A 48875-nucleotide genomic window follows, 5' to 3' on the forward strand; every position below is an offset into this window, starting at 1 on the left:
GCCCAGTAACGCGGTAATACCTTCATGCACGCCATCTTAAAGGCTTGGGTAACAATGGCCCACATGACAGCCTATTTGCTTCGTTTTTTTGCGTTGATCAGCCTGAGCTTAGGGGCCTGCTTTGCCCAGATGCCTCCCAGCAGCGTGGTCAAGACTCCCCAAGTACGCGCGGAGTTGGTGGCGCAGGCGCCGCAAGGTGTGAAAGCGGGCGAACCGTTGATGCTGGGCTTGCTGGTGCAGCACCAACCGGGCTGGCACACCTATTGGCTCAATGCGGGTGACAGCGGTTTGGCCACACAGCTGAACTGGACCCTGCCACAAGGTCTGCAAGCTGGCAACACACTATGGCCGATTCCGCAAATGATCCGTGTGGGTGACATGGTGAACCATGGTTTTGAGGGTCAGGTCTTGTTGGGGGCGCCGGTTCAGGTAGATAAAGGCTTTGTGGCCAATTCCAGTTCAGTCAAGATCCAACTCCATGCCAGTTGGTTGGTGTGCAAACAAGAATGTATTCCGCAAGAGGGCAAGTTTGAACTCCAACTGCCGGTAGCTGTCAGTCGCGCCAGCCACGCCGCAGCTTTTGAAACACTGCTGGCTGCACAGCCCCAAGCCCTGCAACCTTTTGCACAAAACGCCCCACTTTCAGCCAAGGGTTTGGCCTTGCACATTCAAGGACTGCCGCCAAGCTTGCAAGGCAAGCCCTTGCAAATCTTTGCCGAATCCACTGAAGTCTTGGCCAGCGGCTTGGGCGTGGACACACTGGCCGGCCAGTGGCAAGGTGCTGACTATGTGCTGCAAGCCCCATTGCATGCCATGCGAAGCAGCGAGCCCTCCAAGCTGGGGTTGCTCGTGGTGAACGGCTTTGGTGAACAAGCCAAAGCATGGCGCTTGAACCTGGCCATCCAAGGCGCTTGGCCGCCTGAGGGCAGCACCACCGTGGCCAAAGACTTGGCGCTTGTCAGTCCTCCCCATGCTCAAAAAGTCACCGAGACGGTAAGTTGGCCGGCCTTGCTCGCCGCCTTGTTGGGCGCTTTCTTAGGCGGTTTGTTACTGAATCTGATGCCCTGCGTGTTGCCGGTACTGGCCATCAAAGTGTTGTCACTGAGCCAGCACCACCACAGCGTGGCCCAGCGCCGCGCTATCGGCTTGGCCTATGCACTGGGCGTGATTGCCAGCATGCTGGGCTTAGCGCTTTTGGTGGCAGGCCTGAGGGCATCGGGTCAACAACTGGGATGGGGCTTTCAGTTGCAGTCGCCGCTGGTGGTGTCTGCGCTTGCGCTGCTGTTTACTTTGATTGCTTTAAACCTCTTAGGTGTTCTTCAAGTTCATGCTTCATGGAGCAGCGGCTTAGCAGCGCAATGGGTGCGTCACCCGCTTGCCGATGCTTTTCTCTCAGGCGTTTTGGCCGTAGTGGTGGCTGCGCCCTGTACCGCTCCCTTCATGGGCGCTTCGGTCGGCGTTGCCCTGACCTTGCCCTTGTGGCAAGGCCTGTTGATTTTTGTCGCCTTGGGTCTGGGCTTGGCGCTGCCCTTCACACTGTTAAGTTGGGTTCCAGCTTGGGCACGTTGGTTGCCGCGCCCAGGCATTTGGATGGAAAGGCTTCGCCAGTTGCTGGCCTTTCCTATGTTGGCCACCGTGGTGTGGTTGTTATGGGTGCTGGGTCAGCAAACCAGCATCGACGGCATGGCGGTGATGCTGGCCATGCTGTTGTTGGTGAGTGCCTGTGTCTGGGCCTTAGGCTTGACGGGCAAAGCCCAATGGCTGGGTCTGGGTTTGTGGCTTGGCCTTTTACTGTTGGTCGCTTTGAATTGGGGACCGCTGGTCTGGAGAGAGGCCCCTGCCATCGCTGAAAAATCCAGCAGCAGCGCCGACTGGCAAGCGTGGTCACCTGAGCGCGAGGCTGCTGCAGTCAAAGCGGGGCAAACGGTGTTCATTGATTTCACTGCGGCTTGGTGCGTCACCTGCCAAGTCAACAAACAAACCACGCTGCGCGACGCCAAGGTCTTGCAAGCGTTTGCCGATAAAAAAGTGTTGCTGCTGCGCGCCGACTGGACGCGGCGCGACCCCGCCATCACCCAAGCGCTGGGGCGTTTGGGGCGCAGCGGTGTCCCTGTTTATGTGTTGCTTGCGCCCCAACAGCCACCCAAGGTCTTGTCAGAGGTGCTCAGCCCTGACTTGGTTCTTCAAGCCCTCACCTTCATTACCCTGCCACAATAAGCTTTATGAACGCACCACTCCTCAACGACACCTTCCTCAAAGCCTGCTTGCGTCAGGCCACCGACCACACCCCCGTTTGGCTGATGCGCCAAGCTGGACGCTACCTGCCCGAGTACTGCGCCACCCGCGCCAAGGCAGGAAGTTTCATGGGGCTGGCCACCAACGTGGACTACGCCACCGAAGTGACCTTGCAGCCGCTGGACCGCTACGCTTTGGACGCAGCGATTTTGTTTTCCGACATCCTCACCATCCCCGACGCCATGGGTTTAGGCCTGTCGTTCGCCTTGGGTGAAGGCCCCAAATTTGCCAAGGTGGTGCGCGATGAAGCCGCCGTGTCTGCTTTGGCCGTGCCCGATATGCACAAGCTGCAATACGTGTTTGACGCAGTCACCAGCATCCGCAAAGCGCTCAACGGTCGTGTGCCTTTGATTGGTTTTTCTGGCAGCCCTTGGACCCTGGCTTGTTACATGGTCGAGGGCGGTGGTTCGGACGACTACCGGCTGGTCAAAAGCCTGATGTACAGCCGCCCCGACCTGATGCACCGCATCTTGGCCATCAATGCCGACGCGGTAGCCCTCTATTTAAATACCCAAATCGAAGCCGGAGCCCAAGCGGTGATGGTGTTTGACAGCTGGGGCGGGGTGCTGGCCGACGGCGCTTTCCAAGACTTCAGCTTGGCTTATACCCGCCGCGTCTTGGCGCAGCTGAAACGCAGCCATGATGGTGCTGTCATTCCCAGACTGGTGTTCACCAAGGGTGGCGGCTTGTGGCTGCCCGAGATGAAAGACCTGGACTGCGAGGTGCTGGGCTTGGACTGGACCATGAACCTCGGTACTGCCAGACGCTTGGTGGGTGGTGAGGTCGGCGGCCCTGGCAAAGCGTTGCAAGGCAATATCGATCCGAATGTGCTGTTTGCCCCGCCCGAGGCCATTGCCACCCAAGTGCGCCATGTGCTCGACAGCTTTGGCAAACCCCATACCGACAACTCCACCACGGGTCCCACACATATATTTAACCTTGGCCACGGCATCAGCCAGTTCACACCGCCCGAGCATGTGAGCGCCTTGGTGGACGCGGTGCACAGCCACTCCAAAAAGCTGCGTCAAGCCGCCTGAACACCACTTTTGACAAGAAAGTTTTACCCTGCGCGAACTAGTTATGCACAAATTTTTGGCGGCCGATTAACTAAGGACTTACTCTCAAAAAAAATTTGCAGATCTTCAGTTTTTAGTTAAGTGATTGATTTATATAGACTCTATGAGCTGCCAATTTTTCGTGCATTGTGTTCAAAGCCCTTATTTATCTGGCTTGCGGCGTCAGCCTGACAAGCTGTCAACAAAGTTATCCACAGAATTTTGTGATGACTGTCAAAGCCCCTTCACAATCAACGACTTAGCTCAATTTGTGAAGATTTGCATCAGTTTCATGCCGCAAATGAGGGCTTGACATGCGGCGAGAAATTTTTGTTCTGGTGCCAACTCCCGCTTACAGCCGCTTGACGGGGCCATTGACTTACGAGACCGAGGAGGAGGTGCAAGTCGGTTGCTTGGTGCGGGTGCCCTTGGGACAGCGCGATACCTTGGGCCTGGTGTGGCCACAAGCGCCTGTTCAGCCCCAAACGACTACCCCCGCCCTTAAAACCATCCATTCGGTTTTGCATGGCGTCCCCCCTCTGTCTGCAAATTGGCTGAAACTGATTGACTTCGCGGCCCACTATTACCAACGCAGCGCAGGTGAATTTGCCATGGCCTGCTTGCCGCCGTCCTTGCGAGACATGACAGCACTTCAGTTTGAGCGAAAGCTCTCTCGCCTCAAGCCTTTGGCACCAGCCAGCGCTGAAAAAGCTTTGGCGCCAGCCCTCACGCCTGAACAAACGCAAGTGTTGGCGCAGTTGGCCCAGCACAGTGGGCCGTTTTTATTGCATGGCAACACCGGCAGCGGCAAAACCGAGGTGTACTTGCGCCGCGTCGCCTTGGTGCTGGAAGATGCACCGCAAGCCCAAGTCTTGTTGCTGGTACCCGAGATCAATCTCACACCCCAGCTGGAGGCACGGGTACGCCAACGCTTCGCCCATTTGGGCGACAGCGCCATCGTCGCCATGCACAGCGCTATGACGCCAGCGCAACGTCTCAACAGTTGGTTAGCGGCCCATTTGGGTACGGCACGTATTGTGTTGGGCACACGTTTGGCGGTACTAGCTTCCATGCCAAACCTGAAGCTCATCGTGGTCGATGAGGAGCACGACCCCAGCTACAAACAGCAAGAGGGCGCTCGCTATTCGGCCCGCGATTTGGCGGTCTACCGCGGCCAGCTCGAAGGCGCTCAGGTGCTGCTGGGCTCGGCCACGCCGTCGCTAGAGAGTTGGCACCACAGCCGAGCTGCGGTGGCTGGTCAAGCCACACCCCGCTACCAGCGTTTGTCCATGCCCAGCCGCGTGGGCAACAGCGCCTTGCCGGTGTTGCGGCGCGTGGACATGAACAACCAGCCACGCAAAACCTTGATCTCACCTCCCCTGTTGGCCGCCATGCGAGAAAGGCTGGGCAGGCAAGAGCAGGTGTTGGTGTTGTTGAATCGGCGTGGCTATGCGCCGGTCTTGCATTGCGCCGAGTGCGGCTGGAAAAGCGAATGCCCGCATTGCAGCGCCTACCGCGTGTTTCACAAAGGCGACCGCACCCTGCGCTGCCACTATTGCAGCCTGACCCAAGCCGTGCCGCGTACCTGCCCCGCTTGTGGCAACCAAGACATCAGCGTGATGGGCCATGGCACGGAAAAAGTGGAAGAAGTATTGGCTGAGATGCTGGCAGACCTGAAGCGACCGGACGGCTCGCCCCTGCGGGTGGCACGCATCGACGCCGACACCACGCGCCTGAAGGGCGAGTTGGTCAAACAACTCGCTCAGGTGCATGACGGTGAAGTGGATGTGTTGGTGGGGACGCAAATGGTGGCCAAGGGACACGACTTTCGTCGCATGAGCTTGGTCGTGGCACTCAACCCCGATGGCGCTTTGTTTTCGGCTGACTTTCGCGCACCCGAGCGGCTGTTTTCGCTGCTGTTGCAAGCGGCGGGGCGAGCGGGGCGAGACGCGCAACTGGGCGCATCTCAGGCCTGTGAAATGTGGGTGCAAACCTTTCACCCCACCCACCCCGTGTTTGAATTCTTAAAGCGTCATGACTTTGCAGGTTTTGCAGCACAACAGTTGCATGAGCGGGAACAAGCGGGTTTGCCACCTTTTAGTTTTCAGGCCTTGCTGCGTGCAGAAGCGCGAACACAGCAAGCCGCGCAAGATTTTTTGAATGCAGCCAAAGCATTGGGTGAAGCGCGTTTACCCGCCGATGCTGGGGTGTTGAGCGTTTACCCCGCGGTCCCCATGAGCATGCAACGCGTGGCCAATGTGGAACGCGCCCAAATGCTGGTGGAGAGCCATTCACGCAAACACTTGCAGCAGTTTTTAGCCATGTGGCAGGACGATTTGCAGCACCTCAAAGGGCAACATAAGGCGGTGCTGCGCTGGGCCATTGATGTAGATCCGCTGGCCATTTAAAAGTTTTTCAGGCCTTGTACCAAGCCACCCAGGCTGAAAAACTGGGGAACGCCAAAGCGGTGGACAGCAAAATCACCCGCGTGATGCGAGCGCTGTCGGCGCCAAAGCGCTCGGCCAGCAAAGCGCTGTTGCTGGCGCTGGGCAAGGCGGCGACCAGCACCACCGCCATCAAAGCCGTCGGCGTGAGGGGCAAACCCATTTTCATCAAACCCCAACCCAAAACCGATACCCAAACAGGGTGAACCACCAACTTTAAAAAAACCAACAAGGCGTCAACGCCGCCGCGCTGCCAATGCCACCACCCATGCGCTGAGGGCGGCACGGGACGCGCCAGCAATGCGCCTATGGTGAACAAGGCCACGGGTGCTGCAGCACCGGCCATCAGGCCCACGGTTTGGGTCAGCATCTCGGGCAAAACCCACGCATTGATCGATACCAAGGCGCCCAAACCAATCGCCCATGTCAGCGGAATACTGAAAACACTTTTGATCGCCTGAACCAAAGCGGTGCGAGCGCCATGGGTTTGCGCTTGGTCTAAGCGAGACAAGGCAATGCAGACGGAGCTGGTGAAAAACAAATCAACGACGATGGTGACGATGGCTGGCCCCACCGCGGCAGGGCCAAACAGGCTCAGCAACAAGGGCAGGCCCATATAGCCGGTGTTGGGAAAGGCCACGGCCATGGTGCCAAAAGCGGATTCGTTCCAGTTGTGGTGCTTCTTGAGCGTCCACATGCCCAACAGCACCATCACGCTGGCGCTCAAGCTGTAGAGCAAAGCCACCGAGCCATCGAGCAATTGCGCCATGGGCGTGTTGGCACCAAAGCGAAACAACATGCAAGGCAGAGCGAAATACAGCACAAAGCCATTAAGACCAGGAATGGCTTCAAGCGGCAGCCACCCTCGCTTGGCCGCCACGTATCCCGCCAGTACCAAGGCGAAAAAGGGAAAGGTGACACCCAAAATAGAAAGCATATGGAATGATTGTCATCGCTATGATGGTTGGCTTTGCCGCATTCGCCTCTCCCACTGTCACCTGCATGTCATCGGACCTGAATCTCCCCCAACTCGAAGCGGTCCACCATGTCCAAGGACCTTGCCTTGTGCTCGCGGGTGCGGGTTCGGGCAAAACCCGCGTCATCGCCCACAAGATTGGCCACTTGATTCAATTGGGGCTGGAACCCGAACGCATCGCTGCCATCACCTTCACCAACAAAGCTGCTGCTGAAATGCGCGAACGCGCCAAAAAACTGGTGGGACGCGAGGCACAAAAAGTGATGATTTGTACCTTTCACGCTTTGGGTGTGCGCATGTTGCGGCAAAACGGCGAGGCGCTGGGTTTGAAAAACAACTTCAGCATCTTGGACACCGACGATGTGACCTCCATCTTGAAGGATGCAGGTGGCACCACCGATGCGGCCACTGCCCGTCAATGGCAGTGGGCCATCAGCCTGTGGAAGAACCAAGGCCTGAACGCCGCCATGGCCGAGGCACAAGCCAGCAACGACAACGAGCGCATCACCGCGCGCATCATGGCGCGGTATGAAGAACGCTTGAGCGCCTACCAAAGCGTGGACTTTGACGACCTGATTGGCCTGCCGCTGAAGTTGTTACAACAACACGCGCAGGTGAGAGAACAATGGCAGCAACAGATGGGCCATGTGCTGGTGGATGAGTACCAAGACACCAACGCCACCCAGTACGAGGTGCTCAAGTTGTTGGTGGGCCAGCGGGCCCGCTTCACCGCAGTGGGCGACGACGACCAGTCCATCTACGGCTGGCGCGGCGCCACCTTGGACAATTTGCAGCGCTTGCCGCACGACTTCCCCGCTTTGAAGGTGGTCAAGCTCGAGCAAAACTACCGCTCGACCAGCGCCATCTTGCAAGCCGCCAACAATGTGATTGGCCCCAACCCCAAGCTGTTTCCCAAAACTTTGTTCTCCGAGCTTGGCGAGGGTGAGCCGGTGCGGGTGATGGACGCCGACAACGAGGAACACGAGGCAGAGCGCTTGGTCAACCGCATCCAAAGCTTGCGTGGGGGCAACGACACCGGCGAGGGTTTGAGTCAGTTTCGGGCGTGGAAGGATTTTGCTGTGCTCTACCGCGCCAACCACCAGTCGCGTATGTTGGAGAAAGCCTTTCGCAAAGCGGCGATTCCCTACAAGGTCTCGGGTGGTCAAAGCTTTTTTGACCGCGCTGAAATTCGAGACCTGTGCGCTTGGCTTAGGCTTTGGGTGAACAACGACGACGATCCGGCGTTTTTGCGCTGCGTCACCACACCTAAGCGCGGCATAGGCCACACCACGCTACAAAAGTTAGGCGAGTTTGCCAACCAGTACCGCATCAGCTTGTTCGAGGCGGTGTTCAGTCACTCGCTAGGGGCAGCACTTCCCCCCAAAGCAGTGGGCAGCTTGCAAGCCTTTGGTAACGAGATCAACGATTTGCAATTCAAAGCCCGCCACACCCAAGGGGCGGAAGCGGCCTTGGCTTTGTTGCAGCAGTGGCTCAAAGACTTAGATTATGAGAAGCACATTTACGACAGCGAGGAGAGTGAAAAACTCGCTGCCGCACGTTGGGCCAATGTACTGGACTTCATCGACTGGATGGCCAAGCGCTGCGGCGGCGAGGTCGACGATGCCGCCGGTGTGAGCCTCATGAGTGAAAGCAAAACCCTCTTAGAGGTAGCGCAAACCATTGCCCTCTTGTCCACGCTGTCAGAGCGCGAAAAAGACCAAGATGTGGTCACCCTCTCCACCCTGCACGCCGCCAAAGGCTTGGAGTGGCCGCACGTGATGATGGCCGGCGTCAACGAAGGCCTGTTGCCCTTCAAGCCCGAGGAGGACGGCGTCAGCCTGCAACAAGATGCCTTGAACTTGACACGCATTCAGGAAGAACGCCGCTTGATGTATGTAGGCATCACCCGCGCCCAGCGCAGTTTGGTGGTGAGTTGGAGCCGCAAGCGCAAAAAGGGGCGTGAGATGGTTAGCGCCTTGCCCAGCCGCTTCATTGCCGAGATGGCCTTGAACACCGCCACCACCAAAGAGGATCCGCGGGCCAAACTTCGGGCGCTTCGTGCCGAGTTCGCACAACGTGTTGAAGCCGAAAAATTGGGGTCAGATCCCAATTAAGATGCGGTCATGTCAGTTCACTCTCTGCACAACACAGCCAACGATGCGGTATGGCAAGCCAAAGTTCATTTGGCTGGTGCTTTGCGCTTGGCCGTGCTCGATGGTTTTGAAGAAGGCATAGACAACCACTTCACCATGACCGTGCCTGGCCGCGAAGACGCATACCTTGTTCTGCCCTTTGGCAAGCATTGGTCCGAGGCCCGAGCCAGCGACATGATGGTCTTCAACGAAGCAGGCGAAACCTTGGAAGGCGAGGGCGTGGTTGAGTTGTCGGCCCAATGCATTCATGCGCCCCTGCACCGCATCACAGGTGCCAAAGTGGTCTTGCACACCCACCAGCCTTGGGCGACTGCGCTCAATATGCTGCAAGACAATCGGCTACTGCCCGCTAGCCAAACCGCGGCGTTTTTCCACAACCGCATCGCCTACGACCATACCTACACCGGCTTGGCCAAAACCTTGAGCGAGGGCGAGCGCTTGGCCTCCATCCTGCAAGACAAGCAAGTGCTGTTCATGAAAAACCACGGCGTGGTGACGGTGGGCAACAGCGTGGCTCAGGCCTATAGGCGCTTATACAAGCTGGAAAAAGCCTGCCACACCCAGTTGCTGGCCATGGGCAGTGGTCAGCCTCTTGCGGTGCTGAGCGAGGAAGTGATTGCCCAGGTATTGCAACGCGCACCTGCAGATAGGCATCCGGTATCTGAGCGTGAGCGCTTGTACTTTGAAGCCATGTTGCGGGTGCTTGACCGCGTCAACCCTGGCTACGCTGACTGACACGCAACACAGGCTTGTCGCCCATCTTTGGGGCGACCTTGCCCACCACCTTGGCATGGGCAAAACCATGTTGGGCAAACACCGCCATTACCGCTGCAAGTGCATCGGGTGCACAACTCACCAACAAACCACCGCTGGTTTGCGGGTCACTTAGCAATGCTTGGTCAACAGCAGAAAAGGCCTCCGGCAACACCACTTGCGCACCATAGCCCGCCCAGTTGCGCCCAGATGCACCGGTGATGAAGCCTTGTTGCGCCAAGGCTTGCACGCCATCGAGCAGCGGCACGGCCGACCAATCCAAAAGCACATCCAAGCCAGCGCCTCGCGCCATCTCCAAAGCGTGTCCTGCCAAACCAAAGCCGGTGACATCGGTCAAGGCATGCACGTCCGAGAGTTCAGCCAAATCTGGGCCTGGGGTATTGAGGCGTGTGGTGATGGCAATCATTTGCGCATAGCCCTCAGGCGATAAAGCTTCCTTCTTCAAGGCCGCCGACAAAATGCCCACGCCCAGCGGTTTGCCCAAGACCAACACATCGCCTGCTTTGGCGCAGGCATTGCGCTTGATGCGACTGGGATGCGCCAAACCCAAGACCACCAAACCGTAAATAGGCTCGACAGAATCGATGCTGTGCCCTCCCGCGATGGGAATGCCTGCGGCCTGACACACGTTTTGACCGCCTTGCAAGATGCGCCCTATCACCTCGGTACTCAGCACATTGATGGGCATACCCACCAAGGCCAAAGCAAAGATAGGTGTGCCACCCATGGCGTAGACATCGCTGATGGCGTTGGTGGCAGCAATCCGTCCAAAGTCATACGGGTCGTCGACGATGGGCATAAAGAAGTCGGTGGTGGCTATGAGCGCTTGGTGTTCATTGAGTTGGTACACCGCCGCGTCATCGGCCGTGTCAATGCCCACCAACAGTTGCGCTGGCAAGGGCAAGCCGCTCATGCCGCCCAAAATATCGCGCAAGACCCCAGGGGCGATCTTGCAACCGCAGCCCCCGCCATGGGCCAATGAAGTTAAACGGGGAGAAGTGTTTACAGCAGAAGTCATCGGGCAAATCTACCATGCGACGCCACTTCACTATGATCTGCCACCGGCAAGACGTTTTGCCTCTGTGTTGTGCCATCCGCTGGAGCCTTGTTTGGAAGTTTCATTTGTTGAAGAAATCAAGTCCCTGCGCTTAAGTGAGGGCGACACCTTTCACGGCGAAGGCATTTTGGCGGTCACCAAAGCGCTGCTGCAATCGGGCGTGGCCTATGTGGGCGGCTACCAAGGCGCACCCGTTTCGCATTTGCTGGATGTGATGGTGCAAGCCAAGCCGCTCATGCAAGAACTCGGCGTCCATGTGGAAGCGTGTTCTAACGAAGCTTCGGCCGCGGCCATGTTGGGCGCTAGCATCCACTACCCGCTGCGCGGCGCTGTCACTTGGAAATCTATCGTTGGGACCAATGTGGCCTCTGACGCACTCTCCAACCTGGCCTCGCCTGGCGTGGTAGGTGGTGCACTCATTGTGGTGGGCGAAGACTATGGCGAAGGTGCTTCGGTTATTCAAGAACGCACCCATGCGTATGCGCTGAAAAGCACGCTGTGTTTGCTAGACCCCCGCCCTGATTTAAGCAAGATGGTGGACATGGTCGAACACGGCTTTGCGCTGTCAGAAGCATCCAATATGCCAGCGATTTTGGAATTACGCATACGCGCTTGCCATGTTCGGGGCAGTTTTGTCACCAAAGCCAACCGTGCGCCTGCGGTGTCCACTCAACATCTGATGGCAGAACCCGCCAAGTTTGACTACATGCGCTTGGCGCATCCGCCCGTCACCTTTGGCCATGAAAAGCGCAAGTTGGAAGAACGCATTCCAGCAGCCCGTGATTACATCGTGCGCCATGGCTTGAATGAACTCATGGCTGGCAAGGTACACCAAGATGTGGGTCTGATCGTGCAAGGCGGCCTCTACAACGCCCTGATGCGCTGCCTGCAACAACTGGGCTTGGCCAATGCGTTTGGCGACAGCGATATTCCTATCTTGGTATTGAACGTCACCTACCCCTTGGTGCCTACCCAAGTGATTGATTTTTGCCAAGACAAGCGCGGGGTGTTGGTGGTGGAAGAAGGCACACCCGAGTACATCGAACAAGACATCGCCACCCAACTGCGCCGCGCAGGTGTGAACACACCGCTGCATGGCAAAGACGTTTTGCCTGGTGCGGGTGAATACAACGTCGAAGCCATCACCTCAGGTTTGGCTGCTTTTGCGAAAAGCTATCTGCCACTTGAGGCCCATACCCAAGCTGCCACTTGGTTAGAAGCCCTGCAACAACGTCGCGCCGATGTGGCCAAGGCTTTGGGCGCGCCGCTGCCTGCTAGACCCCCCGGATTTTGCATAGGCTGCCCCGAGCGGCCCGTGTTTTCTGCACTGAAATTGGTGCAGCAAGAGATAGGCGATGTGCATATCGCCGCAGACATTGGTTGCCATGCGTTAGGTACGTTTGAGCCTTTTTCCACCGGCCACTCCATCTTGGGCTACGGCATGAGCCTGGCTTCTCGCGCAGGTGTTTCGCCAATGATGCAACGCCGCACCTTGGCCATCATGGGCGACGGCGGGTTTTGGCACAACGGCTTGCTCACAGGCGTGCAAAGTGCGCTCTTTAACGGCGACGATGCGGTGCTGCTGATTTTCAAAAACGGCTACACCTCGGCCACTGGCACCCAAGACATCATCTCCACGCCCCGAGAGGCCGAAAAGCAAGCCGCCAGCGATAAGCAAACCAGTTTGTCGCACACCAATATGACCATCGAATCCACCCTACAAGGCTTGGGCGTGCAGTGGCTGAAAACCGTGCATACATACGAGGTGGCCAAGGTTCAAGCCTTATTGAAAGAAGCTTTTACCTCTGACTTCAATGGCTTGAAAGTCATCATCGCCGAGGGCGAATGCCAGTTAGAGCGACAACGCCGCATCAAACCTTGGATCAGCAAGTTACTCAAAGGCGGCAAGCGGGTGGTACGGGTGAAATACGGCGTCGATGAAGATGTGTGCAACGGCGACCACGCCTGCATACGTTTATCGGGCTGCCCCACGCTTACGCTCAAAGACAACCCCGACCCCTTGAAGGTGGACCCTGTGGCAACAGTGATTGACGGTTGCGTGGGCTGTGGCTTATGCGGCGAAAACGCCCACGCAGCCACTTTGTGCCCCAGCTTTTACCGCGCTGAAATCATCCAAAACCCCAAACCGCTGGAGCGCTTGTGGGCGGGTTTGCGAGGAAGCTTGGTTCGCGCCTTGCAAACCGCATGAGTCAGCCCATCAGCCTCTTGATTTGCGCCTTGGGCGGTGAAGGTGGCGGTTTGCTCAGCGAATGGTTGATGCACACCGCACGACTCAGTGGTTACCCCGCGCAAAGCACCTCTATTCCAGGTGTGGCACAACGCACAGGTGCCACCACTTATTACATCGAAGTGTTGCCCACACCGCTTGTGCAGTTGCAAGGCAAAACACCGGTGTTCAGCTTGAACCCCGTGCCTGGCGCTTTAGATGCTTTGGTGTCCTCTGAGTTGTTGGAAACCACTAGGCAAATCACGCTGGGCTTGGTGTCGCCCGAACGCACCCGCGTGTTCAGTTCGTCTGCCCGGGCGCTGACCACCTTGGAGCGCATGCCCATGGGCGATGGACGTTTAGACAGCGCTCATTTAGAGTCAGTGATTCATCAATTTTCCAAACACGCCCATGTGTGGGACTTTGGCGCCATGGCGCAAGCCAATGGCACCATGGTCAGCGCCGTCATGCTCGGCGTCATTGCTGGCAGCGGTTTGCTGCCTTTTGCAAGAGAGCATTTTGAGGCTACGCTGCTGGGGAGTGGCGCACACAGTGCGGCAAGTTTGAAAGGCTTTGCAGCAGGTTTTGTTCGGGTGCAAAACGCTCAAACTGTGCAAGCGATGTTGAACGATGTCCATCCCGATGTTCAAGCCTCATCGCCGACGACAAACGCCGATCATCCCACTTTGCAAGCCTTACCACCCCATGTGCGTGAACTCGCCACTTTGGGCTACAGCCGTTTGTGCGACTACCAAAGCCGCGCTTATGCAGAGCTCTATTTGCAACGCCTTCAAACAGTATTGAAAGCCGAAGAACAAGCCGACCCAAACCATGCCCATGGCTACCAAGCCAGCCGTGAAATAGCGCGGTGGCTGGCTTTGTGGATGGCGTTTGACGACATCGTTCGCGTGGCTGATTTGAAAAGCCGTGCCAGCCGTTGGCAGCGTGTGACGCGTGAAGTGAAGTTGCAAGAAGACGATGTGTTGCACCTCTACGACCACTTCAAACCTGGTGTCCCAGAATTCGCGGCCTTGCTGCCCACGTGGCTAGCGACAGCGTTACAACGTTGGGACAAACAACGTGTATTGCGAGGCCAAGCGCCTTGGGCCTTGCCTTTGAAAATTGGCACCCATTCGGTGGTGGGTATGTTGGCGCTACGCACCTTGGCCAGCTTCCAATGGCTGCGCCCGTTTGGCAGTCGTTTTCATGCAGAGCAAGCCGACATCTCGCAATGGTTGCAAGCGGTTTGCACAGGTTTGCAGCAAGACTGGTCGCTGGGCCATGAAGTGGCTGTGTGCGGTCGCCTCATCAAAGGCTACGGCAGCACCAACGAGCGTGGTCGCAACAACTTGCAACACATACTGACCCACTTGGCGGCCTCGCAGTTGCACCCTGATGCGACCTGGCGAAGCACAGCGGTAGCCCAAGCCCGCGAAGCCGCACTGCAAGACGAAGCAGGCACTGCCATGGATGCAAAGCTGCGTGGCCTAGGGGCGCCAGCTCGACCCATGGCCGAGCAACCGCTGCGTTTTGTGCGCAATGCAAGCCTGCAACCCAAGGGCAGGCCCTAGGGTCAAAGGGTGCTTCGCTCAGTTATCCTATTGTTTGTATCGTTTTCAACCGCAGGTCCTCTATGAACAAGCACCGTTTTTTGCCTCAAGTCTTTTTATCTGCCTTATGCACCTTGACTTTAAGTGCCCTGTGCAGTATCGCTGTGGCGCAAGACAAGGTGCAACAGGTTCGGGTCTCCACTTGGGTGCCAGCGCAACACGCTTTGAACCCTGCGGTACAGGCGTGGGCCGACAGTCTGAAAAAAGCATCTGGTGGCAGCATCAACCCAACCCTTTTCCCCTCAGAACAACTGGGCAAAGCTTTTGACCATTACGACATGGCACGCGACGGCTTGACCGACTTCGCCTTCGTCAACCCTGGTTACCAACCTGGGCGCTTCCCGATTTTTGCGGCGGCTTCCTTGCCTTTCGAGATCAGCAACGCCAAAGCCGGCAGTGCTGCCATTGATGCTTGGTACCGCGCCTATGCCGCCAAAGAAATGAAAGAGGTGAAGTACTGTTTTGCTTTTGCCCATGACCCAGGCGCCTTGCATTCACGCAAAAAAGTTTTGTTGCCTGCTGACATGAAAGGTTTGAAGGTGCGACCCGCCACTTCTACCGTGGGTCAAATGGTCACCTTGCTGGGCGGCACCAATGTGCAAGCCTCTGCACCCGAAGCGCGTGACGCTATCGAGCGCGGCGTGGCTGATGCCCTCACCTTCCCTTGGGGTTCTCTCTCTCTGTTTGGCATCGACAAGGTGGTGAAATTTCACATGGATGTGCCTTTGTACGTCACGCCTTTTGTGTGGGTGATGAACTTGGACAAATACAACGGTTTGTCGCCCGCTCAAAAACAAGCCGTGGACAGCCATTGCACCAGCGAATGGGCTGAAAAAGTTGGCACGGCTTGGGCCGATTTTGAAATTGCAGGACGTACAAAGTTGCTGGCTGACAAAGCCAACCGCGAGGTTTACTCACTGACCCCTGAGCAACTTGCTGCATGGAAAACCGCCGTGGCCCCAGTCAAACAACAATGGGCTGACGAGGTGAAGAAGCGTGGCGACGACCCCGTTGCTGTCATGAAAGCCTTGCAACAAAGCTTGACCAAATACAAATCAGCCCTGTAACCAAGCCGCATGTCGTCTTCCAGCAAAAGCGGATTTGACCGCATCATTGACACCATTGAGTGGTTGGCGGCATTGTTCGTAGGCATAGTAGCAGCCAACATTTTTCTGGCTGTCTTCTTGCGCAAATTTTTTGATACCTCTATTCCTGACAGCTTTGACTTTGGTCGCATGCTCTTGGGTATTCTGATTTTTTGGGGGATAGCCGCCACCAGTTACCGCGGCGGGCACATCACGGTGGACTTGCTGTGGACCCACGCCAATGCTCGCTGGAAGCGCTACATCGACATTTTTGCCACCTTGGTGTTGATGCTGGTGGTGACGGTGCAAACCATCATGCTGTTTGACAAGGTCGCAATGACCTATCGCGATCATGTATTGACCTACGACCTGAACTTACCTACTTGGCCTTTTTTTGCAGTTGCTTGGATGGGTGACGTGTGTGCGGTTTTGCTGATTGGCATTCGCACTTGGCGACTCATTGCCGAGCCGCAGGCATTCGCTGCTGACAACAAGGCGGGGCATTGAGATGGATTTAAGCAACCTAAGCCCTGACGCTGTCGCCGTGATGGGCTTTGTGGCGCTTTTCACCTTGATGCTATTGCGCGTACCGGTGGGCATGGCCATGGGCTTGGTAGGCGTTTGCGGCTACAGCTACATCGTGGGCAGCGGCCCTGCATTGAAGCTGATTGGCCAAACCTCTATGCGTACCGTCACCGATTACACCTTTGGTGTCATTCCCATGTTCATGTTGATGGGTGCGTTTGTATCGGTGTCTGGTGTCAGCCGTGAACTGTTTCGTGCTGCCAATGCTTTCATTGGGCATTTGCGTGGTGGTTTAGGCGTGGCCACCGTGTTGGCATGTGGCGGATTTGCTGCTATTTGTGGCTCCTCGGTGGCAACTGCTGCCACCTTCTCATCTGTGGCTTATCCAGAGATGCGCCGCTTTGGTTACCCCCAGTCTTTCTCCACTGGCGTGATTGCAGCAGGCGGCACCTTGGGTGCGATGTTGCCGCCTTCCACCGTGTTGGCGGTCTACGCCATCCTCACACAGCAAGACATTGGCAAGCTGTTCATGGCGGGCATTGTGCCTGGCTTGCTGGCCATGTTGATGTATGTGCTGACCATTTTCATCATTGTCAAAGTGCGCCCTGATTGGTTGCCACGCGGCGAGAGCACCAACTGGGCAGAGCGCTTTGCAGGCTTGAAAGATGTGTGGGCACCTTTGGTGTTGTTTGTGTTTGTCATCGGTGGTTTGTATGGTGGCTTTTTCACGCCCACCGAGGCAGGCGGCGTGGGTGCGACTGGCGCATTTTTACTAGGTGTGTTGCGCGGTAAATTGGACCGCGCAAAAACCCTAGAGGCCTTGCTGTCAGCCACGCGCACAGCAGCAGCGGTGTTCACCGTGCTGATTGGCGCTTTGATATTTGGTTATTTTCTGACCATTACCCAAGTGCCGCAAAAGCTCACAGGTTTTTTAACCGAGATGGGGCTGGGCCGCTACGAGGTGCTGGCCCTCATTATGGTGATGTATTTGATTTTGGGCTGCTTGATGGACGCCATGGCCATGATCATTCTCACCGTGCCTATCATCTACCCTGTCATCGTGCAAATGGGCTTTGATCCGATTTGGTTTGGCATCATCATTGTGATGACGGTGGAGTTGGGACTGATTCACCCGCCAGTAGGGATGAATGTCTTTGTCATCAAAAGCGTGGTGCATGATGTGAGTTTCACCACCATATTCAAGGGAGTGATTCCCTTTATCTTGACCGATATTTTGCGCTTGGTGATTTTGATTGCCTTTCCCATCATCGCGCTGTGGTTGCCAGCGCAAATGGGTTGAAGCCCTCAAGGGGCACAGAGCTTGTGTATCAACTCAGCGTCCGCGCTGCCTGTAGCCACCGTCGTGAAACGCAGTGGCGTTTCGTAACTGTTTAAAACTTCTCCGCTGGCGTCTTTACCCGCAAAGCGCATCACTTGTGAATTGGCCATCTTGCGGTTCGCGCAGTCCACGCTGGTGCGAGACTTTTCCGACAAAATTTCTTTACCTTCCAAGTTGGTCAAAGGTTTGGCAAAGTTCGTTAAGCGCCATACGGTGACACGATCGCCCTCTTTGCTAAGAGCGTCGTCATAAAACACCTGCACTTGAGCTGTGTGGGCCACGCTGACCCAAGCCGCTTGCGCAGCAGCGTTTATTCCCAGCGCCATCATGGCGCACAAGAGCGACTTGTTCAATTGAGTTTGCGTGGTTCGCCAAAGTCGCCCACTTGAGGGAATAAAAAGGTGGTGCTACTCGGACCAATGCCCATGATTTGCACCGTAGCGCCTTCGGTACCTGCACCGTCGTAATGGATGGCGCCCGCGGGGTGTTGCATATAGGTACCCGCCGTCAAAGGCTGAGTTGCCTTGGGGTCCCATGAGTCGTCCGTGCCCGCCTTCCATGTGCCTTGCAGCACAGTGACATAACGGTCTTCGCGGTGGTAGTGCGGTGCACTCATGATGCCTGGGGGGAAGTACACCCGAATGACATAAGGACCGGGTTTGGAGGGGTCGCCAGAGATGACGGCAAACTTCACGCCCTTGCCTGCGTCTTTCCATGCAATGTCGTCGGGCTTGACCACGGGAAAGGGTTTGTCGGTGGTTTGAGCTTGGACGCCCAACATGAATACAAAGTTAGCGGCCAAGGCCAGCAAAACAGGTTTTATACACTTCATCACAGGCTCCAAAAAGAGATTTGCTGTTCATCTTAAACCAGCAAGAGATCAATGGCATATGCAACAAAATGAGCGAAGGATTAACTTTCCAAACCTTCTGTTACTCGTTTATAAGTATCCCACCAGATATCAGACATGTCGGTCTTTTTAAATTCTTCTAAACATGGGGTTCCAAGGGTATAGTGAATTAATTTGGCATCATGCCTGGGTGGATACTCAATAGCAAGATAATTCCATTCGGCATTCAATTCGCCTATCTCGTCATCCTCTAGCCATTTAAACCGATGTAAAAAAGAGCCATCATGCTCTTGAATATATTGAGGTGTCAGAATACTGTTGGCAGGATGTTCACAATTAAAGATCACCATACTAGACCAATTCTTGCGTGGATAGTTATTGTTTTTATTGCCAAAATACTTGACAGATCTTTTGGTCTGATAGTCATGTTTTACCAATTGAACAGCTTTAGTTGGGTCAAATAGCCTTACTAATTCTGATATGTCAGTGTTACAAATCATGTCGCCATCTGCGAAGACAGCAAAACCTTTAAATTCACAAATGTAAGGCGTTAAAAATCTGCTGTAAATAAAACTATTGCTTCCATCATTATGATTTTCATTGTAAAAATATAAAGAGTTGGTCGCTAAAGGGATAAACTGAATAGGAATTGTAGATTTCTCAAGAATACTTTGGCAAAAGGTATGGTAAGCAATGGCCTCTCTTTGATCGAAACCAACCACAATTGTAATTTTATTCAATTTCATTTATTTTCTTTTCAATCGCAAGTTTTATTCTTTGCACCACATCAAACCACTGACCAGAAGGGCACATTAAATAATGTTTCCTTGCCAATTACACCCGCGATATATGCACTTGTGTTAGTGACAGTAACCACAAAGTCACATGCTTGAATTAATGCGGCGTGACCATCAAGATTATTGAATATTTATCTTAAATCAGGCGCTGTAACCCAGCTTCTGCGCTTCGTCTTCTTGCTCCAAATACACCCAATCCACAATATTGTCGCTGGGCATATAGCCTGACACCAGTTGTTTCATCATTAAGCGGATGACGCCAACGTCATTGACGCTCAAGGCAACCTCCAAAGCGTTTAGCTTGGCTTCTAACTCGACCCAAGGGATGAACTCCTCGCTAGCTTTCATGATGCAAGGGTGAATGGTGGATTTGGGGTTATCGCCAATGAGCAGTTCTTCAAACAGTTTTTCTCCTGGGCGCAGGCCTGTGACTTCGATCTCAATGTCGCCGCTTGAATTTTTCTCATCTTTAACTGTCAGACCCGAGAGTTCCACAATACGCTTAGCCAGATCGAAAATCTTGACAGGCTGCCCCATGTCCAGCACAAAAACGTCACCACCCTTTGCCATAGCCCCAGCTTGAATAACCAGTTGCGCCGCTTCAGGAATGGTCATGAAATAGCGTGTGACATCTGGGTGCGTGAGGGTAATGGGTCCGCCATCACGAATCTGCTGACGAAACTTTGGCACCACCGAGCCAGAGGATCCCAATACATTGCCAAAGCGAACCATGCAGAACTTGGTGCCTGTACTGATGGGCGCGAGCGCCTGAAGCGTCATTTCCGCCAAGCGTTTGCTGGCACCCATGACATTGGTTGGTCGCACGGCTTTGTCTGTGCTGATCAATACAAAGTCGCTCACGCCGCTTTCAACAGCGGCCTGAGCCGTGTGCAGCGTACCCAGCACATTGTTTTTGATACCAGCAGCAGGATTGTGCTCCACCAAGGGCACATGTTTGTAGGCAGCTGCATGGTAGACCGTGTCTGGGCGCCATGTTGACATGATCTCGCGCATACGGTCAGGGTCTTGCACCGATGCAAGCAGGGGAACCAACTCCGATTCACTGCTTGCATTTTTTTCTTCTAATTCTTGTTGAACACTGTAGAGTGCAAATTCGCTTTGCTCTATCAACAACAACTTACTTGGGCCTACCAGAAGAATTTGCCGACAAAGCTCACTGCCAATGGAGCCTCCCGCCCCAGTGACAAGGACCACTTTGCCAAGAATGTTTTTGGTTAAAAGGATATGGTTTGGCGCGACAGGCTCACGGCCGAGCAAGTCATCGATATCGAGTTCACGTAGATCAGAAATGCTCACCTTGCCCTGCGCCAAATCGTTCATACTGGGCAAGGTGCGAACCGCTACACGGGCGCTGCGGACTTGACTCAAGATTTCATTGCGGCGATGACGAGACAGGCTAGGCATGGCCAACAAAACATCACTGATATGCAGGGTAGTGGTTAGCGCCTCTATGTCTGCGGGGTTGTAAATGGGTAGGCCGTTGAGCACATGACCATGCAATCTGTCGTCGTCGTCAACAAATCCAACCACCTGTATTTCATGGCTGTTGGCCATGGCCGCGGCCAACTGACGCCCCGTACTGCCCGCACCATAGATCAAGGCCTTGGGTCGAGACGAACGCTTGAGAATGCTTGTGTACTGGTCACCCAGCCAAACTCGTGCCAATGCCCTTGACGCACCCACCAGCAATAAAAGCAAGATGGGTTGAATGATGCCAATGGTGCGGGGCACACCTGTGACGCCAACAGCGGTGAAAATGCAGGCGTACAAAAGCCCGTAAACACCTACCGCTTGCGCAACCGTTAAAAGTGCAGGCCAGCCGCTGTAACGAAAAATGGCGCGGTACAGGCCAGAGACAATGAATATGGGTAAGGCTAGAGCAATAGCCACTGTACTTGCCCACACAGCACCCGCGGCCCATTCGCTTTGACCGTTGAAGCTGATGAATTCGCCCAAACGAAGATAGTATGCCAACCAGACTGTCGCGACACACAGCCCAAGATCGACCGACAAAACCAAGAAACGTTTGGTCGCTCTTGGCAAAGCCAAGACAGGGGCTGACAGTTTAAATAGCGGATTTTTCATAACAGTTTGGCTCCATATTGCCTACTTTTAATGTGATACGCCTTGGCCTGCAGTCACTTTAATCACTGTCATCCACAGTATCTTCAGATCAAACACAAAGGATTTGCGCTTTAGATAATGCGCATCTAATTCCACTTTTTGAGGAATAGGCAGCTCATCACGCCCATTGACTTGTGCCCAGCCGGTGAGACCCGGTAAGAGTTCATGGACGCCTTTTTCAGTACGTAGCGCAATCAAATCATGCTGATTAAACAGTGCGGGGCGTGGGCCTACAAAGCTCATGTCGCCTTTAAGAATGCTCCACAACTGTGGCAACTCGTCAAGGCTTGATTTGCGCAAAAAAGAACCTATGGGGCTTAGCCACTGGCTGGGGTTGTCAAGTAAGTGCGTGGCGACCGCGGGTGTGTCAATTCGCATGCTACGGAATTTGGGCATTTGGAAGATGCGGTTGTGGCGGCCTACCCGGTCGCTCCAATAGAGGACTGGCCCAGGTGAAGTCTGCCGCACGGCCAACGCCACAGCCGCGATGGGCAGCACCAAAAACAAGCCAACAACCAAGGCCATTGAGAAATCAAACAATCGCTTCATTAGCGAAACCCTTGAGCCGCACGCCGCAGGCCTTCATTGACTGACACAGATGGGCTCCATCCCAACAGCTGTCTGGTTTTGCTAATGTCCAGCTGCAATGAACCGCAAAGGCGCTGATAAATGCCGGGTTTGTTAACCACCTTTGCGGCGATTTTTAACAGCGCAGGTGGCATATGAAATAGGCGTGCAGGATGACCCAAGGCATCCCCCATGCGCGTGAGCAAATCTGCCGTTGAGAGGTCTTCTGCGTCACTGGCCAAAAAAGTCTGGTTAGCAGCTGCTGGGTGGCTCAAGCAGATCAGGATCAGCTCCACCAAGTTGCCCAAGGCCAACAGACTGCGACGGTTGTCGGTGACGGCGGCCAGCGGCAGCGGAATACCGCGCGCCAGCCAGCGCATCATGGATGCAAAATTGGCTTTAACGCCAGGTCCGTAAACGAGTGGTGCCCGAATGATCACCACCTCCATCCCCGTGTCTGCGGCTATCTGGTGCAGCGCCTGCTCTGCTTCATGCTTAGACACTGCGTAGGGATCCTCTGGCGAAGGAGTATCGTCGGCGGTGAAGGGCCTGCCTGCTTGCGTGAACTCCCCATTAACCTTGACGGAGCTCATAAAGACAAAGCGCCTCACACCTAAAGCCGCTGCTTGGCGAGCGAGAGCAGATGTCATGTCGACATTTGCACGACGAAATTCAGCCATCGGATCCGAGCTGTTGTCTTTCATGATGTGCACGCGAGCCGCCAAATGCACGACCACCTCTACGTTTCTCAGGGCACCCGTCCAATCAGTATCTACTGACGGCTCGACAACCGTAACAGTCTCAGCACCAACAGTTTCATCTGCTCTTTGTAACCGACGAAGCGTGAGACGAACATCGTGACCCTGAGCCAAGGCACCGCTGGTCAGCGCTCTGCCAACGAATCCGCTCCCACCCGTGATCAGGCATCTCACAATTTAGTCTTATGGAATATTCGTTTTTGGTAAAGGCTTATCGACTCTTCAAGCAGGCTGAGCAACCGAGTCACCAAAGTGTTGCGATCAAACTCAGCCTTTGCATAGGCCTGCCCATTTTGGCCCATACGCTGGCGTTCATTTGGTGGCATGTTGACCAAGCGCTGTACCGTCTGCGCAAGACCCTCGCTGTCGCCAGCAGGGCAGACCAAACCGGCGCCTGCCCTGAGGATCACATCAGCACCTTCTCCATCGAGCATGCCAATGATGGGGCGGCCCGCGGCTAAGTAGGACTGAACCTTGCCAGGGATCGTCATGCTAAATGTCGGGTCTTTCTTCAGGGTTACAAGCAGCGCGTCCGCCTGTGCGTAAAAGGCCGGCATACGTTCCACTTCATAACGCCCGAGTAGCAGGACCCGATCTTGCAGCCCCCGAGTCTTAACTTGCTCGGCCACCCAGGAAGAACGGCGACCGTCACCGACTATCAACCAGCGAATGTCATGACGATGTTTGAGGCAGTCAGCTGCTCCAAGAATCGTAGGAAAGTCCTGTGCGTCTCCCACGTTGCCAGCGAAGAGGATGCTGAAAGTTCCTGGTGCCGATGGAATTTCTGAAACGGGTTCATTGAGCTGATGCTGGAAAATATCTTCTGCCCAACTCGGAAAATACCGCACCTTGCTAGTATCGTCACAATAGTTTGCAATCTGGGGTAGGAAGGATAGTGATTGACCCAACACCAGTGTGCATCGGTTATAAATGAAACGCACTATAAGAGCCACTGCGCCCAGTGGCATGGGGCTTCGAATAACGCCAAAAGCTGCCAATGTTTCGGGCCATAGATCCAGCGCCCAAAACACCACAGGACAGCGCTTGAGACGGCCTAGCAATACGGCAGGAAGTCCGACAGTCACTGGCGAGGGTTCGAAAACGAAGATCACATCGGGGCGGCAGTCGCGCAACTTCCATGGTCCGACAAGACTGGCGCCCAGCACGAAGCTTAGGTAGTTGAGGCCCAGACGAAACGAACCGCTAGCGCGCGCCAGCATCGGAACCCGATGGACCTGTACTCCGTCGAACCACCCATAGCGGGTCGGATTCTTTTTATATTCAGGGAAGACTTCTCCACTAGGGTAGTTGGGGTACCCCGTCAGAACCGTAACTTGGTGGCCGCGCAGCACCCACTCTTTCACAAGATCATTGATCCGAAAATTCTCAGGCCAAAAGTACTGGCTTACAACAAGAATATGCAAATGCAACTCAGTATTTTTTCCAAACCACGCGGTTCACATAGTCTACGTAGCTGTGAATGATGCGAACCACCTTATCGCTCACATTGGGCACGCTGTAGTCGACGACAAGGCGCAGGTCGCGCACGGCGCCACGCGACTGAGTCGCCAAAATGGCCAGCCCCTGGCGGACTCGCTCAGCCTCTAGACCCACCAGCATCACTGCCGCTTCTTCCATGCCCTCGGGGCGCTCGTGCGCTTCGCGCAGGTTAAGAGCCGGAAAGTTTAGGATGGACGATTCTTCGTTGATGGTGCCGCTGTCGGACAGCACTGCCTTGGCTGACAACTGAAGCTTGACGTAGTCATGAAACCCCAAAGATTTAAGTAGCCGCACCTGAGGGTGAAAGACAACCCCAGTGGCATCAATGCGCTTTTGTGTGCGCGGGTGCGTGGACACAATCACTGGCATGCTGTGGTCTTCTGCCACGGCATTGAGCACCGCGACCAATTTAGTGAAAGACTGAGTGGGCTCAATATTTTCTTCACGATGTGCGCTGACTACAAAGTACCCTTCGGCCTCCAATCCCAGTCGAGTCAGCACATCAGAAGCGTCAATGCGCGGGCGGTAATATGTCAGCACCTCAAACATCGGGCTGCCAGTCTTGATGACCAGATCAGGCGGCAAGCCCTCACGCAACAGATAGTCTCGGGCGATAGTGCTGTAAGTCAGATTTACATCTGCCGTGTGGTCCACTATTCGGCGGTTGGTTTCCTCGGGTACACGTTGGTCGAAGCAGCGGTTCCCAGCCTCCATGTGGAAGATGGGTACTTTGCGGCGCTTGGCCGGAATCACCGAAAGGCAACTGTTGGTATCGCCCAGCACCAGCATGGCATCGGGCATCTCTTGCGCCAGTACCCGATCCACCGCAATGATCAGGTTACCGATGGTCTGCGCCGCCCCGCTTGAATTGGCTGCACTGTCAAGAAAATGATTGGGCTTGCGGATACCCAGATCATCGAAGAAGACCTGATTCAACTCATAGTCATAGTTTTGCCCAGTGTGAACCAGCACATGATCGCAATGCTCATCGAGCTGAGCCAGCACACGGGACAAGCGGATGATCTCGGGGCGGGTGCCGACCACGGTCATGATCTTGAGTTTCTTCAGCGACATGATGAGGTGTTCCTGGTTCGATTACACGGGGCAGGCATAAGTATCCGGGCTTGCCCGATCAAAAATCTCATTGGCCCACAACATCACCACCAGTTCATCGCTGCCGATATTGGTGATGTCATGCGTCCAGCCCGGAACAGTCTCTACGATCACTGGTTTTTCGCCACTGGTTTCAAGTTCATGCACCTGACCAGTCTGCATTTGACGAAACCGAAAGCGGGCCTGACCTTTGATGACCAGAAATTTCTCGGTCTTGGTGTGGTGGTAGTGCCCGCCACGGGTGACCCCGGGATGGTTGGTGAAAAAGGAGAACTGGCCGCAATCGGGCGTCTTCAGCATCTCTACAAACACGCCACGAGGGTCGCGGTACTGGGGTACCTCGTAGGCAAAGCGCTCCACCGGCAGATAACTTACATAGGTGGCATAAAGTGCGCGCACAAAGCCCGTGCCCACGCGGTCGATCACAAGGCTGCCGCGACTTTCGCGGAACTCGGTGATTTGACGCGCCAACTGGCCCACCGTCACTGTGTATTGCGGTGTCAAGGTCTCGAAGCCCTCGGCATCCGGTGCGGCATCTGCGCCATCCATCAAACCGATGAAGCTATTGAGCACATCATCGATGTATACCAGCGTCATGCTCGCATCGGAATCATGAATTTGTACTGGCAGGCCGCGCGCGATGTTGTGGCAGAACGTCGCGACAGCTGAGTTGTAATTAGGCTTGCACCACTTACCAAACACATTGGGCAGGCGAAACACATGAATCGATGTCCCATTAACACCTTCCAAAGTCTGCAAGGCTTGCTCTGCCAAGCGTTTGCTCGATCCATATGGATTGTCCAAGTTCGCCTGGGTGGAGGAGGTGTACAGCACACGCATATGTCGCCCCGAGTCTTGCACAGCGCGGCTAAGCGCCAGAGTCAACGCAGTGTTATCAGCCACAAACTCTTGTGGGTCTTGGGGGCGATTCATACCCGCAAGGTGAAAGACCACATCAATGCCCTTGACTCGCGCAGGAAGATCGGCCACGGTGTCCGCGCGGGTGTAGGTCACCACCTCAATGTCTTTGCGTTCAAGCAAGCGCAACTGGAGATTCTTTCCAACAAAACCATCCGCCCCAGTGATGAGCACCCTCATGCCATCATCCCTCGGCCACAGCGGGTTCACCGCGAGCAATGCGCTGCATAAATTCGAGTTTAAGCAGCAGCGCTTTCACTCCTTCAATGTCCAGTTGGGTGGTATTGTGTGAGTTGTAGTCTTCGCCATGCAGGCTCTGCGTCAGGCGGAGTTCACCCACTTCGACAAATTTCTCGTAGTTCAAGTCACGCCCATCCGGCGGCACACGAAAATAGTGGCCCATGTCTTCAGCGCAGGCCATCTCTTCGCGACCCAGCAGGGTTTCAAACAACTTCTCACCATGCCTGGTGCCAATCTCCTGAATAGGATGGCTAGGCTTACCCATCATTTGCAAAATAGCGTGTGCCAGTGTCTGAACCGTTGCCGCAGGCGCCTTTTGCACAAAGATGTCGCCGTTTCGGCCATGCTCAAACGCATACAGCACCAGATCCACGGCATCGTCCAGCGACATCATGAACCGAGTCATGCTTGGGTCTGTCACTGTGATGGGCTTGCCAGCCCGAACTTGATCTACAAACAGAGGAATAACGGATCCACGCGATGCCATCACATTGCCATAGCGAGTGCCACAAATCACCGTTTCCGACTTCTCCAAATTTCGGCTGGTTGCCACCATGACTTTTTCCATCAAAGCCTTGCTGATACCCATTGCATTGATCGGGTATACCGCCTTGTCCGTGCTCAGGCACACCACACGCTTCACGCCTGCAGCAATCGCTGCATCCAGCACATTCTCAGTACCTAACACGTTGGTGCGAACCGCTTCGCCTGGATAAAACTCGCACGAGGGCACCTGCTTTAGCGCGGCTGCGTGAAAGACATAGTCCACATCGCGCATTGCGGCTGCGATGCTGCGGCTATCGCGCACATCGCCAATATAAAACTTCAGCTTAGGAGCGTCATAGCGCTTGCGCATATCGTCCTGCTTTTTTTCATCGCGACTAAAGATGCGGATTTCAGCCAAATCAGACTGTAAAAAGCGCTTAAGGACTGCGTTACCGAACGAGCCTGTGCCGCCGGTGATCAAGAGCTTGCTATTTTTAAACATTGCTTCCCATTTCTTCTTACCCTTTAAGCTCGACGCGAGGCTGCTACTGCTGTTATAAATTCGAAGGTTTCTTTTGCGCACCGTTGCCAAGAATACGCTTGACTCCGTTCTTTGGCCTGTGCCGCCAACTGCAATCGAAGTTCAGGACTGTTGATAAGCGTGCGCATCGCTTTGGCAATGTCATGGGGCTGAACTGGGTCAAAATAGATCCCCGCATTTTGAAGAACTTCGGGCATCGGTCCACGTTTTGAACATGCGATAGGCAAACCTGCCGTCATAGCCTCTATAAGTATATTGGGTAGATTTTCGCAGCTAGAAGCAAATATAAAAGCATCTGCGTCTTGGTACACGTTATGAAGTTCAGAAAACGGTATGCCACCCTGCCAAATCAGAAAATCTTGCTGGGGGTCCAGTTCCTGCAAAGTCTCGCGAAACTGCTGGCCATAAGCCCCCCAATCCTCACCCACAAATTTCACACGGATCGGGTATCCAGCTTGGCGCAATACATTTGCAGCCTTGGCGACTTCGATTTGATGCTTGTAAGGCATCAGGATAGAGACGTAGAGAAACGTGAACGGCTGGGCGAGCGAGTAGTCCTCTGCGCTGGGTTGTGGCTTAGGATTTCCCGCAAAGCGGGGCTCAACACCGTGAGGAATCAGCGCCTGCAAACCCTTGGCTTTCCCCAGCCAACGGTTTACGCCTTCTTGCGCATATTGGGTAAGAAAAATCAAACCATCGGCATTTTTGAATGAGCGTGCCTGCGATTGGCGCAGCAGCCACATCTTCAATCGCATCCAACTACAGCGGCCGAAAAGTATGGCCTCTTCGGGCTCAAAAGGCAGCATGTTCTGCGACATCGTTACCACCGGCACCTTGGTATGGAAGGGTACAGTACCGCCCGGAGAAAACAGGACATCGCAGCCACGATGCGACGTCTCTTGTCCCAGTTGAAATTGCTGCCCCAAAAAACGTCTCATGATTCCACCCTCTGTCCATGGGGGTGATAGTTTCGTCAGCCACTGCATAGTGGGAAGTTGCGCCGTAGTTTCTTTACACGCCCAGACTGTGACTTGATTGAAGCCTGCTTCATCAGGCTTTGCAACACTGAGTAACTGCGACAGATGCGTGATTCCGCCCCCCTGCCGGATGTTGCTTGCGTCAATAGCCAGATGCATTATTTCTCTATAGACATCTGAGAAACACCTTTAATGACATCGTATTTTCTGGCACAGCCCTCACAAGTTACTTCACTTTGGCTAAACCTCAATTCAGTCGATTTGCATGACGGGCATTGCAGCAGTTTCTCCAACTTAATTTTTCGGTTACGTTGTCTTTGTGAAAATAACTTTCGAGCCATTGCAAGGCCTAAGCGCCCAATCTTTGCTCGCACAGACATTTGTATTTGAGTGGTTTGCGTCATAGTTGGGGGCTCCCAACCGGCGTCAATCTCAGGATTGATAATCCGAAATGGAATGTGACCTGTCCAATAGAAGCGAGTGTGAAATGTAAAGGGATTTGAAGGAATCACTAAACTAGTAATCAAACTTTTTGCCCTCTCTTCATAAAGTTCTACCAATTCTGAATCTAGCTGCCAAGCTGCCTTTTTACGGACTAACAATTCTCCGTTTCTAACAGTTACTTCTGATCGGTGGTCCCAATAGGGGTTGATTCTCTCCATGAACGCATCTGGTGTTTCAATATACCCAGCTTTGGCCACACGCTGCAATTCGCGCAAAAAAATCTCTGGATTAGCTGAGTGTTCGAGCACATGCGAAGCAATCACAAAATCGAAGCATTTGTCACGAAACGGTAGCGCCTCACCCATCCCTAAGACGGACGGTCGGTCGGTGATGAACGGGGCCCAGTGTCGCTCGCGGGTATCTGCGTATGCGTCTATCAATACATTGGCGCGAAAATAGGGACTTCCGCCGGATCCCACCTCCAGTACAAGCGCTGAAGCAGGTACCGGGCAATACAAACGTCTGCAAGCCCATGCCCATTTTGTTTTGCCAATAGCAAGAAAGGCTTGCATTAAGCGGGAGTGTTCTGGTTGCTTATCATTCATTTTGTAAAGCCACCTGAACGGTAGGAAGCTACAAATCGCTTGCAAATACTTAAGATGGACCGCAATGAGCCGACTCCGACAGCAAAGGCCAAACACATACGCTGCATAGGTTGTGCTTGAATGTCACGCAGGAAACTTGCATAGCGGATGTTCATTGCAACGATATTTTTCAATATCAGACCCCAGTTATAGCGCGGTCGCTCTGAAAGTATGTAGTCGACAAGTTTGTCAGCAATGTAATACCCCGGCGATAAGGTCACGCATTTGAGCCAAGCGAGATAGTCTTCTGCAAAGGACATTCCTGGCGTAAACACCGGTTGGATACGGTTCAAAACACTGCGCTTAACAAGTACTGAACTTGTTGCCACGAAATTTCCTCGCGCCAGTAATTGAGGGTTGATACGGCAGGATGCCATCAACGAATTTGAACTCACGGATGAACAGACAAATTCCACGTCGTGCTCCTGTGCCATTCGAAACTGGTTTCCAAGCTTGCTTGGCATCCACACATCGTCAGCATCCAGGAAGGCGATCCATTCAGCTGTTGACATTTCAATTCCGAGATTTCTCGCCTTGGCGACTCCCTGATTTGGCGTACTCACAATTTCAATCAGAGGACTGCCGAGGTCTTGAACAAGTTTTGCTGTGTTATCGCTAGACCCGTCATCAACCACGATGATCCGATGGATCCAATCCCCCTGCTGGTTTAATACGCTGCTCAATGCATCGAGAATTGTTTCTACGCCGTTATAGACTGGAATGACAACGTCCACACAATGCGACGCCCTCAAAGTGCGGTCCATCTATCAGGCAACAATCCTGGAAAGCCCCAAGCCGTCACGCTGTGTAAAGGGTTAACATTTCGTGATGGTGCAAATACCTGCGTTCCCGATCTATCTTGCTCAGCAAGCCATGCTGCCCACCAAGCAAAGGTGCTGTTTCCGATAATGAAATGTTTGCACTGACGCATCAACCAAAAATCTGTCTCCGCGCTTTCAAGCACTTTAGTTTGACTTACCAGCGTATATTGGTATGTCTTCAAGAGAAATTCCATCATTCCTGTTGCTTTGTCTGGTCGGTCTGTAAAAACGAAGAAATGCGCTGCTGGAATTTTTGTCAGTAATTGTGCAATGGCCTGTGCGTAATAGTCTAAAGATATATTGGATGAGTTCTTATTAAGGCCATTGTCAAACCAGCGAATATGTAAAGCGACTGATTCGGTTGAGTTTATGGTTGCAGCAGTATTGCGGCTGTCTAATGCAACTGTGGCCGACATTTTTAAATCTTGTTTGAGTTGCTCACTAATATCTGCAAAGTATTTTTCACTTTGGCCGAAAGGGTCGAAGTAGGTCGTACCCTCTTGCAGACGCAGAGCAACGATACCGGGATCAAAATCTATCCCTACTTGTTGAATGTATCGGCGTTGATCGAGGGGTTTGCTTTCCGATAACTTTCGTGCAAACAGGCGACGTATACGTCCGAAAGGCTCCATACGTTCTTGTGGTGTAGCCAAATGCGCTGGGATACTAAAATCTGCCAATGAATAAGTACGTTTATATAAATGGTCGTACTCGAACCCTGTGACTGTGTCCAAGACTAATTCCGCATCATTGACCAAACTGAGTCGACGTGCAGCTGCGTAGCAAAACAACTGATTTCCCAAACCACCCTTGAGCCGAACAATGACCTTGCGGGGCATTCAGTCGCTCCTTACTTTACGCGACTGCCCCTTGTAGACGCTTCCCAGTAAGGGCGCACGACCTAAAACTCTTTTAATATGGGTGATTAAATAGTCACAGTTCTTACGCCCCAAAACGAGCAGACCGATCGCGTAAACGTAAAAAAGTGGAACTCGCCAGAAACCTAATTTCATAAGCTGCCATAGGTATGACAGAAATGCACCAAACGTGCAATCGGCTTGGATTGACAAAATTGGATAAGCGTAATTACCGATATCTTTCAATATACGACGGCCGACTTTTACACTGCTATGTTCGTCTAAAGAGTTTGCAATAGCCAACATACCCCTCATGAAATGCACAGAAGAATCTGTCGTTTGCTGCCTTGGAACGAATAAGCCCTTCTCAGCGACGCTGGCTCCGAAATCCGGCACCCCACCCAAACGGTGAAATGAGATGATGCGGTTCAGGTAGATGCCAGACTCTTTTGAGAGGATATGACCGGTCAAGTGTTGCTGATAAAGCAGCGTTCCATCAAATTTTTCGGTAGCATAAGCGGCAGCCGAACTACGTTTGAAGACCATGCCGGAAATAAAGACGCAGCGACGAAAGAAAGTCACCACCGTTTCGGGCCCGGGCGGGAAGACTCGGTCTTCGTCAAAGTAGCGAAACACTTGCACCGGCTTCTCTGGATCGGTTAAGAAAGAGGAATAACTGCGCAGTATGACCCCCACATCCTGCTGTTCTTGAACGGCATTCGCCACTGCACTCAGCGCACCAGCGGCGAGCAAATCGTCGTTTCCCATGAAAAGCACGTAATCGCCTGTTGCCAACTCAATCAAGCGGCGCAGGTTGCCGTCGTATCCCAAGGTTTGCGAGTTCTCGAAATATTTCAGCTTTTCGCCGAATTGCTGCTGGTACTCTGCCACCTTGGCAGCAATTGCTTTACGCTCGGGGGAACCATCTTCAGCGATGACAATGTCGAAGTTGTTGAAATCCTGATTAAGGATTGAGTCCAGTAGTGCGCCCAGTAATCCCGCTCGGTTGTAGGCTGGTATGCAGACTGAAATTAAAGCCACTGGTTCAACTGAGCCGCTAAATTTGCATCGACGTTAAGCAAGCAAATCAAGCCAGCAACTCAAAATTTCGAGTTCACTCTGTTTAACGATATCTTTGTCTGCAAGTGCCTGGTAGACCAATGTAAGATTTTCTGGAATCGATTTCTCGGGAGAGACGGCGGCCTTGGCGATTTGCACGACTATGTCGGCCGATAAATAGCAAGGAATTTCAGACTCAAAGTCTTTTAAATAATCGTGTGGGTTACGCTTTTGCAGAACGGTCGCACCAGCGAAACCCAAGTGATAACCTGCAGCCCATAAAATAGGTTGGGCAACCAGTCCCCGCAAAATATCGGTGAAGCGAAAAGTGACCGTCGAAGGTAGATAGAGTAGCGGAAATACTTCTTGGCGGAAATAGGTATTTTGGGAGTTAAAGGGGCAACAGGTGTCTCGATCCAATACCAAAGGTTCTCGCCAGTTGAAGTAGATTGGCGCGTTGATGGTCAATCGGTAGATGGCGTCCACATCAGGGTCTTCATCGGCAAGGAATTGCCAAACCCCCACCTTCAGTTTCTTCCCAAATGCGGCTTTGGGGTTTTCAGCATCTAGCACGCAGCGCAGAGGAATGCCTCTTGGCCAAACTTTTTTATCGGTGAAATACGAATAGATGTTGACAAACGATGCATCGCTAAGTAGTTCGGCATCAATACAAAATTCTGGCTCATTGACCCAGTTGTTTAAGGGAATATTGTCATCATCTGATTCATAAATGACCCTCGCGCCTTGCGAGATAGCATGCAGATATCCAATGTTTTTGCGAGTGTACGAATTCCAGGGCAGCAATCCAGAAAACTCAGATGCAATCTCGTTTTGCTTTTCGGGCGAAAGGTAAGTGACCCCCGGATAGCTCCAATCACCTGCAGTCTTCTTATCACCAACTACTATGACTTTCCAATCTTTCAACTTTGTAAATTTTTCAATCGCTTCAGTTGGCGGAAAAATTGAAGTAATAACAATGAATTTATCCATATCAGATAACTTTTAAAAATTTCTCATAAAAGGCTGCAGTGGTGTATTGCTTGACTGCCCGTTTGTAGGCGTTGTCAATCACGGACAAATACGCGTCGTAGTTGGCAAGTACCTTAATGACGGTCTCAACCAACTTACCCTCCTCGTAGTAGACAAACTCTTCACTAGGCGTGAAGTACTTCTCTATAACGTTGAAGTTGTCTTTCTTGCACAAAATCAGAGATCGGCAAAACGCAGCTTCAAAAATTCGTGACTTCAACTGAGGTACTTCAATCTCCGGCCCAGTTAGCAGTCGTTTGGCTAGCCCCAGAAAACCCGTTGGAATATCAGCGAATGCCTTGTTGGCCGCCCATTCTTTGTATTTCCAGACATTCAAAACGTGGCGCACGGTGGGATATAAAAGATTGTGGGTAAGCGTTATTTTTGATTGAGAAATTAAATCTAGCTTCTCTTGATAACCAACCCCGCGATCTGTTACCAGCTCATCCCCTGAGTTTGAAACCAGTCGGTAGTTAAATCGACTGATCGTCTTCATGTCACGCATAATGGGCTTGGGATGGAGATGTCCTGTGTAGATGATGTCATACCGCTTTTCACTCTTAGGTGGAATGAAGTTTTCATTAAACGGAAAGAAGATCGGAACCCGCCGTTCCGCGTCCTGACTTTTGTTGAAATACTCCGCTGTATACGGACAAAGCGTAAGAACTTTGTAGAAGTCTTCGTCGTAGGCGTCAAAGTCTTCCGGGATAAAGAATTTATTCGGCTCTTCAAACTCGAGACGAACCACGCGCATCTTTTTGATTGCATCAAGCTCGGCAGTAGGCAGCTTGAACTGATCCCAGCACCCTGCTGCTTGATCAAACGCAGCGATGATGAGCGCAATATCATCTGGTCCCTGTCCACCGTAATCCTCAAAACCCAAATTTTTGGTTGGATCTTGGACATAGCCGTGACTACTTCTTTTAATTACTTTCATATATTCATAAATAGATCAACACTCGCATACTGTGATTCAGAGCACTTTATCAATTAATAAATTCTGCGCTGAATTTATGTACGTTTTGTAATTAAGGCCTGCCCAGTAGGAAATTGCAGGATATCTAGCTTTCGGTCCTCGCACCAACTTTCTACTGCCAGACGTGTGTCTTCATAGTCAGGCCAAGCAAAGTCATCTAATAAAACGACACCGCCAGGCACCAATTTATCCCAGAAGAAATCTAATGATGCCAACGTTGGAATGGATGAATTTAAGTCAATGTGCATCCAAGCAATTTGAACTGGATTACGTGAGTGTGAAAACGACTCTGGTATGTATCCCTTCATATAAACAAAATTGTCCGAACCGCACAAATCGAGATTTTTCTTCGTGTTTTCAATATTGAGGTAGGAATAACTGCCCGCTGACTTTCCTTCTGATTCGGTAAGTAGATCAGAACGCATACCCTCCCATGAGTCATAGAGGAAAAATTCTCCATCGCAGTTTAAATTCTGCCTTGCGCGACTTGCGTACCAAGCCGTCAGGCCATCGCAGACACCCATTTCCACAAAATTTCTATCCTCACCGGCTAGACGAGATGCAACGGTAGCAGACCAATATACGATGTAGTGACGCCATCTTAATTGAGCAACTTCTGTGCTCACTGAAGTTTGGGAAAATTGGGTAAGGATGACTTTGCGTGAAGATATGTTTTTAGAAAGATCCGCGTCGCATTTGGAGAACGCAATTGCAAGTGCATTGCTACCGCCTTTACTCCAGGGTGGAAGAGTGCCCGTGGCCATTTTCCATCCAACAAATTCAATTGGTGGAACTATATCTACGATTACTGCACGTCCAAGCAAGACTTTTGCAAATTGTTTTAATATTTTCATCATTTATTAAATAGTTTTAGTTTGATGACCATTGGTCTTAAATAATCTTTGAGTCGCAATACTGGCAAATTTACGATGGTTTTAATCATCAATTTTTTACGGTTTAAAAGAAATGAGTATTTAATGAATTTAATAAAATATTTAGGAAAATTTTTCATTTTTCCTCTTTTAAGAAACGTATTGTTTAAAACTGTTCTCATTGTTTCCCATATTCCATCATCGATATAGTTTTGTATGCAAATCTGGTCAGAAGCCTTATCACCAAGAAGCCATTTAGAGCTTAACCTTAACGACAGCGTCACCTGATCAATAAAATCTGATTTACGAAAAATCTCCCACATATAATTTGAATCGTGTTGAGACGGGAAAACTAGGTAGTCTCTAACCAACAAAACAGGATAATGGTAAGCAATCCTTAACCAAAATTCAGCATCTGGACAATACTTTATTCGCTCGTCATATCCTCCTAATTTATCTGTTATCTCTCTATGCCAAAACTGACCTGAAGCAGGCGGAAGCTTCACCAAGTTAGCTGCAGCAACACCGGAGTCAATCCATTCATGCTTCGAACGAATAGATCCATTTTGCAAAATCAGGCAAGGCTTTTTCGCTAAAGAAATCAATTCATGAATTTGCTTTATCGCATTTGGCTTGTAAATATCGTCATCACACATAAAACCGATCCATTCACCTTGCGCATATTCCACTGCCTTGTTCCAATTCTTCGTCATTCCAAGGTTTGAGGTGTTTCGGTACAGCCTGACATTTTTGTATGAATCTCTTATATTCTCAAGTAATTCCCAATTTACTAATTCTGAACAGTCATCAACAATTACAATTTCAATATCATCATTTAAGTTATTTTGATTAATTATTACTACCAATTCACGCAAAGAAATTGGCCGGTTCCAAGTGGGAATGACAATAGATATTAATATCCTATCTTTGATCGAACTAACTTCTCTCTCCATTTGTCAATTCACTTAAGTAAACTTATTGAAACTTATTTTTTATTGCCATCAGCACAGCACCTAATCCTTCTGTTTTTAACTTACGATATACACGTGCTAAAACGCTTTCTTTACACGAAACAATTACCCGATCCACCATTGTTACCTCGGGAGATAGTTTGCGAAAATTTGGCGCTACTATTACCTTCTTCCAAGAATCATTTGAAGCATCTTTGGCTGGGTTAATGGATCGAAAAATATAGTTCGGCAATGACTCGTCAGATACCGGCATAATTAATTTTCCATGCTGGATCATGTCAAAATAGTTTGTCGCATTAATTTCTGAATTTGAAGAAAAAATAGGCGTGCGTTCACTTTTAGGAGCCTTCCACAAGACAGTTTGCGGATTGCCTCCCATGAGTGTGCAGTATGAAATATCTGGGTGATTATCGTGAATTGCAAAGATTGTCTTGTATACATCTCCATGCCAATCACCTCGCTCCAATCCTGCAAGTTTTCTTTTGTATCTAGACATTTTTGGGTCTGGTAGAGCACTGTAAGCATCGGATGGAACGGTATCATCTATTAACCATAATGTTTTTTCATGAGAATAACGCAAGCTATTTTCAAAATCTTTCAAAGACTGCTCAAAGGTGTGGTATCCATCGATAAATATTATGTCAAATTTATTTCTTTCAGTTGAATCATTTTCAACAAATGAAAGATCTCCGCTATCCATTTTTTTAAAAAAATTGTCTGATGTAATTTCTAAAAAATACGTACCTTCTTTTTTATGTTCTAAGGTATTGAATACGAAACATGGATCTACAGCTACCTTAATGGGAATTTGAACAGGCAAAAATGTACTGCCGCCCCAAACGCCGATTTCAAGATACTTCTTGGCACCATTCAGGCAACTTAAGTAGGAGATTCTGCCGTTGTAACTTGTAAAATCACCATGCATTTTTTAATCCATTTTATAAATAATATTGACTGTTGAGAATAAGTATTAAAAATTTATTTATAGCAAAGTTAAATATTTTAGATATTTAAACATACTATATATTTTTATTATAGTTTTATTTAATAAATTTTCTTATAATACGCATAACATACTTGAAAAATCTATATACGATTGGTGGCAGCCAATCATTCAAATAATTATGAAGTCTTAATTTTAAGGCTTTAATTTTTATTTCTTTGGTATCAAAAGGACGAGCTGCATACATAGTAGAGTATGTTGGGAATTCCTCATATACTCTTTTTGATGCTGTATAATAATATAATGCTAATGATTTTCTTGTAATATTTTCTGGTGTATTTAACGGATCCGGATGTCCGTGATATAAATTAGAATCAGTATTGAATTTTACACATCTATTAAATATAGGCTCAATACTTCTAATCATTTTAGTCATTTTTTTATCCCATAATTCAAGATTACCACCGTATTCTTCCTTCTAATTTTTGTTTAAATAAATTAAAACATTAATTCTTCTTATTAAATGTATTTCAGTTTGAATTTTAAAATCAGCATGGATTCCAAGGTGTCCGCCAGATTTAATTTCATGAAATCCTCCTCCTCCAAAATGCGGATTGCCTAATAATGCATCTATACTTGTTATACTTTCTAAAAATCTTATAAATGGAGATGAATTAAAGAAATTAAATATTCTTTGTATTTTCTCTTCACATCAATAAGGCAATACCTGCCTTTTATGCATTCCTGTAAAAATAGTTTCGAATAATTTATCCTTGAAATTTTGTTCTGTAGGATATTCGTTATGAATTTCTTCAATCATCCACATTGGCAAAAAATTATCAATAACTATATGCGGGTATTCTTCTGCTTTTTTGTATATTTCAGAGTAAAAATTTCCAAACTCTTTTGCTTTTTCAACATCTAAATATAATATTTCATTTAAGTTTATTGGAATTGTATCTTTTATCATGGTTTTTATAAAAAATTATATATTTAAGCCTGATTTTAAGTAGCTGAGCTTTTTTTCGGCATTTTTTCTAACCGCATCATCATAAGTTAATTGATTGGTTAACTCCCACAGAATAATTGAAACATTGAAATCATAGATTAAATTTAATACTGAGTATGCAAGTCCCTTTGAGCCCTTAATGAATGATCCAGTTCGGAAATATCCATATAAAAATCTTCTCAGGGGGCCAAATAGTAATTTGGCTCCCGTCATTCGCTCGCCAGTTGTGAAACGTTGGCGTGCTTCAATTGCGACATAATTAATGGTCTTCTTAATGAAACTTTCGCAGTCTTCGTCTTGAAAGAGATGTAATGAAAGTTCATCTCGGCCTGGTAGTCGCACCATTTTTTTTTCATCAAACAAAATTGAAAATTCATCATGAATTTTTGATTTTGATAGATCTACTGTACTTTTTCTACAAAAGACACATACCGAAGATATTCTTCTGAATATTGGTCTATGCACAACTTCCCCGTATCGATAGATTACGACATCATTGAATATAGCTGATTTTGAATTTTCATTTGCTACTGAAGAGAATAATTCTAGTAACTGCCGAGGGTAATAGTGCGCACCGTAAACATGAAGAACATACTCAGTTGGAGTATTTTCGTATACCCATGGTATCGAGTTGACCCTTTCTGACCACGAGTCCCCTTTTGGCCTCCGAACAAATTTAATATTATGTTGTTTGCAAATTTCTTCGGTACCGTCAGTACTTCCTCCATCAAACACAATAATTTCACAAAAACCTTTTAGATTCTGAAAAATTATTGGAATTCGTTTTTCTTCATTTCGAGCGAAGACGATTGCTGTTATGTTTTTATTCATTTGAGTAAGCCAATTAGTTCGGTTGTGAAATTATTCCACGTCGAAGACTCAACCGCCTTTCGCGCAGCGTTGGACATTTGCTGATATCCCGCAAGATCTGAAAGACTGTCCAAAAGTATGGATTCCAGAGTAGGTCCAGTTTCCTCAAGGATATGCGCCACCTTATTCAAGTTTGAAAAAAAGCTGTTAAGACTTTCATTCGGTCGTACTACTATGGGGTTATGGAAGTACATCGCCTCCAACAGCGCCTGAAAGCCACTCCAACCGGGAGTCGTATTTACAAACAACCGCGCATTTGCTAAAAGTTCATAGTATTTTTTTTTGTCGCTTGGCTTCTCCTTGTCCAGATAGCCATGAACTTTCAACCATCCGTATTCAGTGTCTACCAGTTTTGGATCAATGCCAACTATATCAACCTGGCAATCAATGCCCATCTGTTGGAGATTACGCGCGGCCGCTATCAACTCAAGTGCCCCGGCTAAGTAGAAGGGTTGACCAACAAAAAGAAAATTTTTTGAATTCAGCTTCCTTTCTTTTATATCGGCTGGCACCAGCACATCATTGTCGATGTTTACAACATTACCAAAACAGTAGATGTTTTTATTTTTATATTTTTCATTCATATAATCGCGGACATTGGGAAACAGCGTAATTACTATGTCTGCTGCTTCTATAACAGTATTCTCTCGATTTATAGAATTCCGTTCTAGCCAGCTTGGCTGACGCTTCAGAAATTTCTCAAATAGATATTCAGATGGCCAGTCGCCAATAATAATTAGCCTATTCTTTCTATTTCTTAGTGGATATGAGAATCCCTGAACGAGCATCACATCTCGTTTGTCTGAAAACAATCCTATCCAGAAACTGTAGACGTATGTACAGAAGAAATGTATTGGCGTTCGCACATAAAAATAGGTAGTTCCCAGCTTGAAGAACTTATTGAATAGTCGTATCGGTAAATTGAATAAGGTTTTGAGGGGCTCCAGTTCCCGCATTACATAATTTTCAACTACAAAACCTCTCTTCTCAAGATTTTTGTGCAATAGATAGGGAATATTGGACCAACTCTTGTAGTTAATCGAGGGAGCAGTTGTACAAAAAAATATTTTCATTCGGCGTTTTCACTAAAGAATTTACTTCGCGTGGATACAGAGTTAACTTTTGAAATTTCTAGCAGCACAATCACTAAATCGCAACCCATATCTGAACTGAATGCATTTCTCACTCTTCAGCCTTCATGACTGCAGTCACAGCTTGAACATAGGTTTCCGAATTCAGGCGCGTGTAATGCCAGATATTGTTGTGCTCCATAAATGGCACACCTTTACCCTTCACAGTTTTTGCAATCAATGCTCTCGAATTTCTTCTGGATAGAGCCTGAGTCCAATACACCCCTGGTTGCTCCCATGGCCTGAAAACCTTTTTCGTCCACGATCATCATGAAATTTTTCAACCTGTGATGCGTGGCAAACAATGCGCCTTCCCAGATAGGCCCCTCGTTGATTTCACCGTCACCCACCAGCACAAAGGTCTTTTGATCCTTGCCACGGATCTTTGTGCCCAGTAGTGCCATGCCCCACCCACGGAAAAGACATGCCCTTTGCTGAGCACAAGAAAGTCTCTTAGCGGATGTACAGGATCATTGTCCGGAAAGCGCAGATGGCTGCGATAGAGAACCGCCAATATCTCGACGATGGAGAAAGCACAGCCAATGTGCACCGTGGACCCGGCATACGCCATGTCCAGAACGGTTTTGCGCAAGAGACGTGCGTCAAAGTTAGGGCTTGTCACGTTAATGTAGTCACTTTAGAAGAAAGGGGCGGCTCAGAAATTCACGCCCAAGTAGTTCTCTATCTTTGTCGCTGCAAACTCAAGCATTTCGTGCGTAAGTGAGGGTTGCACACCAATCCAAAATGTGTTGTTCATTACGATATCGGTATTGACCAGTTCACCGCTGATACGGTAATTGGCTCCAGCCATATACGGCTGTCGCACCAAGTTTCCAGCAAATAACAATCTTGTACCCACTTTGTTTTGATCCAAATATGTCAATAAATCAAGTCTTGTCACTGGACAGCCATCTTTTAAGGTTATCGGAAAACCAAACCACGATGGATCTGAATGCTCTGTCGCTTTAGGTAAATGTAAAAACTCTTCGCACGCCCTTAGGCGCTCATTCAAAAAGGCAAAGTTATCCTTGCGCGCTTGAATAAATTGGGGCGCTTTTTCCAATTGGGCCAGACCGCATGCAGCCTGCATATCTGTGATTTTCAGGTTGTAGCCCAGATGGCTGTAGGTGTACTTGTGATCGTAGCCTTCAGGCAAGTCTCCGAGTTTCCAACAAAAGCGCTTACCACAGGTGTTGTCTTTGCCTGGCGGGCAATAGCAATCTCTCCCCCAATCTCGAAAGCTCTCTGCAATAGTTTTCAGTTCATCGCTATTGGTAAATACTGCCCCGCCCTCACCCATGGTGATGTGATGTGCAGGATAAAAACTAAGCGTTGCGATATCGCCAAACGTGCCGACCATTTGACCGCGGTAAGTAGACCCCAAGGCATCGCAACAATCTTCCACCAGCCAAAGACCATATTTTTTACAGAGGCCAGTCACCACATCTAAATTGAATGGATTTCCAAGGCTGTGCGCCAGCATGATTGCTTTGGTTTTGGGTCCTATTGCTGCTTCAATTTTGGTGGCATCAATATTGTGAGACTGAGCATCAACATCCACAAATACTGGGATTGCACCAAATTGAAGTATTGGATTGACGGTTGTGGGAAACCCAGCAGCTACGCCAATGACCTCGTCTCCTTTTTGTATCGCTCTTTTTCCCAATTTTGAAGAAGTCAACGTATTAAAAGCGACGAGATTAGCTGACGAACCAGAATTCACAGTAATCAAATGCTTAACGCCTATGAAATCAGCAAGTTTCTTTTCAAACTCTGCATTAAATCGACCTGTGGTGAGCCAACCATCTAAAGATGCCTGCACCATATTCTTTAATTCAGATGCATCCAACAATTTACCCGATGGCGGCACCATGGTTGCACCCGGAAAAAATACCTGCGGCGCTAAAGCAATAGATGCATACTCTTCAACCAATTCGTCAATTTTTTGCCGCAAAGCTTGTGTTTTTGTATTTTCCACATCAATCCCCGAATTTTATTTAAAAGCTGTAAGCAGCTGACACCAATAACAGATCGCCAGTCCAAGCGAAGTGCCGCCTTAGATACATCCAGTTGAAGTAGTAAGGCCTCTTGTGGATGATGTCCTTCATCTACATTCCTACTCACTGGTTCACCCCATTTTTGCGAAAATAGATTAACAATCCATTCGACAGATTTCGTATCTGCTTCACCCGGCCCAAAATTAAACGCCTCCGCATATTCTGAGCCATGGGTATAAAGCTTTTTAGCAAGCATCAGATATCCACGCAATAGCTCAAGCACATACTGCCAAGGGGCGAACAGCATGCGGATTTTGAATCATGACAGGTTGACTGCGAGAAAAGGCGGCCAATTCATCTGACTCTGCCAATTTTTCTAGTGGGCCTCGTTCCCAAACACACTGGTCTCCGTCAATCAAATTTATTACGGAAGGAGACAGCACAAAAAAACCACCATTGATAATTCCTGCATCACTTTTTGGTTTTTCTTTAAATGTTTGTACTTTATTGCCTCGCATTTCAAGAACACCGAAGCGCCCAGGAGGCAGTGTTGCGGTCAAGGTGGCTTGTACTTTTTGTGAATGGTGAAATTCAATCAATGCTGCAATATTGACATCACTCACACCATCACCATAGGTAAAACAAAACACCTTTTCGTCTTTCACATAAGGCGCGACACGGAGCAAGCGCCCGCCCGTCATGGTGTCCTCACCCGTGTCAATCAAGGTCACACGCCAAGGTTCTGCACTTTGCTGCAACACTTGCATTTCATTGTTGCGCATGTCAAAGGTGACGTCTGACGTATGTAAAAAATAATTCGCAAAATATTCTTTGATAACGTAGCCCTTGTAACCACAGCAAATAATAAAGTCATTTATTCCGTAGTATGAATAAAGCTTCATGATGTGCCAAAGAATAGGTTTGCCACCAATCTCAATCATCGGCTTAGGCTTCAGGTGTGTTTCCTCAGAGATTCTGGTCCCCAACCCACCCGCAAGAATAACTGCCTTCATATTGAATTATTTCTGTTCGGTTGTTTGGATGATTTCATGATATGAGCCAATTCTCTTAACTCGGCCGCTTGACAGTTCAACCACTTGCGTGCAGTCACGCAAAGTAGTGACTCGGTGCGCAACGATTAACACTGTCAAATCATCACCCAAGTTTTTTATGGACTCCATCACTGCTTGTTCAGTCTCGCCATCCAAAGCGCTTGTAGCCTCATCAAAAACAATGACGTCAGCATTTTTATACAAAGCCCTTGCAATACCAATTCGCTGGCGTTGTCCACCAGACAATCGGACCCCACGCTCACCCACTAGAGTTTTATATTTGTCTTGCCAAGATTCAATAGTCTCAGCCATTTGCGCTTTCTCAGCGGCTTGCATTACCCTGTTCAAATCAATCTGGTCAGCAGGTATACCAAATGCTATGTTTTCTGCAATGCTTGCATCTGCCAAAAAGATAGATTGAGGCACGTGTGCAATGTGTTTTTGCCATGATCGACAATTCAATGTATTTATTTCTATGTCATCAATTTTTAAGCTGCCATGATTGGCAGTCAACAACCCCATGACAATATCAAGCAATGTACTTTTACCGCTACCAGTGGTACCAATAAATCCAATTCGACTGCTTTTTGGAATAGTCAAATTTAAACCATGCAACACCCAAGGTAAGTTTTTTCCGTATTGAAAACCTACGCTATCAAACGAGATGCTGTGATGAAAAGGCAACGACATTGGTTCTGGGCTGTCTGCATCTGCTGGCAAGGGCTGATTTAGAAAATCAACCACATCATTTAAAGCTGACTTTCCGCCTCTGATGTTGGACCAACTGGCAAAGGCTTGTTGCAACAGCGGCAGCATTCTCTGGGCTGCAAGCGCAAGCATTCCAATCACTGGAATAGCCGTTCCTAACCCGCCTGGTTGAATGGCCAGCATATAGGCCATGGCTGCAATCAAAGCCATCCCCAGTGCTTCAACGATATACCTAGGGCTTACTGCCACAAATGCAATATTTGATTGTGCTTTTCTAAGTCGCCAATCTGCATCACGGTAAATTTGGCAATACAGGTTTTGCGTGCCATCAATCAGCACATCTCTGATGCCGCCAAGGGCTTCTTGCAACGCCTTGATAACGCGGGACTGCTGCCGGTTAATTAAACTGCCATCGATAGAAATACGTTTCTTTGTGACTGCAATGACCACTGTATAAATAGATCCAAAGCTTAGTATGGCCGCAGCAGTGACCACGGGCTCTACGGTCATCAATGCAACCAAAACTGTTGCCATCATGACCACAGAGCTTACGGCGGTGAGTGAAGGCATAACTGTTTGATGAACGATACCATCCGCCTTGCTGGTCACTCCAGCAATGACTTCGCTGGTGTTTCTATTCAAATGAACGGCATAGGGTTGGTAAAGTGTGCGTTTATAAATTTCTGCACTAAAGTCAGCACCCAGAGCATAACTAAGACGAATTTGAGTCCAACTCAATAACAGCCTTAAGCCACCAGATACGACGGCGGCAACTCCAAACATGAATGTTAAAAATGTCAACAGCTGTTTTGGTTCTGTGATGTTCAGCGCATGAATCAATGGCTGTGCCATTGGATGTTTGAATAAACTTTCAGGTGCTGTCAATACACCCAAAAAAGGCAGGACGGCACCAATGCTGAACAATTCAGCAACAGATACCACCAGCATTAAAGCGAATAGCACTACGATCTGAAAACGTCTACGAAAACTGACATGCTTTAACAACTGCAAAATCAAATGCCAATAAGAGTGATCTGCGGGGTGCTGCATTAACTAAATACTAATCTGATGCCAGCTGCAATGACCATAGATGAACCACTATTCTTGACTCACATTCACACTATATCCATTTGCTTTTAACAGTGCATGTTGTTTTGCCTGTGCCAAGTCTTCAAGAACCATTTCCCTGCACATTTCCTGAACAGTGATTTCCGGCACCCAACCCAATTTTTGTTTGGCTTTGCTTGGGTCACCCAACAATGTTTCCACTTCAGTGGGTCGGAAATAGCGCGGGTCAATCTTGACAACAGTCTGCCCCACTTTAAGCGCCGAAATGTTTTCCCCTTGGATGTGAGAAACCACTGCCACTTCGTCAACACCTTGGCCTTGAAACTCTAGCGTGATGCCAAGCTCGATTGCACTCCATTGGATAAATTGCCGAACGCTGTACTGCACACCGGTTGCAATGACAAAATCTTCTGGTTGATCTTGTTGCAGCATCATCCACTGCATTCGCACATAGTCTTTGGCATGACCCCAGTCGCGCAAAGCATCCAAGTTGCCCATGTACAAACAATCCTCAAGTCCTTGGCTGATATTGGCCAATCCTCGCGTGATTTTTCGGGTGACAAAAGTTTCACCACGGCGCGGGCTCTCATGGTTAAACAGTATGCCGTTACAGGCATACATGCCGTAAGCTTCTCGGTAGTTCACTACGATCCAATAGGCATAAAGCTTTGCCACGGCATAAGGGCTACGCGGGTAAAAAGGCGTGGTTTCTTTTTGCGGTGTTTCTTGAACTAAGCCGTAAAGCTCTGACGTGCTGGCTTGATAAAAACGTGTCTTTTTCTCCAAGCCCAAAATGCGTATCGCTTCCAATATTCGCAGAGTACCCATGCCGTCTACATCTGCTGTGTACTCTGGGCTTTCAAAACTAACAGCCACGTGGCTTTGCGCTCCCAAGTTATAAATTTCATCAGGTTGCGTCTCTTGAATGATGCGCAGCAAATTGCTGGTATCAGTCAAGTCGCCGTAATGCAATTTGAAGCGGGCATTGTCTACATGTGGGTCTTGGTATATGTGGTCTATGCGTTGTGTATTGAAACTCGAGGACCTTCGTTTAATCCCGTGTACGACATACCCTTTTTCAAGTAAGAACTCCGCCAAATAAGAGCCATCTTGCCCAGTGATGCCAGTGATGAGTGCGGTTTTAGAGGCCATCTTATTCAGTTGTATTTCTTGAAATCTTCATATGCTATCGCCAAGCCTTTTTCCAAACTCACTTGGGCTTGCCATCCCAAGGTATTTAACCTGCTGCTGTCCATCCACTTGCGGGGTGCGCCGTCTGGCTTAGAGGTGTCGAATGTGATGTTGCCCTGATAGCCAACTATTTTGCAAACGGTATGCGCTAGCTCTGCAATGGTGACATCCTCGCCATAGCCTACGTTGACGTGACTTTGCATGGGCTGGGTATTTGCATCAAAAATATCCTTGTCTAGATTCATCATAAATACGCTGGCAGCCGCCATGTCATCTACATACAAAAACTCGCGCTTAGGGGCGCCACTGCCCCAAATGACCACTGAAGGTGCACTTCTCTCCTTTGCCTCGTGAAACCTGCGAATGAGAGCTGGTATGACATGGCTGTTTTCAGGATGGTAGTTGTCTCCTGGGCCGTAAAGATTTGTGGGCATGGCGCTGCGATAGTCAATGCCGTGGCTTTGGCCGTACTGGCGGTTGTAGCTTTCGCAAAGCTTGATGCCTGCAATTTTGGCAATCGCGTAGGGCTCATTCGTAGGCTCAAGGGTGCCAGTGAGCAGGGCGTCTTCACGCATGGGCTGCTGCGCCATGCGGGGGTAGATGCAACTTGACCCCAAAAACAACAGCTTTTGCACGCCATTTTGAAATGCAGCCTCAATGACATTCGCCTGAACTATCAAATTTTCGTATATGAATTGGGCAGGGTAAGTTTTGTTGGCTTGTATACCACCGACCTTGGCAGCGGCCATGTAGACCTGTTCAGGCTTTTCAGTTTCGAAGAAAGTGCGGACTGCAGCCTGTTCAGTGAGGTTGAGTTCCGCGTGCGTGCGGGTAAGTATGCGCTCGGCCGGATGATCATGAGCCAATAACTGGCGAACAATCGCCGAGCCGACCATGCCACGGTGGCCAGCTACGTAGATTTTGGGGTGTAAGTTACGCGACACAGAAACAACCTAGAAAATCCTACAAGCAAAAGCTTACTAAACGGATGCTACGGCCACCAAACAGAATCAGAGGTTTTCCTGAATCTTATGGTTCATGACAACAAACCCGATCCCTCAGATTGTTGAAAGTGCCATGTGCTGGAACACATATCGTCCAAAGTACGCGTAGCACGCCAGTTCAATCGTTCAATAGCCATCTTTGGGTCGGCATAACATGCAGCAACATCACCGGCACGGCGGGCAACAATCTTGTAAGGCACTTGGCGACCCGATGCATCTTCAAACGCTTGAACCATTTCGAGCACACTGTAGCCCTTGCCTGTACCTAGGTTGATAGCATGCCATCCCGGGGTTTGAGAAAGAAATTTCAATGCGGCAGCATGGCCATCGGCCAAGTCCATGACGTGGATGTAGTCCCTAACGCCTGTGCCATCTTTTGTAGGGTAATCGCCACCGAAGACGTTTAATTCCGCTCGATGTCCCGAAGCCACCTGAGCGATGTAGGGCATGAGGTTGTTGGGTACACCGTTGGGTTTCTCACCAATATAGCCACTTTCGTGAGCGCCAACAGGGTTGAAATAACGCAGGCAAGCGATGCGCCAGTCAGTAGCAGAAGCCGCAACATCGCTCAGCATCTCTTCAATGTGAAGTTTGCTTCGACCATAAGGATTGGTGGTGCTGGTAGGGTGGTTTTCGCCCATCGGGAGGGACTGGGGTTCACCGTAAACCGTGGCGCTGCTGCTGAACACCAGCGTCTTGATCTGCGCCAACTGCATAGCCTGCAGTAGACTGATGGTGCCCTGAACATTGTTGGCGTAGTAGTCGACAGGTTTTTTAACCGACTCGCCAACCGCTTTATGACCGGCAAAATGAATGACTGCATCAATTGCGTGAGTATCGAGCGTATTTTTCAGCAACTCGGTGTTGCGCACATCGCCGCTAACAAAGCGTATTTGTTGCCCGGTAATCTGTTCAAGTTTTTTGAGCACTGCATTACTGCTGTTTGACAGGTTGTCATAGAGAACAACTTGGTGACCCAACTGCGAGAGCACCACCGCCGTGTGGCTACCGATGTAGCCAGTCCCACCAGTGAGAAGAATGTTCACCTGCCCCGACTACCTTCTGCTTTGCTTAAATCAACTGAAAGTTCAGATTTCAAAGTCTCAATCTCAACTTGGAGCGCTTCATACTCGTTCACTTTCCGTCTCAAAAACTCCGTCGTTAGCTTCGACTTCTGGTTCACTCCGACAGGCGTGAGCAAATAGGCATAGCGGAGCTTGTTCTTGCTCTGGTTGAAGTTGTGCATCTTGACCCAACCCTTGCCCACCAAGGCTTGGAAACAAAAATTGATACTACCCAGACTGATTCCCAACTCTTTAGCCAAGATACGCTGGCTTATTTCGGGCGTTTGATGCAATCGACGCAAGACTTCAAACTGGATTTCCTGTTGGAAACCTGCTAATTTAGGGGATGGGGATAAGAGGCTCAAGGTGATTTAGGGACGCTACCGCAATGCCATTTAGCAGTCAGCAAGCAGGATGAGCAGGGTCAAATAGAAGGGCCAACGTATCAGATGGCAAGACAAACTATTCTCTCTCGTTCAATTGCCGAACGGATTGTGCCACAGTGTTATGAATCTATAGCAAAGTCCCATTGTTAGTTCTCAGACAAGCAAGAATATAACCAAGACGTTGTGCATGAGTTCTGCTAAATATTTGTCCGCAAAGATTTGAGTTGCCACAAAAGAAAAATAACAGACTTGCAGCTAGGGTGTTTATATGGTGGCCTGGGGCGGAATCGAACCACCGACACAAGGATTTTCAATCCTCTGCTCTACCGACTGAGCTACCGGGCCAAG

The 48875-nt window shown here is 50.1% G+C and carries 44 protein-coding genes, 1 tRNA gene and 1 pseudogene; 10 read left to right on the forward strand and 36 right to left on the reverse strand.

Annotated elements, in window-relative coordinates:
• The first annotated feature begins 24 nt into the window (after positions 1-24).
• The 3 genes from AC9UEO_RS10270 to priA all read left to right on the forward strand — a co-directional run bounded on the left by AC9UEO_RS10270 (position 25) and on the right by priA (position 5758).
• Complete coding sequence (locus AC9UEO_RS10270; protein ID WP_509532826.1) at positions 25-2217, forward strand: protein-disulfide reductase DsbD family protein; 2193 nt, start codon at positions 25-27, stop codon at positions 2215-2217.
• A 5-nt stretch (positions 2218-2222) separates the two neighbouring features.
• Complete coding sequence (gene hemE / locus AC9UEO_RS10275) at positions 2223-3332, forward strand: uroporphyrinogen decarboxylase (protein ID WP_509532828.1); 1110 nt, start codon at positions 2223-2225, stop codon at positions 3330-3332.
• Positions 3333-3664: 332 nt separating this feature from the next.
• Positions 3665-5758: a replication restart helicase PriA gene (gene priA / locus AC9UEO_RS10280; RefSeq protein ID WP_509532830.1), complete on the forward strand. Its 2094-nt coding sequence runs from the start codon at positions 3665-3667 to the stop codon at positions 5756-5758.
• Positions 5759-5765: 7 nt separating this feature from the next.
• On the opposite strand, the gene AC9UEO_RS10285 is transcribed toward priA, so the two are convergent.
• Entirely contained in the window at positions 5766-6731 is a 966-nt protein-coding gene (locus AC9UEO_RS10285; RefSeq protein ID WP_509532833.1) for an AEC family transporter, read from the reverse strand.
• Between the two features lie 65 nt (positions 6732-6796).
• Here AC9UEO_RS10285 and AC9UEO_RS10290 point away from each other — a divergent pair, with 65 nt between their 5' ends.
• Both AC9UEO_RS10290 and AC9UEO_RS10295 read left to right on the forward strand, forming a co-directional pair.
• Entirely contained in the window at positions 6797-8884 is a 2088-nt protein-coding gene (locus AC9UEO_RS10290) for an ATP-dependent helicase (protein WP_509532932.1), read from the forward strand.
• Between the two features lie 9 nt (positions 8885-8893).
• The gene (locus tag AC9UEO_RS10295; RefSeq protein ID WP_509532836.1) at positions 8894-9658 is read left to right on the forward strand and encodes a class II aldolase/adducin family protein; all 765 of its coding nucleotides are present in this window, start codon (positions 8894-8896) and stop codon (positions 9656-9658) included.
• Here the strand turns inward: AC9UEO_RS10295 and selD are convergent.
• The gene (gene selD / locus AC9UEO_RS10300) at positions 9636-10715 is read right to left on the reverse strand and encodes a selenide, water dikinase SelD (protein WP_509532838.1); all 1080 of its coding nucleotides are present in this window, start codon (positions 10713-10715) and stop codon (positions 9636-9638) included. The two genes, AC9UEO_RS10295 and selD, sit on opposite strands and share 23 nt — an antisense overlap.
• A gap of 91 nt (positions 10716-10806) precedes the next feature.
• Here selD and AC9UEO_RS10305 point away from each other — a divergent pair, with 91 nt between their 5' ends.
• The 5 genes from AC9UEO_RS10305 to AC9UEO_RS10325 all read left to right on the forward strand — a co-directional run bounded on the left by AC9UEO_RS10305 (position 10807) and on the right by AC9UEO_RS10325 (position 17501).
• Entirely contained in the window at positions 10807-12963 is a 2157-nt protein-coding gene (locus AC9UEO_RS10305; RefSeq protein ID WP_509532841.1) for a thiamine pyrophosphate-dependent enzyme, read from the forward strand.
• On the forward strand, positions 12960-14552 hold the full coding sequence (locus AC9UEO_RS10310; protein ID WP_509532843.1) for an indolepyruvate oxidoreductase subunit beta family protein: 1593 nt from the start codon (positions 12960-12962) through the stop codon (positions 14550-14552). The genes AC9UEO_RS10305 and AC9UEO_RS10310 overlap by 4 nt, the downstream gene beginning before the upstream one ends.
• Positions 14553-14614: 62 nt before the next feature.
• Complete coding sequence (locus tag AC9UEO_RS10315; protein ID WP_509532846.1) at positions 14615-15658, forward strand: TRAP transporter substrate-binding protein; 1044 nt, start codon at positions 14615-14617, stop codon at positions 15656-15658.
• A 9-nt stretch (positions 15659-15667) separates the two neighbouring features.
• Positions 15668-16183: a TRAP transporter small permease gene (locus tag AC9UEO_RS10320; protein WP_509532848.1), complete on the forward strand. Its 516-nt coding sequence runs from the start codon at positions 15668-15670 to the stop codon at positions 16181-16183.
• A gap of 1 nt (position 16184) precedes the next feature.
• Positions 16185-17501 (forward strand): TRAP transporter large permease, encoded by a 1317-nt coding sequence (locus AC9UEO_RS10325; RefSeq protein WP_509532851.1) that lies wholly within the window; start codon positions 16185-16187, stop codon positions 17499-17501.
• A 5-nt stretch (positions 17502-17506) separates the two neighbouring features.
• Here AC9UEO_RS10325 and AC9UEO_RS10330 read toward each other — a convergent pair whose 3' ends face one another.
• The 34 genes and pseudogenes from AC9UEO_RS10330 to AC9UEO_RS10495 all read right to left on the reverse strand — a co-directional run bounded on the left by AC9UEO_RS10330 (position 17507) and on the right by AC9UEO_RS10495 (position 48872).
• Positions 17507-17893, reverse strand: a complete 387-nt coding sequence (locus AC9UEO_RS10330; protein WP_509532853.1) for a surface-adhesin E family protein — start codon at positions 17891-17893, stop codon at positions 17507-17509.
• Positions 17890-18372, reverse strand: a complete 483-nt coding sequence (locus tag AC9UEO_RS10335; protein ID WP_509532856.1) for a cupin domain-containing protein — start codon at positions 18370-18372, stop codon at positions 17890-17892. Before AC9UEO_RS10335 ends, AC9UEO_RS10330 begins: the two co-directional genes overlap by 4 nt.
• A gap of 80 nt (positions 18373-18452) precedes the next feature.
• Positions 18453-19136: a glycosyltransferase gene (locus tag AC9UEO_RS10340; protein WP_509532858.1), complete on the reverse strand. Its 684-nt coding sequence runs from the start codon at positions 19134-19136 to the stop codon at positions 18453-18455.
• 192 nt (positions 19137-19328) lie between these two features.
• On the reverse strand, positions 19329-21293 hold the full coding sequence (locus AC9UEO_RS10345) for a polysaccharide biosynthesis protein (protein WP_509532861.1): 1965 nt from the start codon (positions 21291-21293) through the stop codon (positions 19329-19331).
• Between the two features lie 27 nt (positions 21294-21320).
• The gene (locus tag AC9UEO_RS10350) at positions 21321-21881 is read right to left on the reverse strand and encodes a sugar transferase (RefSeq protein WP_509532864.1); all 561 of its coding nucleotides are present in this window, start codon (positions 21879-21881) and stop codon (positions 21321-21323) included.
• Positions 21881-22831, reverse strand: coding sequence for a UDP-glucose 4-epimerase family protein (locus AC9UEO_RS10355; protein ID WP_509532867.1), 951 nt, complete (start codon positions 22829-22831; stop codon positions 21881-21883). Before AC9UEO_RS10355 ends, AC9UEO_RS10350 begins: the two co-directional genes overlap by 1 nt.
• Positions 22828-24087: a glycosyltransferase family 4 protein gene (locus AC9UEO_RS10360; protein ID WP_509532870.1), complete on the reverse strand. Its 1260-nt coding sequence runs from the start codon at positions 24085-24087 to the stop codon at positions 22828-22830. Before AC9UEO_RS10360 ends, AC9UEO_RS10355 begins: the two co-directional genes overlap by 4 nt.
• 1 nt (position 24088) lies before the next feature.
• The gene (locus AC9UEO_RS10365; protein WP_509532935.1) at positions 24089-25225 is read right to left on the reverse strand and encodes a UDP-N-acetyl glucosamine 2-epimerase; all 1137 of its coding nucleotides are present in this window, start codon (positions 25223-25225) and stop codon (positions 24089-24091) included.
• A 27-nt stretch (positions 25226-25252) separates the two neighbouring features.
• Positions 25253-26368, reverse strand: coding sequence for a UDP-2-acetamido-2,6-beta-L-arabino-hexul-4-ose reductase (gene wbjC, locus AC9UEO_RS10370; RefSeq protein WP_509532873.1), 1116 nt, complete (start codon positions 26366-26368; stop codon positions 25253-25255).
• 4 nt (positions 26369-26372) lie between these two features.
• The gene (locus tag AC9UEO_RS10375) at positions 26373-27416 is read right to left on the reverse strand and encodes a polysaccharide biosynthesis protein (RefSeq protein ID WP_509532875.1); all 1044 of its coding nucleotides are present in this window, start codon (positions 27414-27416) and stop codon (positions 26373-26375) included.
• Between the two features lie 23 nt (positions 27417-27439).
• Positions 27440-28591 carry a glycosyltransferase family 4 protein gene (locus AC9UEO_RS10380; RefSeq protein ID WP_509532877.1) on the reverse strand — a complete coding sequence of 384 codons (1152 nt, stop codon included), beginning with the start codon at positions 28589-28591 and terminating at the stop codon, positions 27440-27442.
• On the reverse strand, positions 28591-29481 hold the full coding sequence (locus tag AC9UEO_RS10385; protein ID WP_509532880.1) for a methyltransferase domain-containing protein: 891 nt from the start codon (positions 29479-29481) through the stop codon (positions 28591-28593). The genes AC9UEO_RS10380 and AC9UEO_RS10385 overlap by 1 nt, the downstream gene beginning before the upstream one ends.
• Entirely contained in the window at positions 29478-30284 is an 807-nt protein-coding gene (locus AC9UEO_RS10390) for a glycosyltransferase family 2 protein (RefSeq protein ID WP_509532882.1), read from the reverse strand. Before AC9UEO_RS10390 ends, AC9UEO_RS10385 begins: the two co-directional genes overlap by 4 nt.
• Positions 30269-31180 (reverse strand): alpha-1,2-fucosyltransferase, encoded by a 912-nt coding sequence (locus tag AC9UEO_RS10395; protein WP_509532885.1) that lies wholly within the window; start codon positions 31178-31180, stop codon positions 30269-30271. Before AC9UEO_RS10395 ends, AC9UEO_RS10390 begins: the two co-directional genes overlap by 16 nt.
• Positions 31181-32239 (reverse strand): glycosyltransferase family 2 protein, encoded by a 1059-nt coding sequence (locus AC9UEO_RS10400; protein ID WP_509532888.1) that lies wholly within the window; start codon positions 32237-32239, stop codon positions 31181-31183.
• 33 nt (positions 32240-32272) lie between these two features.
• On the reverse strand, positions 32273-33247 hold the full coding sequence (locus AC9UEO_RS10405; RefSeq protein WP_509532891.1) for an STELLO glycosyltransferase family protein: 975 nt from the start codon (positions 33245-33247) through the stop codon (positions 32273-32275).
• Between the two features lies 1 nt (position 33248).
• Positions 33249-34223 carry a glycosyltransferase family protein gene (locus AC9UEO_RS10410; protein ID WP_509532894.1) on the reverse strand — a complete coding sequence of 325 codons (975 nt, stop codon included), beginning with the start codon at positions 34221-34223 and terminating at the stop codon, positions 33249-33251.
• 74 nt (positions 34224-34297) lie between these two features.
• Positions 34298-35116, reverse strand: coding sequence for a class I SAM-dependent methyltransferase (locus AC9UEO_RS10415; RefSeq protein WP_509532896.1), 819 nt, complete (start codon positions 35114-35116; stop codon positions 34298-34300).
• Positions 35116-36087, reverse strand: a complete 972-nt coding sequence (locus AC9UEO_RS10420) for a glycosyltransferase family 2 protein (RefSeq protein WP_509532899.1) — start codon at positions 36085-36087, stop codon at positions 35116-35118. Before AC9UEO_RS10420 ends, AC9UEO_RS10415 begins: the two co-directional genes overlap by 1 nt.
• A gap of 22 nt (positions 36088-36109) precedes the next feature.
• Positions 36110-37030 carry a class I SAM-dependent methyltransferase gene (locus tag AC9UEO_RS10425; protein WP_509532902.1) on the reverse strand — a complete coding sequence of 307 codons (921 nt, stop codon included), beginning with the start codon at positions 37028-37030 and terminating at the stop codon, positions 36110-36112.
• 115 nt (positions 37031-37145) lie between these two features.
• Positions 37146-37511: pseudogene (locus AC9UEO_RS10430) on the reverse strand (hypothetical protein); the annotation flags it as partial.
• Between the two features lie 249 nt (positions 37512-37760).
• Complete coding sequence (locus AC9UEO_RS10435; protein WP_509532905.1) at positions 37761-38018, reverse strand: hypothetical protein; 258 nt, start codon at positions 38016-38018, stop codon at positions 37761-37763.
• Positions 38019-38033: 15 nt separating this feature from the next.
• Positions 38034-38888, reverse strand: coding sequence for a glycosyltransferase (locus tag AC9UEO_RS10440; protein WP_509532907.1), 855 nt, complete (start codon positions 38886-38888; stop codon positions 38034-38036).
• Positions 38885-40000 (reverse strand): glycosyltransferase family protein, encoded by a 1116-nt coding sequence (locus tag AC9UEO_RS10445; protein ID WP_509532910.1) that lies wholly within the window; start codon positions 39998-40000, stop codon positions 38885-38887. Before AC9UEO_RS10445 ends, AC9UEO_RS10440 begins: the two co-directional genes overlap by 4 nt.
• A gap of 212 nt (positions 40001-40212) precedes the next feature.
• Positions 40213-40461 (reverse strand): thiamine pyrophosphate-binding protein, encoded by a 249-nt coding sequence (locus AC9UEO_RS10450; protein ID WP_509532913.1) that lies wholly within the window; start codon positions 40459-40461, stop codon positions 40213-40215.
• A gap of 251 nt (positions 40462-40712) precedes the next feature.
• On the reverse strand, positions 40713-42035 hold the full coding sequence (rfbH, locus tag AC9UEO_RS10455; RefSeq protein ID WP_509532915.1) for a lipopolysaccharide biosynthesis protein RfbH: 1323 nt from the start codon (positions 42033-42035) through the stop codon (positions 40713-40715).
• A complete protein-coding gene (locus AC9UEO_RS10460; protein ID WP_509532917.1) occupies positions 41960-42361 on the reverse strand; it encodes a hypothetical protein in 402 nt (133 codons plus the stop codon). The genes rfbH and AC9UEO_RS10460 overlap by 76 nt, the downstream gene beginning before the upstream one ends.
• Complete coding sequence (gene rfbF, locus AC9UEO_RS10465) at positions 42330-43067, reverse strand: glucose-1-phosphate cytidylyltransferase (RefSeq protein ID WP_509532919.1); 738 nt, start codon at positions 43065-43067, stop codon at positions 42330-42332. The genes AC9UEO_RS10460 and rfbF overlap by 32 nt, the downstream gene beginning before the upstream one ends.
• Before the next feature lie 6 nt (positions 43068-43073).
• On the reverse strand, positions 43074-44864 hold the full coding sequence (locus AC9UEO_RS10470; protein WP_509532921.1) for an ABC transporter ATP-binding protein: 1791 nt from the start codon (positions 44862-44864) through the stop codon (positions 43074-43076).
• A 48-nt stretch (positions 44865-44912) separates the two neighbouring features.
• On the reverse strand, positions 44913-46034 hold the full coding sequence (gene gmd, locus AC9UEO_RS10475) for a GDP-mannose 4,6-dehydratase (protein ID WP_509532923.1): 1122 nt from the start codon (positions 46032-46034) through the stop codon (positions 44913-44915).
• A 5-nt stretch (positions 46035-46039) separates the two neighbouring features.
• On the reverse strand, positions 46040-47017 hold the full coding sequence (fcl, locus tag AC9UEO_RS10480; protein WP_509532925.1) for a GDP-L-fucose synthase: 978 nt from the start codon (positions 47015-47017) through the stop codon (positions 46040-46042).
• A gap of 92 nt (positions 47018-47109) precedes the next feature.
• Positions 47110-48123: a UDP-glucose 4-epimerase GalE gene (galE, locus tag AC9UEO_RS10485; protein ID WP_509532927.1), complete on the reverse strand. Its 1014-nt coding sequence runs from the start codon at positions 48121-48123 to the stop codon at positions 47110-47112.
• The gene (locus AC9UEO_RS10490) at positions 48120-48506 is read right to left on the reverse strand and encodes a MarR family EPS-associated transcriptional regulator (protein WP_509532929.1); all 387 of its coding nucleotides are present in this window, start codon (positions 48504-48506) and stop codon (positions 48120-48122) included. The genes galE and AC9UEO_RS10490 overlap by 4 nt, the downstream gene beginning before the upstream one ends.
• Before the next feature lie 290 nt (positions 48507-48796).
• Positions 48797-48872: transfer RNA gene (locus AC9UEO_RS10495), tRNA-Phe, on the reverse strand.
• Between the last annotated feature and the right edge of the window lie 3 nt (positions 48873-48875).

This window comes from Limnohabitans sp., from assembly GCF_040401495.1.
Classification (GTDB): domain Bacteria; phylum Pseudomonadota; class Gammaproteobacteria; order Burkholderiales; family Burkholderiaceae_C; genus Limnohabitans.

What these genes read in the sequence shown, in the direction of transcription:
- AC9UEO_RS10270 (WP_509532826.1), top strand. Translation starts at nt 25, where the DNA reads ATGCACGCCATCTTAAAGGCTTGGGTAACAATGGCCCACATGACAGCC.
- hemE (WP_509532828.1), top strand. Translation starts at nt 2,223, where the DNA reads ATGAACGCACCACTCCTCAACGACACCTTCCTCAAAGCCTGCTTGCGT.
- priA (WP_509532830.1), top strand. Translation starts at nt 3,665, where the DNA reads ATGCGGCGAGAAATTTTTGTTCTGGTGCCAACTCCCGCTTACAGCCGC.
- AC9UEO_RS10285 (WP_509532833.1), bottom strand. Translation starts at nt 6,731, where the DNA reads ATGCTTTCTATTTTGGGTGTCACCTTTCCCTTTTTCGCCTTGGTACTG.
- AC9UEO_RS10290 (WP_509532932.1), top strand. Translation starts at nt 6,797, where the DNA reads ATGTCATCGGACCTGAATCTCCCCCAACTCGAAGCGGTCCACCATGTC.
- AC9UEO_RS10295 (WP_509532836.1), top strand. Translation starts at nt 8,894, where the DNA reads ATGTCAGTTCACTCTCTGCACAACACAGCCAACGATGCGGTATGGCAA.
- selD (WP_509532838.1), bottom strand. Translation starts at nt 10,715, where the DNA reads ATGACTTCTGCTGTAAACACTTCTCCCCGTTTAACTTCATTGGCCCAT.
- AC9UEO_RS10310 (WP_509532843.1), top strand. Translation starts at nt 12,960, where the DNA reads ATGAGTCAGCCCATCAGCCTCTTGATTTGCGCCTTGGGCGGTGAAGGT.
- AC9UEO_RS10315 (WP_509532846.1), top strand. Translation starts at nt 14,615, where the DNA reads ATGAACAAGCACCGTTTTTTGCCTCAAGTCTTTTTATCTGCCTTATGC.
- AC9UEO_RS10320 (WP_509532848.1), top strand. Translation starts at nt 15,668, where the DNA reads ATGTCGTCTTCCAGCAAAAGCGGATTTGACCGCATCATTGACACCATT.
- AC9UEO_RS10325 (WP_509532851.1), top strand. Translation starts at nt 16,185, where the DNA reads ATGGATTTAAGCAACCTAAGCCCTGACGCTGTCGCCGTGATGGGCTTT.
- AC9UEO_RS10335 (WP_509532856.1), bottom strand. Translation starts at nt 18,372, where the DNA reads ATGAAGTGTATAAAACCTGTTTTGCTGGCCTTGGCCGCTAACTTTGTA.
- AC9UEO_RS10340 (WP_509532858.1), bottom strand. Translation starts at nt 19,136, where the DNA reads ATGAAATTGAATAAAATTACAATTGTGGTTGGTTTCGATCAAAGAGAG.
- AC9UEO_RS10345 (WP_509532861.1), bottom strand. Translation starts at nt 21,293, where the DNA reads ATGAAAAATCCGCTATTTAAACTGTCAGCCCCTGTCTTGGCTTTGCCA.
- AC9UEO_RS10350 (WP_509532864.1), bottom strand. Translation starts at nt 21,881, where the DNA reads ATGAAGCGATTGTTTGATTTCTCAATGGCCTTGGTTGTTGGCTTGTTT.
- wbjC (WP_509532873.1), bottom strand. Translation starts at nt 26,368, where the DNA reads ATGAGGGTGCTCATCACTGGGGCGGATGGTTTTGTTGGAAAGAATCTC.
- AC9UEO_RS10375 (WP_509532875.1), bottom strand. Translation starts at nt 27,416, where the DNA reads ATGTTTAAAAATAGCAAGCTCTTGATCACCGGCGGCACAGGCTCGTTC.
- AC9UEO_RS10380 (WP_509532877.1), bottom strand. Translation starts at nt 28,591, where the DNA reads ATGCATCTGGCTATTGACGCAAGCAACATCCGGCAGGGGGGCGGAATC.
- AC9UEO_RS10385 (WP_509532880.1), bottom strand. Translation starts at nt 29,481, where the DNA reads ATGAATGATAAGCAACCAGAACACTCCCGCTTAATGCAAGCCTTTCTT.
- AC9UEO_RS10390 (WP_509532882.1), bottom strand. Translation starts at nt 30,284, where the DNA reads ATGGACCGCACTTTGAGGGCGTCGCATTGTGTGGACGTTGTCATTCCA.
- AC9UEO_RS10395 (WP_509532885.1), bottom strand. Translation starts at nt 31,180, where the DNA reads ATGCCCCGCAAGGTCATTGTTCGGCTCAAGGGTGGTTTGGGAAATCAG.
- AC9UEO_RS10405 (WP_509532891.1), bottom strand. Translation starts at nt 33,247, where the DNA reads ATGGATAAATTCATTGTTATTACTTCAATTTTTCCGCCAACTGAAGCG.
- AC9UEO_RS10410 (WP_509532894.1), bottom strand. Translation starts at nt 34,223, where the DNA reads ATGAAAGTAATTAAAAGAAGTAGTCACGGCTATGTCCAAGATCCAACC.
- AC9UEO_RS10415 (WP_509532896.1), bottom strand. Translation starts at nt 35,116, where the DNA reads ATGAAAATATTAAAACAATTTGCAAAAGTCTTGCTTGGACGTGCAGTA.
- AC9UEO_RS10420 (WP_509532899.1), bottom strand. Translation starts at nt 36,087, where the DNA reads ATGGAGAGAGAAGTTAGTTCGATCAAAGATAGGATATTAATATCTATT.
- AC9UEO_RS10425 (WP_509532902.1), bottom strand. Translation starts at nt 37,030, where the DNA reads ATGCATGGTGATTTTACAAGTTACAACGGCAGAATCTCCTACTTAAGT.
- AC9UEO_RS10435 (WP_509532905.1), bottom strand. Translation starts at nt 38,018, where the DNA reads ATGATAAAAGATACAATTCCAATAAACTTAAATGAAATATTATATTTA.
- AC9UEO_RS10440 (WP_509532907.1), bottom strand. Translation starts at nt 38,888, where the DNA reads ATGAATAAAAACATAACAGCAATCGTCTTCGCTCGAAATGAAGAAAAA.
- AC9UEO_RS10445 (WP_509532910.1), bottom strand. Translation starts at nt 40,000, where the DNA reads ATGAAAATATTTTTTTGTACAACTGCTCCCTCGATTAACTACAAGAGT.
- AC9UEO_RS10450 (WP_509532913.1), bottom strand. Translation starts at nt 40,461, where the DNA reads ATGGCACTACTGGGCACAAAGATCCGTGGCAAGGATCAAAAGACCTTT.
- AC9UEO_RS10460 (WP_509532917.1), bottom strand. Translation starts at nt 42,361, where the DNA reads ATGCTGTTCGCCCCTTGGCAGTATGTGCTTGAGCTATTGCGTGGATAT.
- rfbF (WP_509532919.1), bottom strand. Translation starts at nt 43,067, where the DNA reads ATGAAGGCAGTTATTCTTGCGGGTGGGTTGGGGACCAGAATCTCTGAG.
- AC9UEO_RS10470 (WP_509532921.1), bottom strand. Translation starts at nt 44,864, where the DNA reads ATGCAGCACCCCGCAGATCACTCTTATTGGCATTTGATTTTGCAGTTG.
- gmd (WP_509532923.1), bottom strand. Translation starts at nt 46,034, where the DNA reads ATGGCCTCTAAAACCGCACTCATCACTGGCATCACTGGGCAAGATGGC.